This window comes from Chitinophagales bacterium, from assembly GCA_016787225.1.
GTDB lineage: Bacteria > Bacteroidota > Bacteroidia > Chitinophagales > JADJOU01 > CHPMRC01.
The window spans coordinates 115,343-173,013 of sequence record JAEUUY010000026.1; the positions used below are offsets into that span (position 1 = coordinate 115,343).

34 protein-coding genes (2 of these 34 running past the window's edge) are annotated in these 57,671 nt (G+C 37.3%); 18 read left to right on the forward strand and 16 right to left on the reverse strand.

Annotated elements, in window-relative coordinates; translation table 11 throughout:
• Window positions 1-769 carry the 3' portion of a 4-hydroxyphenylpyruvate dioxygenase gene (hppD, locus tag JNL75_09900; GenBank protein ID MBL7790126.1) on the forward strand. 356 nt of this gene lie to the left of the window's left edge, so 769 of the gene's 1,125 nt are visible here — the last part of the coding sequence; the start codon falls outside the window, past its left edge; its stop codon occupies window positions 767-769.
• 152 nt (window positions 770-921) lie between these two features.
• Here the strand turns inward: hppD and JNL75_09905 are convergent, their stop codons facing one another.
• The 8 genes from JNL75_09905 to JNL75_09940 form a co-directional block, all read right to left on the reverse strand.
• The gene (locus tag JNL75_09905; protein MBL7790127.1) at window positions 922-2,169 is read right to left on the reverse strand and encodes a hypothetical protein; all 1,248 of its coding nucleotides are present in this window, start codon (window positions 2,167-2,169) and stop codon (window positions 922-924) included.
• Window positions 2,170-2,216: 47 nt separating this feature from the next.
• Window positions 2,217-4,220 carry a DNA primase gene (gene dnaG / locus JNL75_09910; protein MBL7790128.1) on the reverse strand — a complete coding sequence of 668 codons (2,004 nt, stop codon included), beginning with the start codon at window positions 4,218-4,220 and terminating at the stop codon, window positions 2,217-2,219.
• A 3-nt stretch (window positions 4,221-4,223) separates the two neighbouring features.
• Window positions 4,224-4,832, reverse strand: coding sequence for a ribonuclease HII (locus JNL75_09915; protein MBL7790129.1), 609 nt, complete (start codon window positions 4,830-4,832; stop codon window positions 4,224-4,226).
• A 3-nt stretch (window positions 4,833-4,835) separates the two neighbouring features.
• A complete protein-coding gene (locus JNL75_09920; GenBank protein ID MBL7790130.1) occupies window positions 4,836-7,316 on the reverse strand; it encodes a carboxypeptidase-like regulatory domain-containing protein in 2,481 nt (826 codons plus the stop codon).
• A 165-nt stretch (window positions 7,317-7,481) separates the two neighbouring features.
• Complete coding sequence (locus JNL75_09925) at window positions 7,482-8,717, reverse strand: insulinase family protein (protein MBL7790131.1); 1,236 nt, start codon at window positions 8,715-8,717, stop codon at window positions 7,482-7,484.
• A gap of 246 nt (window positions 8,718-8,963) precedes the next feature.
• Window positions 8,964-10,106 (reverse strand): cysteine desulfurase, encoded by a 1,143-nt coding sequence (locus JNL75_09930; protein ID MBL7790132.1) that lies wholly within the window; start codon window positions 10,104-10,106, stop codon window positions 8,964-8,966.
• 190 nt (window positions 10,107-10,296) lie between these two features.
• Window positions 10,297-11,205, reverse strand: a complete 909-nt coding sequence (locus tag JNL75_09935) for a hypothetical protein (protein MBL7790133.1) — start codon at window positions 11,203-11,205, stop codon at window positions 10,297-10,299.
• 199 nt (window positions 11,206-11,404) lie between these two features.
• Window positions 11,405-26,632, reverse strand: coding sequence for a hypothetical protein (locus tag JNL75_09940; GenBank protein MBL7790134.1), 15,228 nt, complete (start codon window positions 26,630-26,632; stop codon window positions 11,405-11,407).
• A 986-nt stretch (window positions 26,633-27,618) separates the two neighbouring features.
• Here JNL75_09940 and JNL75_09945 point away from each other — a divergent pair.
• Entirely contained in the window at window positions 27,619-28,521 is a 903-nt protein-coding gene (locus JNL75_09945; GenBank protein ID MBL7790135.1) for a hypothetical protein, read from the forward strand.
• A 256-nt stretch (window positions 28,522-28,777) separates the two neighbouring features.
• Window positions 28,778-30,178, forward strand: coding sequence for a class II fumarate hydratase (gene fumC / locus JNL75_09950; GenBank protein MBL7790136.1), 1,401 nt, complete (start codon window positions 28,778-28,780; stop codon window positions 30,176-30,178).
• Between the two features lie 135 nt (window positions 30,179-30,313).
• Here fumC and JNL75_09955 read toward each other — a convergent pair whose 3' ends face one another.
• On the reverse strand, window positions 30,314-31,717 hold the full coding sequence (locus JNL75_09955) for a hypothetical protein (protein ID MBL7790137.1): 1,404 nt from the start codon (window positions 31,715-31,717) through the stop codon (window positions 30,314-30,316).
• Window positions 31,718-31,839: 122 nt separating this feature from the next.
• Here JNL75_09955 and JNL75_09960 point away from each other — a divergent pair, with 122 nt between their 5' ends.
• The 10 genes from JNL75_09960 to JNL75_10005 all read left to right on the forward strand — a co-directional run bounded on the left by JNL75_09960 (window position 31,840) and on the right by JNL75_10005 (window position 42,809).
• A complete protein-coding gene (locus tag JNL75_09960) occupies window positions 31,840-33,231 on the forward strand; it encodes a T9SS type A sorting domain-containing protein (GenBank protein MBL7790138.1) in 1,392 nt (463 codons plus the stop codon).
• Between the two features lie 143 nt (window positions 33,232-33,374).
• Complete coding sequence (locus JNL75_09965) at window positions 33,375-33,812, forward strand: Rrf2 family transcriptional regulator (GenBank protein ID MBL7790139.1); 438 nt, start codon at window positions 33,375-33,377, stop codon at window positions 33,810-33,812.
• On the forward strand, window positions 33,813-36,218 hold the full coding sequence (locus tag JNL75_09970) for a heavy metal translocating P-type ATPase metal-binding domain-containing protein (protein MBL7790140.1): 2,406 nt from the start codon (window positions 33,813-33,815) through the stop codon (window positions 36,216-36,218).
• Window positions 36,203-36,379 (forward strand): cbb3-type cytochrome oxidase assembly protein CcoS, encoded by a 177-nt coding sequence (gene ccoS / locus JNL75_09975; GenBank protein MBL7790141.1) that lies wholly within the window; start codon window positions 36,203-36,205, stop codon window positions 36,377-36,379. Before JNL75_09970 ends, ccoS begins: the two co-directional genes overlap by 16 nt.
• 35 nt (window positions 36,380-36,414) lie before the next feature.
• A complete protein-coding gene (gene ccoN / locus JNL75_09980) occupies window positions 36,415-38,538 on the forward strand; it encodes a cytochrome-c oxidase, cbb3-type subunit I (GenBank protein ID MBL7790142.1) in 2,124 nt (707 codons plus the stop codon).
• 30 nt (window positions 38,539-38,568) lie between these two features.
• Complete coding sequence (locus tag JNL75_09985) at window positions 38,569-38,766, forward strand: CcoQ/FixQ family Cbb3-type cytochrome c oxidase assembly chaperone (GenBank protein ID MBL7790143.1); 198 nt, start codon at window positions 38,569-38,571, stop codon at window positions 38,764-38,766.
• A gap of 13 nt (window positions 38,767-38,779) precedes the next feature.
• A complete protein-coding gene (locus JNL75_09990) occupies window positions 38,780-39,922 on the forward strand; it encodes a c-type cytochrome (protein MBL7790144.1) in 1,143 nt (380 codons plus the stop codon).
• A gap of 77 nt (window positions 39,923-39,999) precedes the next feature.
• Window positions 40,000-41,415, forward strand: a complete 1,416-nt coding sequence (gene ccoG, locus JNL75_09995) for a cytochrome c oxidase accessory protein CcoG (protein MBL7790145.1) — start codon at window positions 40,000-40,002, stop codon at window positions 41,413-41,415.
• Between the two features lie 98 nt (window positions 41,416-41,513).
• Window positions 41,514-41,951: a FixH family protein gene (locus JNL75_10000; protein ID MBL7790146.1), complete on the forward strand. Its 438-nt coding sequence runs from the start codon at window positions 41,514-41,516 to the stop codon at window positions 41,949-41,951.
• 150 nt (window positions 41,952-42,101) lie between these two features.
• Window positions 42,102-42,809 carry a sulfite exporter TauE/SafE family protein gene (locus JNL75_10005; protein ID MBL7790147.1) on the forward strand — a complete coding sequence of 236 codons (708 nt, stop codon included), beginning with the start codon at window positions 42,102-42,104 and terminating at the stop codon, window positions 42,807-42,809.
• A 482-nt stretch (window positions 42,810-43,291) separates the two neighbouring features.
• Here the strand turns inward: JNL75_10005 and JNL75_10010 are convergent, their stop codons facing one another.
• From JNL75_10010 to JNL75_10020, 3 genes are read right to left on the reverse strand one after another with little or no spacing between them, the layout of a single operon-like run.
• Window positions 43,292-44,587 carry a cobalamin-dependent protein gene (locus JNL75_10010; GenBank protein ID MBL7790148.1) on the reverse strand — a complete coding sequence of 432 codons (1,296 nt, stop codon included), beginning with the start codon at window positions 44,585-44,587 and terminating at the stop codon, window positions 43,292-43,294.
• A gap of 59 nt (window positions 44,588-44,646) precedes the next feature.
• A complete protein-coding gene (locus JNL75_10015) occupies window positions 44,647-45,066 on the reverse strand; it encodes a hypothetical protein (GenBank protein ID MBL7790149.1) in 420 nt (139 codons plus the stop codon).
• A gap of 14 nt (window positions 45,067-45,080) precedes the next feature.
• Window positions 45,081-45,734, reverse strand: coding sequence for a hypothetical protein (locus JNL75_10020; GenBank protein MBL7790150.1), 654 nt, complete (start codon window positions 45,732-45,734; stop codon window positions 45,081-45,083).
• Window positions 45,735-45,880: 146 nt separating this feature from the next.
• Between JNL75_10020 and gldG the strand changes: the two genes are divergently transcribed.
• The 5 genes from gldG to xth all read left to right on the forward strand — a co-directional run bounded on the left by gldG (window position 45,881) and on the right by xth (window position 52,675).
• The gene (gldG, locus tag JNL75_10025; protein MBL7790151.1) at window positions 45,881-47,623 is read left to right on the forward strand and encodes a gliding motility-associated ABC transporter substrate-binding protein GldG; all 1,743 of its coding nucleotides are present in this window, start codon (window positions 45,881-45,883) and stop codon (window positions 47,621-47,623) included.
• A 6-nt stretch (window positions 47,624-47,629) separates the two neighbouring features.
• Complete coding sequence (locus tag JNL75_10030) at window positions 47,630-49,297, forward strand: glycosyltransferase family 39 protein (protein ID MBL7790152.1); 1,668 nt, start codon at window positions 47,630-47,632, stop codon at window positions 49,295-49,297.
• 3 nt (window positions 49,298-49,300) lie between these two features.
• Window positions 49,301-50,770 carry a cysteine--tRNA ligase gene (locus tag JNL75_10035; protein ID MBL7790153.1) on the forward strand — a complete coding sequence of 490 codons (1,470 nt, stop codon included), beginning with the start codon at window positions 49,301-49,303 and terminating at the stop codon, window positions 50,768-50,770.
• Window positions 50,771-50,953: 183 nt separating this feature from the next.
• Window positions 50,954-51,595 (forward strand): DUF2238 domain-containing protein, encoded by a 642-nt coding sequence (locus JNL75_10040; GenBank protein ID MBL7790154.1) that lies wholly within the window; start codon window positions 50,954-50,956, stop codon window positions 51,593-51,595.
• A gap of 309 nt (window positions 51,596-51,904) precedes the next feature.
• Window positions 51,905-52,675: an exodeoxyribonuclease III gene (gene xth, locus JNL75_10045; GenBank protein ID MBL7790155.1), complete on the forward strand. Its 771-nt coding sequence runs from the start codon at window positions 51,905-51,907 to the stop codon at window positions 52,673-52,675.
• A 285-nt stretch (window positions 52,676-52,960) separates the two neighbouring features.
• Here the strand turns inward: xth and groL are convergent, their stop codons facing one another.
• From groL to rho, 4 genes are all read right to left on the reverse strand, one after another.
• Window positions 52,961-54,595, reverse strand: a complete 1,635-nt coding sequence (groL, locus tag JNL75_10050; protein ID MBL7790156.1) for a chaperonin GroEL — start codon at window positions 54,593-54,595, stop codon at window positions 52,961-52,963.
• Window positions 54,596-54,638: 43 nt separating this feature from the next.
• A complete protein-coding gene (locus tag JNL75_10055; protein MBL7790157.1) occupies window positions 54,639-54,908 on the reverse strand; it encodes a co-chaperone GroES in 270 nt (89 codons plus the stop codon).
• A gap of 185 nt (window positions 54,909-55,093) precedes the next feature.
• Window positions 55,094-56,284, reverse strand: a complete 1,191-nt coding sequence (locus tag JNL75_10060) for a hypothetical protein (protein MBL7790158.1) — start codon at window positions 56,282-56,284, stop codon at window positions 55,094-55,096.
• A 69-nt stretch (window positions 56,285-56,353) separates the two neighbouring features.
• Window positions 56,354-57,671 carry the 3' portion of a transcription termination factor Rho gene (gene rho, locus JNL75_10065; protein MBL7790159.1) on the reverse strand. The gene runs 203 nt beyond the window's last position, so 1,318 of the gene's 1,521 nt are visible here — the last part of the coding sequence; its start codon lies beyond the right edge, outside the window — the gene reads right to left on this strand; the stop codon is at window positions 56,354-56,356.

Here is a 57,671-nt window from a genome sequence, read left to right on the forward strand (position 1 = left end):
TCATCCTCCAAAAACAATGAAGGATGAGAATGGTGAAATAGTTACTGCTTCCATAAAAACTTATGGAGATACGATTCATACATTTGTAGAAAGAAAAAATTATACAGGGGCTTTCATGCCAGGTTATAAGGCAATGAAAAGTACATTAAAAACTACTCCTATAGGTCTGAAATATGTAGATCACTGTGTAGGAAATGTAGAACTTGGCAAAATGAATGAGTGGGTAGAATTTTATGAAAAAGTTATGGGATTCAGTCTCCTCGCTACCTTTGATGATAAAGATATTTCAACGGAATATACCGCCTTAATGTCCAAAGTGGTAACCAACGGAAACGGTTATGTAAAATTTCCACTCAACGAACCCGCAGATGGCAAGAAAAAATCACAAATCGAAGAATATCTTGATTTTTATCGTGGTCCTGGGGTACAGCATATAGCCATAGCCACAGATAATATTATAGAAACTGTGACAGAGCTTAGAAATAGAGGTGTGGAGTTCCTATATGTACCTGATAATTATTATGAAGACGTATTAGATAGAGTAGGTACGATTCAAGAAGAATTAGAGCCACTTAGAAAATTAAACATACTTATTGATAGAGATGAGGAAGGATATCTGTTGCAGATTTTTACCAAACCATTAGAAGACAGACCGACTCTTTTCTTCGAGATTATTCAGCGCAGGGGTGCTAAATCATTTGGAAAAGGCAACTTCAAAGCTCTTTTCGAATCTATAGAAAGAGAGCAAGCTAGAAGAGGGAATCTTTAATAGTTTAAAGTTTAAAAGTCGCAGTTCTCAGTCGCAGTCGCTATTAGTTAATAGAAGGAGTGACAGCCGATGTGTATATTCATTTTCGACAATGTTTAGATACACTACACCTGATACTTAATACATTTAAAACTTAGCACTTAAAACTAGATCTACCCCCAAAAAGCATACCCTACAAATATCGCAATAATCAAAGCTGCAAAGTCAGCCACTAAGCCGCAGAATAGTGCATAACGACTATTTTTTATGCCTACACTTCCGAAATATACTGCTAAAATATAAAAGGTCGTTTCCGTTCCACCTTGTACGATACAGGCTACTTTAGAGACGAAACTCTCTACACCATTGGCTTTCATGACATCAACTAAGATACCTCGAGCTCCACTTCCGCTCAAAGGCTTCATAAGTCCTACGGGAACTGCTTCTACAAATCGAGTATCCATTCCTGTCATTGCCACTATATTCCGAATTCCATTCATCAGAAACTCTAAACACCCTGAAGTGCGGAATACACTTACTGCAAATAGCATGACGACAAGGTATGGTGCTATATTAATGACTAACTGAAACCCTCCTTTGCCACCTTCTACAAAAGCATCATACATGTTGACCCGCTTGTAAAATCCTGAGGCTATAAAAGTGATAATCATAGAGAGAATAATAAAGCTCCCGATATAGCCAATCGTTGAACCTAGCGATTGCATATTGGTTGAGTTCATATTGGATAGCAAAATCATCAAGGCAATACCAATTCCAAATAGTGTGAGAATAGGCCATTTCCATAAACTAATACGCTGAAAATAGGCTACACATAAAAATGCAACTAGAAAGCCAAAAAAAGTAACCATCAGTGTAGGGATAAAAATATCAGCACCATTAAAATTTACCAAGCCCTGCTCTAGAGCCATTGATTGACGGAGTGCTATCACGGAAGTAGGAATGATAGTTACACCAGCTGTGTTTAATACCAAAAACATCAACTGAGCATCAGAGGCTGTTTCTTTCTTAGGATTGATTTCTTGTAGATCTTTCATTGCTTGCAGACCTAGTGGTGTTGCGGCATTATCTAATCCTAGCATATTGGCAGAAAAATTCATACTCAACGAGCTAATAGATTTATGCCCCTCTGGAACACTAGGATATATCGCTCTAAAAAAGGGATACAACAGTTTAGCTAATTTATCGAGCAATCCTGCCTCTTTTCCTATATTCATAATTCCCATCCAAAAGGTCATTATGCCAGCCAAGCCTAGGCAAATTTCAAAACTGGTTTTGGAACTATCAAAAATGCCTGTGAGCATTTTCTGGAACACTTCACCATTTCCGGTAATAATATATTGAAAAACCGCTACGATAAATCCTATCAGAATTAAGAGTGCCCATGTGTAGTTTAATGCCATGATGTATAATTAATAGTTGTTAGTTTTTAGTTTTAAGTTATTAGCCGTCACTTGATCAATTTCCGAAAAATGTAATTGGAATTTACTCCTATATCTTTAAACTGTGATAGATATTCCTGCTGAATAAGAATACATTTTTTCGCATCCTCTGTTAATTCTTTTGTATCTCCTATTGCTTGTAAAGTAATTAATCTAATTTCTTTACCTAACCTTTCAAAATAAGCTTGCTTGACTCTATCTTTTATTTGTTCCACTTCTTTTCTGTAGTTTTCTCCGTAGTTATTCTTCTCAATTTTCTCTCCCTTTTTCTTATTTTTTCTACCCCAATCCATAAGCAAACTTTGACTATCCTCGTTTACTTTTCTTGTAAAATTTGCCAATTCTATATTTGTATGATTCAAATAATATTCTAATGGAAAAACTTTACCTTTGTCATAATTAGACTTCACATAACAAAAAATTTCCTTGCAAACATTTGATTCAAAAACAAAATTCTCCCAATGTTCTTGGAATATTGAATCAACAACTCTTATCTCATCGAAAAATGGGTTATCATCTTGCATATTAGATTCAATAGGCTTATTTCCACTCTCAAGCAATAATTTACAAAGCCCAATTTCAATGGTTAATAAATTAGAGCTATTCTCTGTGAAAGATTTTATCTCTTCACCTATCTCATCGAGATTAGAAGTATAAGCATCCTCATTGCTATCTAGTTTAGAGGAGTCTGTTTGTTGTTTTTTTCTGCGTTGATTTACGATACGCTGGGTCTCGCGACTTAGCAAATCCTCTTCTATTCCCATGAGAATAGCGCACTCCTTGACATAGAAACTTCGCTTGATATTATCTGGAACTAGACTAATCGTTTGAATAATATCTTTAGTGAGTTCCGCTCTTTTGACGGGGTCATTCCCAGCCTCTTCTTTAAAGAGTTTAGCCTTGAAGGTAACAATATCCGAGGACTGTTTTTCGATAAAGTCTTTGAGCGCTTGACCTCCATACTCTTTGACAAAGGAATCGGGATCATGACCTTCTTTGAGTAGTGTAAGATTGACATTGAGGCCGGATTCCAGAGCGAGGTCTGTTCCTCTTAACGCCGCTTTGATACCTGCCTTATCGCCGTCATATAAAATATGTAGGTTTTCCGTAAATCGTCGAATAAGTTTCAACTGTTCGACCGTCAAAGCTGTACCCGAGGAAGCTACTGCATTTTCTACCCCTGCTTGATATAAAGAAATGACATCGGTATAGCCTTCTACGAGAATGCAGTAATTTTCTTTCGGTATCCCTTTTTTAGCTAAATGAAGTCCATAAAGTATCTGACTTTTATGATAGATCTCATTTTCAGGACTATTGATATATTTGGCTGTCTTGTCAGCATTGCCCATAACCCGTCCGCCAAAGCCGACCACCTTTCCAGAAAGATTGTGAATGGGGAAGATTATCCGCCCACGGAAAAAATCTCGCCAACTCCCATCTTCATAAGTTTTGGCTAAACCGAGTTGGACGATATACTCTTCTTTGAAACCTTCCCTTTTGAGTGTTTTATAGAGTTCGTCACGCATATCGAGGCAATATCCTAGCTGGAAATCTTGGATAGTTTTATCAGTAAATCCTCTTTCCTTGAAATAGGTCAACGCAAGTGTTTTGCCAATCTCAGTCTCAAGAAGATTTTTCTGAAAATATTTAGTAACAAACTCATTGAGTATAAAAAGGGACTCTTTTTCTTGTGTCTTCTGAATTTCTTCTCCTGTAGCTACTGTCTCTTCGAGGGTGATATTATATTTTTTCGCTAAGTAACGTATAGCTTCTACATAGGAAATGTTTTCGTGTTCCATGAGAAATGTGACACTATTTCCAGATTTACCGCAGCCGAAACATTTATAAATACCCTTGGCTGGAGAGATGGTAAATGATGGAGTCTTCTCATCGTGAAAAGGACAGTTCGCTAGAAGATTGACTCCACGGCGCTTGAGATTGAGGAAGTCTGCTAGTACTTCATCTACACGCATGGTGTCCATGACTTGCTGAATGGAACTATTCTTTATCATTCTTTAAAAGGATAAATATAGTTGCTTGGAGAGTTTTTTAAGCTTAAAAGTTTTCCTGTGGATTGGTGAATAACCTTGTTTTTCTATAGCAGCGATATGACTAGCGCTTGCATAGCCTTTATTTTTTTTCCATTGATAGATTGGAAACTGCTTATCTAGTTCGACCATAAGATGGTCTCTATACGTTTTTGCTAATATAGATGCCGCGGCGATACTTTGATATTTCCCATCGCCTTTCACAATGCATTGGTAAGGAATTGATTTATAGGGTTTAAATCTATTGCCATCTATCAGCAGCAAATCCATTTGTCTGTTTATCTGTTCAATAGCCCTATGCATAGCTAGAAAGGAAGCCTGAAGTATATTGATTTGATCGATTTCTTCATGTGATACGACCCCAATGCCATAAGCACCTGGTCGATTGATAATGAAATCTCTTAAATATTCTCGCTGCGTGGCAGTAAGTTTCTTACTATCGTCGAGCATATCACATGAAAAATCTGCTGGCAATAAAACAGCCGCAGCTACCACCGGTCCGGCAAGACAGCCTCTTCCAGCTTCATCACAGCCGACTTGATGTATATATTCACAATCAAATCGAGAAGCTAACATGGATTATAATTCAAAGAAGGCTCCGAACAATAGTCCAAATTTACGGGTCGTAGGCTTATCGTGTTGAGTCAGACGCCACATGCAATGGAGTTCACAAAACTTTAAAATATTGGATATACCAAATCCTGCTTCCATGTATATATTTTCTGGTGCATTCATCTGTCCTGGAAGTAGAAAATAATTTCTATTCTGATCTGAAATAGAACCTACAGCGGATTTAAAATAGAAATTTTCCCTCCATCCTAATTTTTTTAGCAAAGGTATTTTATTGAAAAAATAACCTTGAAAATGCTGTGAAACAAAAAGCTGGGCGAACATATCTGCACTATATTCTGCTTCATTCATTAAAAAGAATCGATTCACATCTCTCAATAAACCATTATTTCCAGCTAACTGTTCAATATCAATATAAGGTACGCGCCCTATTACTTTTCCAGCAGTTGCATGATACCTAAACTGACCGAAAACATATGGCACTTGTTGTCTAGCTGAGGCTCTTAGCTTGAGAAAGCTATAGTCTGAATTCATCAATCCTTTTATACCAATGGAGGAATTTACCTCGAATATAGGTCGAATACTCTTAAGTCTCATTCTCCTAAAAGGGTTTCGAAATACAGGCTCTTTCGGAGCAAAACGATAGGAGGCATTTATTCTAAAGGTATTGATTCGATCTCTAGGCACAATAGACCCATCACTCATAATCTCATTAAAAACAAAGAAAGAATTAGCATGAAAAACAGTATTGTCTATGCCTAATTGCGTTTCTTCTCCTCGTTTCCACTCCCTTATCCAGTTTATTCGTACCTGATCTTTGAGCACAATATCCCGAATAGCATTGCCCGGTTTCCTGAATACAGACATGATGACATTATCAAAATCTAGAATAGACTCAGCGTCTCCCATGCGCTGATAATCATGCATCACTGAAACCTGTAACTGATTAAACAGAAGGTTTTTAGATGGCAAATTGAAGAAACTTTCTATCCCGAATTTTAATACCTTATCCTTAGTACCATAGGCTATATGTCCACCTATATTAAATTTCTTAAAAGAGTCAAAAACCATTCTTGCTCCAAATCTGAGTCTAGTACCTTCATATTCATTCCAGCTGACAAATTTGTATGCACGTCCAATTTCCCAGTTAGCTGGAGGTATAGGGAAATAAGCTGTGGTGAGTACGCGTCCAAAATAATATAGTGTTTTATACTGTTTCGATTTTCTAAATGTATCTGTTCGTTTGTAGATTCCATCTTCGAAATCAGATAACTTTTCAGCACGATTAGCTAACCAGAAAGAATCATTTTGTTTATTATAACCATCCAATCGTACCACTTCGTCTCCGATAAAAATATCATCAGAAATTTCCTCATTGACTACATGTTTGGTTTGAATATCCGTTTGTCTAAATCGAACCTTTATACGTTTTTTAGCTTTCGATATAGCTAGAGCCACATCCTTTTCATCTCGATTTCTCAGCCATTTTCCACCTACCATTTTGAATGATTGAGATATAGCGAAATGATTAACCCAGTTGATATTGGCACGCTTATCAAGATACATTTGTATATCTTTAATAGCCCAGCTTCCTGCTTCTACGACAAATTTGCCTGTAAAACCAAAATCTTCTTTACTAATAGGAGCAAAGGTCATGGCATAGTTTTTAACCCCCTCCACCTCAAAACTATCTTCCACATAATATCTATAAACCAAAAGTGCTGTACTCGCAGCTGGTCCAGAAAGAGATTTATTGGCTATAATTACCTGATTATCGTATACGTTATAATCTTCAAAAGACTGCTCAACCAATGAGTATATACTTTCGTTATCGAAAAGCTTGGTGTCATTAATACCTAAAATCTCCGTGCGTTTCTTTTTACCCTTCTGAAAAACTCGTGCGGAGGTCTCTCTTAATAGAACAGGGCTATATCGCTCGCCATCTGGAGTTACAGATTGATATTCTAGCAAGTATTTAATAGGCTTCAATAAGAAGCTACTACCTATGACACTATCTATGTTCGCTACAGATAATTCAAACTTAGAATACTTATCATATTTGATAGATTCAAAAGAGCTAGGTCTATTTTTATCACGATTTTTTATGACATTGCGCATAATACGAATAGCCAAAGTATCCTTTACTATTTTTTTGGATCCCTTGATATCTACGGCTTGCTTTTTTCTTGATTTTTCAGAAAGCAAGACATCTGTTCTAAAATCTGAACCAAAAATTTTCACCTCCTTCGTCTCGTAACCCAAATAGGATACGAAGAAAACGTTCTCTTCTTTGACTGATTTTAGAGTGAAGTTTCCATAATTGTCCGTTTTAGTACCTACTTTTTTTCCTGCGAAATAAATTGTGCAATAAGGTAAGGGCGACTTGGTCTTGGCATCCAACACTCGACCCTTTACAATCGTTTGAGAAAATAATATAGACGCGCAAACTGTAAAAATAAAAAGCGAAATCCGTCTCTTAAGTGTATTCATACAAAATATAAAAGCCGCAAATATACTCAATTCAATAATGAGACTAGCGAATAATAGCTTGTTTAATACCGAATTCCGCATTTGAAAATGCAGAATCGATTAGGAATTGACGACTTGAAAAAGTGGATATGATCTAATATTAACCTAATAGTCAAATGATTAGATCTAATTATCCATGTGGTATTCTAAAATACTAGCCTTTTCAAAATCTAATAATTGCTGCAGATGAACTTCTAAATCTCTTTTCAGAATGCTCTGATATATCTTGGCTATAAATGCAGGCAAATCCACTACCCCAGCTGCTTGGAAGAAAATAGCCATGTTCTGTGCTAACTGGGCGGAATTGTAGTGATAAAAATTCCAATATGTCAAGGCTTTATTTTGTAAGGTTTCAAACTTTACCTTGTTCAGCTTTTTATTTTTAATGTCTTCAAACACCAGTTTAATTTGTTTGTAAACGTCTTCAAATCGACTTCCTACACTTAATTTCCCTTCGATAATGAGCAGATTGCATTGTATGTTATCTGTGGTATACGATTGGATTTCGGTACATAATTTAGTGTCTTCTATCAAAGACTTGTACAAGAAAGACGATTCTCCATTGGTAAGCAAATCGCTGACCATATCAGACATCAAATAGCCCTTACTAGCATAGTCCTCTATATGAAAAGCCAAAAAGAAATTCGGTACTGCTATATTACTTCGTTTAAGAATCTTTAGTCCTCTCCTTTTAGATGTATGGTCAGACTCTTGTAGGAATGGCAATTTTCCTTGAGGCACAATACTTGATTTAAAAATCTGGCTTACCTCTTTAGCTATGGCCTTTTCATCCAAAGCAGAGACTATAGAAAGAATGGCATTGCGGCTTCCATAATTTTTTCTATAAAATTCAATTAGTATTTTTTTATCAATAGAGGCTATGTGCTTTATATTCTTGCCAATGACAGGCCACTGATATGAATTTTTAAAACAAAGTCTCTGTAAATGATGCCAGACATCAGCTAGTGGCGGGTTGAGGCTAGTTTCTTTAAACTCTTCTTGAATGACATTAGACTGTATATTTACTGCCGAGCTCTTTATAGAGAGGTAGAGCATTCGATCCATTTCTATATTCAAAATATTCTTTAAATATTTATTAGGGAAAGTTTCGTAATAGCAAGTATAATCCTGTCCGGTAAAAGCATTATTTTCCGCCATCATTCCTTGAAGAGCTTCGTCAAAGTTTGGATACGTCTTTGAACCCTCAAACATCATATGCTCTAAAAAATGTGCCACACCAGTCTGAGAAGCAGATTCCTGAGCACTGCCTACTTTGTAAAGTATATTGACGACCGAATTTTTTAGATTAGGATTGGAATGAACAAGAAGGTTTAATCCGTTTTCTAATGTGAAGTGATGCATTCTTTTTTAACTTGGAAGAAATGATTTTATGTTAGCCGATGTGGTGATGAGACTATATGATGATGCGGAGATTAATTTGAAAATGAGTTAATTTGAAAATGATTATTGATGTGATTAGGATAGAGAAATTAGAAGTTAGCTGATAGATGTTAGAACAAACTTTCTACTTTCTACTTTAAACTTGGTCCTATTCACTGCGACTGACCAACGACTACTGACCACTGAACAAACTGCCAGTGCCACAGCCTATTGACTGCCAACTGCTTTCTCACTCGCGACCTCTTTTATTTTATCAATACAGAAATCTAGTTCTGCTTCGGTATTGAATTTAGAAAAACTAAATCGAACGACTTTGCAATTAGGAGGAACTGAGAAATGAGCCAACACATGAGAAGCCTTTGCCGCTCCACTACTGCAGGCACTACCTCCGCTACAAGCAACTCCCTTCATATCCAGCTGAAATAAAAGCATTTCACTATCAAACTCAGGTGGGAATATTGTAGAAACAATTGTGCATAGACTATTCTCCATTTCTGTCAAGAAACCCATAGAAGGAAAACTCGTTTTTAGTTTTTTCATAAATTGTGCTCGGAGACCATCGAGATATTGAATATCTTCACTGAGATTTTTTGTGGCGAGTTCTAGTGCCTTAGCCATACCTACGATTGATCCTAAATTCTCTGTACCACTTCGATTACCTCTTTCTTGAGACCCGCCTGTTATAAAAGCCTGAATAGCGTTGGGCTGTCGGATATACATAAACCCAACTCCCTTAGGTCCATGGAATTTATGCGCTGAGGCCGAAGCGAAATCAACTTCGATTTCTTGAAAATTTATAGGTAAATGCCCCATAGTCTGAACCATATCGCTATGCAGCAAAGCACCATATTTTTTGCATATAACGGAGATAGCTTTCAAATCATTTAATACTCCTACTTCGTTATTGGCATGCATTACAGAGACAAGAACTTTACCTTGAACACGACTCAACATGTGTTCAAAAGCATTAAGATTTACACTGCCATTTTCATTGAGGTCAAGGTATTTTACAGGAATATTATCGCCAATGCATCGTGTTGTTTGATATATGGAAGGGTGCTCTATAGGAGTTGTCCAAATTTCATTTATTTCTTTGCAAGCAATGGCATTGTGTAGAACAGTATTATTACTCTCTGTGCCGCAGGATGTAAAGAAAATCTCTGAAGGCTTTGCTCCTAGTATTTTTGCTATACTTCTCCTTGATTCTTCTAATTGAGCCTTGGCTTCCCGACCGTAAGAATGTGTAGACGACGGATTGCCAAAGGTCTCTGATAGACATTTGGTCATTACTTTCACTACTTCTGGATGCACGGGAGTAGTGGCGGCATTGTCAAAAAATACTCTTGTCATGTGTAAAATTGCATCACAAATATACTAAATATAAGCCAATTTTGGATATTCAAGTTAAATAAAGCATAAAGATAAATCTGAGACTAAGGAAGACCCTCAATATCTAAATCATTTGAATATATTTGAAAACGATAAGTAAAATATGGTAGCTATGCACCTTTATTTGCTTTCATGGACAAAGGCATTTTATCTAGAAGCTAAAGCAATCATAGTAGCGTCTGGCTGTTCCGCCTAAAATAAACCCAAACTTTATTTGCCCCGTTAAGAAAAAATCATAATTTCTATGTCCTCTAACCTCACCAGCAGCATGACCATGATAGAGTCCTCTATCTGACAAAGCAGTTACCAACTGGTATTTGGCTGGGTCACTCGACTGATATGCAGTTTGAAAATCTAAGGGATTGGCATAAACACCGCTAACATCATCTATATAATCCGTAAACGTATGATTATAATTAAAATCTAAGGCGATAGAAACCTTACGAGAAGGCATATAAACCTTGACCCCTGCATTTAAAGGTATTATGATATCGACCAACCTATATTTCTGAGCATAGCCTACCATACCCTGACCTTCTGTACCCAGTGGTTGTAAATCAACCTCTTGATCACCGAGTTTAGTTTTAGGATTAAACTGAAAGAAACCAATACCCCCGCCTATAAAAGGGGAAACCAATAGTTTTCTCTTATCCCAGCGCTTTCTCGTTCGAAGAGGCTCTATCATAAGATCGAGAAATCCAGCATTCACAGCTGTGTGAAAGCTTAAGTTTCGATTTTTTCTTCCCCAAGCGTCTGTATTAGGATCAGTGACATCATTATCCGAGTCCGCTCCAGCTAGGTTCATATGATAGTAATTCAAACCTACACTAAACATAGAAGGAAAGTGATATCGCGCTCCGAGTGAAAAACTTAGTTTAAAATTTTTCATATCCAACCCTTCTCCTAAGAACGTAACTGGAGAGTTACCTAAATTCTTTACATTCAAATCACCATAGTAGTATGCATAACCAACTCCTGCAATAATTTCTGTGCTTTGTGCATAGGTGGAAGTAGTGGCGTACAAAACTATAAGTATTAGAATTTTAACTTGATTTTTCATTCTAAGCAGTTTAACTAGATACAAATATAAGTTCTTTTTAGTAATTTTTAAATCTTAAATAATAAAGAGTGCCTGTCCAAGAAGTGTTCATCTTACAAAGGAAGCCGAAAAAAATATTTAAACGACGCAGGCACTCTTTTCTCTTAATTTTTTTATTCACTTCATTGAAGTATAAAGACTTGATGTAGGTAATACAAACTTATTTCAATATCAGCTGTACGCTATTTTCATCATTCGTTGATTCATTCACCAGTTTGAGCATATAGACTCCCGAGGTCGCATTAAGTGGTCTATGGAATTCTCGCTTGTCATAAGTTCCTCTCACCTCATAGCTCTCAGACCATATCATTCGACCGAGTGGATCATACATTTTTAAGGTTAATTTATCTTTGTCATGACCCTTAGCATCTATGAAGAAAGATTGATCCATAGGATTTGGATAGACACTAATGTTCATTAAACCAAGCTTTCTATAATCCAAAGCTACAATCTTGCTATATTCATAGCTGCCATCGTTGTCTATCATCTTTAATCTATAATAATTGATAGCCTTTTCTGGATAGATATCTACAAAAGAATAGTTTTGAATAAACTGTGATAAACCAGCCGCCTTGACTTCTCCTAACTTCTCCCATTGACTAACCTGTGAATTAGTCGCACGCTCTATCTCGAATTTGTCTGAATTCTTCTCTGAAGCAGTCTGCCAATTCAAATGCGATGCATCCTCTCGTTTCTCACCTTTAAAGTCTAGTAATTCTAATGGAAGTGGTGTGCTATTCGCTACTGTGACTCCTCCACCAAAAGTAGAGAATGTTTTAATACCATGCAGCTGCACAAATTTGATCCCATTCTCCACACCAGAACTATCCCCTGATAATGACCATGAAACTCTGGTAGAATCTGGCGTACCTGCATCTACACCGAACGCAGTCATAGTAGAAATTATTTGAGGTATTGTTTTCTTGGTCTTGAACCACATAAATGGCAGTGTAGCACCCAAAATATTACTATCTGACTTGAGTTGATTCATACGTGGGGTTACATCATCAATTTCAGATTGTGCATAATATAACCTTACTTTCACGCCTCCATTGACCGTAAAAGTACCTGGGGCATTAACCTGAATAAGGCGCTTCATAATAGACACCGCACGTTCATCTGGCACTTTACGACCTTTGGATAAATTAGCATCTGTATATCCATCTCCAGTATTGATAGTAATAGAGTCTACATTGACGGTATTGCCATTTTTAAAGATAGCTATGACGAGTTTGGTGGTATCTACTGGGTCTGTATAGTAGGTCCAACCATTGACACTACAGCCATTGCTAATGGAGGTCACTTTGGTGCTTGTAGAGGTTAAGGCTACTTGTCCTACGGTAGCACCTTTGGTGACGAGAGTAAACACCTCACCATTATTGATCTTCAAATCACTAAAGGTAACAATATTGGAAGCATAGCTGGACGCATCAAATATCCTCACTGTGCCATTGGTGAAATCCCCATTGCCATCTTCGTCAACAATTATTCTATAATCCGTAACCAATGTACCTCTACCTGTAACAGTACTGACATCAAAGCGATACTCAGCTTCTACAGCATCACCAGTTACCTGAGCTTTCCATTCTCGAGTGAGCCTCGATGCACAGGTAGAAATGGTAGCAGGTAAGTCACTGCTGATTTGAGTCATAGACCCACCGTTGTCGCCTATTATAGTAAACATGGAATCTTTCGCAAATGACCCAATATTATTAGCATTCGAGCTAGATAGCGAATTGAGAGAAAGCGTCAAAACTCCTCCCGTATGGGCGCTCGCAGACTGCTTCTGATAAAGTCCGCTGCAGAAGTCTCGCCCTATACCAAAAATACGACGATTATAGGTTGCATTGACCGCAGAATCCCAAATAATAGATCCATAGCTTGCACGATAGCTCCTACCCGATCCAGATTGATCCAAGGTTATTCCATACTTCAGTGCCATATAGGATTCTATTCGATTGCGTTCCACGTAGGTTAAGGCACCCACATAAACAGCCACATCTCCCATTCTACCTACATAAGCAAAACTAGGACCAGCACCTTGACCTCCTAAAACCTTATTATTGGTATTGAGTACCCAAGGACTAGCAATATCTACAGTCTTGGTTAACTTTCCATTATGATAACCTAACCAATCTGTTGCAGTATTCCCTGTATTCTTAGTCCAGCCTAAAATGTTAACGGAACCCGCTGTATAAGCACTATCATTATCTGCTACATTGACTCCATTTCTATCCAATATCCCTTTATTATTACCAAAAATACCTGATGACCATGATCCTGCAGCTTGTGGATTTTCTCCTAAAATAACCCTTAAATTACTATTATCCGCAGCAGGGGAATGAACAGCAAAGAAATTGACGGTAACATCACCACTCATACCGAGGGTATGATTGAAGTTTAGCGCATCTCCACCATCAAAGCTCGCATTTTGATTATAGTTCATCAAATTGCTCGTACTATTATAGGTAGGTTGACTGCCGACTGTCGCTTGAACGGCTTCTCTATTATTAGTACTTTGGTCTGCCCACTTACTCACTGTAGTAGTAGCTGTAATCCCTTTATCGGCTCTCAGCCAAGCCTGAATACCAGAAGTCACTCCGCCTGGAGCTATCGCATAGACATCAATTAGCAAAGTGAAATAATTGTTGTTTTTAAACACGACATTATTGAAGGTTACTTCCTTCGTGGTTTCATTATAAGTCGCTGCATCTATGATGCGCGTGTCTCCATTTGAGAAATCACTATCTACTGTATCAACTAATAGTTTAAGGTCCAAAATAGATGTAGATGAAGGTATCAATCCATCGAGATAAAATCTAACTTGGGTAGTCTGGCTAGATGTTCCCGTTACCTGGGTTTTCCATTCTTTCTGTAATCGAGATATACTGACACAAGCCTGTGAAGTAATCGAAGCTGGGAATTCTGTATTTTTAAACCCTCTCGCACTATCCGAGCCCCATACGAGAAAATCTCGATTCGCATCGAAACTGACGGCATTTGAAGCATTGGTAGAATCTATAAATTGCTTTCCAATAGCTACGATATCGCCTCGCTGGGTGGTATCTTGAGAGCGGCTTTGTTTTTGATTCAATGCACTACAACTGTCGAGACCTATACCAGCAATATTGAAGCGATAGGTAGAGTTTCCAGTCCAAATGACCGAGCCATTTGAGGCTTGATAATCTGCACCTGTATTACCTTGATGTAGGGTTAATCCATATTTCAAAGCTAGATAGGAATTGACTTTATTCATATCAGAAGTGGTCAATGTATCAGAGTATACAATAACATCACCAATTCTACCCTCCCAGAAAAAAGTATTATTCGTATAAGCACCAATATTAAAATTAGAATTTAACACCGTAGTTAAACTTAAACTTGTACCTGTTATGGGTTGTCCATTTCTAGAAGCTCTCATTTGGGTATTATTCTTATCTGCATAATACAGATGTGCTGAATTTAGCGGAAGTACCGAATAGGTGGTTTGATGAGTCGTAAAACCACCACTCACGCCTACATTGTATGTACTGGACTTACCAAATGAAAATGTATTATTTAAAGAAACATTATGCGCTCCATAAGAAGCTATATACCTAAACTCATTTGTGTTGGAGTTAGTTGCTACTCCAAGAAATGTTCTCCTTTCATTCGAGGAAGATAATCCTGCATCTGTACCAAACAGTACATCATTTCCATCGAAGTTAACCATACGATTGAAATTGATATTTCCGGTACTTGAAGTCAATCTAGGTTTAAACAATTGACTACCTGGCTGTGATACCGTTCGTTCAAAACCAGATTGATCAAACCATCCTGAGACCGTATCGCCACTGTTATTTAATCCTATATCTGCTCTCCACCATCCTTTCAAGTTAGCTGTAACTCCACCTGGACCTACATTGACTATAGTATCGGTGATAATGGTCATATAAGCAGAATCTTCATTGAAACTCACACCGTCAAAGGTCAAGACGCCGCTGCTAAAACTCGAAGGGCGGTAAAAAGTGGAAGCACCCGTAAAATCGCTTGAACTATGCACCGCTAGTCTGAAGCGTGAAGCGTCACGGGTATTGATATTGGTTCTAGTGATGTCAAATCTCAACTGAAGGGCATCTATTGTTCCGGTTTTTTGTACCTTCCACTCTCTGCCGATACGCTTACCTGCGCCACAAGTACCGACATTGAGTACACTAGGGACTTCCGTTATTTGTTCGCTGAGCGAACCATTATTATCTCCCCACATTAAAAAACTGAGGTTATTGATAAATTCGGAAGTATTGAGGGCATTGGAGGTACGGATGGTATCATTACCTACTGTGAGCACCGTAAATGCAGAGATAGAATCCTGACTCTGAGACTGCCGCTGATCGAGACCACTGCAATCATCTCTACCAATACCAGCAATTCGCCACTTAAAGCTAGGATTATCAGCAGTGGTGGCATCCCATGGTATAGTGGTACCATCGGATGCGAGGTAGTTCTGAGCTGTGGATTGATTGAGAGTTCTTCCGTATTTAATAGCTAAGTAGGTATTGACCCTTTGCAGCTCAGTTGTAGATAATATACTATTATAACTAATTAACTCTGTGATCCTTCCAGACCAAAATTCACCTACAACATTCCTACCAATATAACCCGTGCCACTCAACACTGTATTCCATGACCTAGCAGTGCCAGTAATACTCCCTCCATCAAATGCGCCTCGAGACTGTGTACCATTGTAATCTCCATAAACTATACGTGGGTCAGTTGTATTTGTCCACACATTGGCTATAGTATGATCCTGTGAACCCCAACCTACAGTATATTGTATTTGAGATACCCTGGCCAATGCAGACATTTGGTTGATCGTATTTGACCCATACGTGTACATAAATCTACCTGTAGCATCTGTAGAAAGCGTAGTCCCTACACCTATCATAGTCCTGTTATTGGCTCCTGCATTTAACCCTATATCAGAGAAAGTAAAATGCTGATTCGTTCCATTAAAACTGATAGAAGGATTGAAATTTATCAAATTAGAAGTCGTATTATATTGTGGATTATTGACACCGGTTGCATTTCTGGCACTCACAGATTGATCATCCCAAACGGTCACATTTGAGCCGCTCACAGTAACACTTTTATCTGCCCTATACCAGCGAGCTAGATTTGTCCCTACCCCACCCGGTGCCACCGCATTATCTATAACCAAGGTAAAATAGTCATTATTGGAGAAATTATAAGAAAACTCGACTATCTTATTTGTGGCATCATAGCTCGTCGCTGAGACAATCGTGGTCGCATTGCTAAAGGTAGAATCGGTATCTACTAGAAGTTTAAAGTCTGCTAAGGCCGAATTGCTGCTCGTATAGGAAGTTCCTAGGTGGAAGCGAAGGGCTACAGTACCCACCGTCTTGGTCTCCTGCACCTTCCACTCTCGACGGAGGCGTTTGTAGGTCTTACAACCCAAGGCATCCAACGCAGCAGTTGGTACTTCGCTCGTAGTAGTTCCTGTCAGTCCATTATCTCCCCAAACCATAAAGCTGAGGTTGGTATCTATTGTTGAGGAATTCGCTGCATTAGTCGCTTCAAAGCCTGTCAATGCCATAGCTACCATAGAGTCATCCACCGCCGTATTATTAACTGAGCGAGACTGCTTCTGATATAGTCCTGAACAAAAATCTCGACCTATACCAGCTATATTTTTGCTAAAGGCTGGATTGTCCCCTGTCGTGGCATTCCACATGAGCGTCGTACCATCGGAGGCGATATAGTTCGTAGCAGTGGTTTGATCTAAAGTGACACCGTATTTCAGTGCCATATAAGACTCTATACGCTGACGTTCTGTAGCTGTCATGGTAGCAGTATTGTAGATGGCTACTTCTGATATATCGCCCCATTGTTGAGTAGCACATACTCCGCAGTTTCCGATATATCCGATTCCGCCTATATCCGATTCTAATATATTGTTGTAAATCGTTCCATTTCGTCCATTGACGCTATTCCACCCCTGTGTGCCTGTGGTACGCGTATATGCACCTAGAATGCCTACCTGTCCAGGTACAAATGTATACCCAGATAGTTTATTTGAGGCCGTCGCCGTATTGTCAAAATAGCCTAAATTATTATTGGACTGACCCGTAATCATGAGGTGATCAGCGGAGAATCCTCTAAGCAACGTATTCCAGTCAATATTTTGAGGACCTTTTCTAGAAGCGGCAAAAGCATTGACATTCACATTCGGAATACCGCCTGAAATAGTCAATACGTGACTGGCTGCTGTAAGACTAATACTTGGATTATAGTTTATTAATTTAGTCCCTGTAGTGCTATAAGTAGGCTGATTAGCTCCCGTAGCTTGGGTCGCATGTCTGCTAAAAAGACTCTGGTCATCCCACTGACTGACACCTGTTGCAGTTGATACTCCTGTCTCAGCTTTGTACCAAGCTTGTAAACCTGCTAATACTCCGCCTGGAGCAATAGTCAAGGTGGTATCCGTAACTAAGGTGAGATAAGTCACCGTATCCGAGAAAAACACATTGTCAAAAGTCAGTACGCCAGATGCAAAGCTCGCTGGTTCGATAAATTCCGTAGCCGAGGTGAAGTCATTGGAGTTGTGCTTGACCAGTCTAAATTTATTCACTGCACGAGTCGAGTTTAATCCTAGGGCATCGATATCCATCTTTACCTGCACATAGCCTATTTCTTTGCCTGCGGTCTGCTGTACTTTCCATTCTCTACCTATGCGAAGTCCTTGATTACATGTACCATTCGCATTGATGGCAGCAGGTATTTCTGTACTCTGCTCTGCTAGAGCGCCGCCATCATCTCCCCAAACGAGGAAGGTACGGTTTGAGTCTATAGTATTGAGGTTAGTTGCATTGCTAGTTTCGAAACTCGTCAATGCCATAGATAATACAGTACTATCAGAAATCTGAACTTGGCTCTGAGATTGTTTTTGATACAAACCAGAGCAGTCATCACGCCCGAGACCCGCTATGCGGTTTTTATAGGTAGGATTATTGCCTGAGGTGGCATTCCACATTAGCGTGAGGCTATCTGATGCTAGATAATTTTGCGGAGTGGATTGATTGAGAGTCAAACCGTACTTCAATGCAAGATAAGAATTTACTCTCTGTTGATTTCCAGCGGATAAATCATCGTTGTATAAAACAAGTTCGGGCAAATCACCTGCGTAATAGGCATCTGCTGCCCAGTTACTTCTGGCTATATAATTAATAGTACGTGTGACATTATTCGCTATATGTGTATTATCTGCATTGGCTTGGTCACGTCCATTTAGAAATATGGCAGGTATATTAGTTGTGCCAGCTGTACCCCCTGCTTGAATTACTCCATGCATTAGCCATTCATTATTGGTTATTTGATTTGTGACTACTGCTCCATTAGGGGTAGCACTATTGTAGACTCCGTATTGCATTGAAGTGGTTGAGGCTTCTCTAGTTAAGAAAATATTATTGTTTGCTGTACCATTTCCGAAATCAAAGTATCGGGCAAAAATATTAGATGCAGTAGGTCTAGCTATTACGAAAGCTGATAAGCCAGCTGTAAAATTCGCCAATCCTGAAGGTAACGAGAAATGATCATTCGTGCCATCATATCGAATACAAGGGTTGAAATTGGCTAAGTTTGTCGCTGTGTTATATGTTGGCTGGTTACCTCCAGTTCCTTGAGTAGCATTGAGACCACTCGCACTCTGGTCTGCCCATGCACTGACACTGGTAGTTGCCGTAACGCCTTTATCTGCTCTATGCCAAGCTACTAGACTTGTCTTCACACCACCAGGTGCCTCGGCGGCATCATCTACTACCAGAGTAAAGTAGTCATTATTGATCAAATTAATATTACCAAAACTTACTGTTCTATTGGTACCATCAAATGAAGTAGCATTGTATATCGTAACTCCAGAACTAAAATCATCCGAATTATTTTTCACCAATAGCTTAAAATCGCCAATAGTGGAAGCGGCATTGGAGTAGGTAGTACCCAAATGAAAACGCATTTCGACTTCACCTACCGTACCCGTTTCCTGTACTTTCCACTCTCTATTGAGACGGCGGAATGCTCTGCATAGATTCGGGTCTAACTGCGCACTAGGAACTTCTGAGGTAGTAGTACCAGTAGCAGCATTATCTCCCCAGATCATAAAGGATTTATCCGAGGTAAAATTATTCATATTTTCTGAATTGCTATTAGCAAGGGTATAATTACCTATGGCCAACATTGAGCCATCATTCGTAGGATTGACAGAGCGGGATTGTTTCTGATTCAGACCTGAGCAATCATCGCGGCCAATGCCGGTCACGTTGTTATGATAGGTTAGATTAGCTAACTCATTCCATATTGTAGAGCTATCACTAGCTACCATAGAGGTATCAGGTGTCATACCGTATTTGAGATTGAGGTAGGAATTTACTTTTTGTCGCTCGCCGAAATTTAAAACCCAAGGATACTGTATAATCTCAACTATTTTGCCATCGTGACCATCCCATTGCAAATCATTGTGATACCCTAGCGAATACTCTTCGCCACCATTCAATGTAGTATTGCCATTGATTGTACCCTGATTGACTTGTCTGCCCTGCATAAATAGCTGTGCATTGTTTGTAGTGGTAATATTATTGTTACTATATGCTCCGTAGGCCATTTTAGGGATATTACTTTCAGTGCTAGCTATCACACCGGGACCACCTACATAGGCATTCCAGAAATCAAATCGTACTTCATTACCAACTGTATTCATCCAAAATGAATTGTTGGTACTATTATCCTGACCTAGAGCAGCTAAGACACCATTGCCTGCGTTGAATGTAGTTTTTGTAAACACGGTAAACATAGATTTTGGTTGTTTGCCATAAGCGAAGCCATTAGCATGATCTGCCGATTCTAGCTGATCATCGGTAAATAAGACGACAGGATTATAATTAACCAACTGAGCACTGGTAGTTTTATAATACAGCGGATTCCCCGAAACTAAGGTTAAATCATTTCCATTGCTGGACTGATCTTCCCAAGTCAATGTATTGGTACCCTCGCCCGTATTATCTATACCTTTATCCGCACGATGCCATGCCGAGATAGATGGTGCCGATGGAAGGAATAGTTTATTGTCGGCGATATCGACAAAGGATGTACCTACATCAAGACCTGCTGTTGTACCTCGCCATTGGATTTGAAATGTTTCTGCACCAGCATTTTCACTAAATCTTGCTTCTATCGTATGCAATCCTGCCCCGAGAGTAATATTCGCAGATTGGAAAGTACCATTAGCCTGCGTGGTTATAACAGGTGTCCCATTGACTATGAGATAAATTCTGTCATCGACAGCGTTCGCTTGAAACTGGTAAACACCAGCCGTAGTTATCGATAGTCTAGTATTGCATACCATAGTAAAATTGTCTCCAATTTCATTCAACACAAGGTCATCTGGATTTGTCAGATTATTGCAGTAACCTGACTGCATAAGTGTAACTCCATTGACTGTAGCTAAATCACTATCATAGCCACTAAACAAACTGTATGCCACCCCATTCACACTCTGTGTCGTAGTAGCCACACCTCCCGGTGCAGCAGCTGCTATATTGGTCACAAAAGTAAAGAATTGCCCATTGGTGAAATTAACATTGTCAAAGGTGGCAATCTGGGTAGTCTCATCGTAACTCGTAGGTGTGACTATGGTGGTAACACCATTGGAGAAATTACTGTCTGCGTCTATCAAGAGTCTAATATCTGATATCTCAGTAGATTTAGGAGCTACACCTCCTAGACTCATTACAAGCTGCACCGCACCCACCGTGCCCGTTTCTTGTACGCGCCATTCTCTATTGAGCCTTCGCACACCGATACACCCTCCATTGGTGAGCGCACTCGGCACTTCGGTCATATTGGATCCCGTGGCACCATCATCTGCCCACATCATAAAGCTGAGATTGGCGAGGGTGTCGGTATTCTCAGCGTTAGACTCAAATACTTCGGTGATACCCATAGCTACTGCCGAATCGAGTGCAGTAGTTCGATTTAAACTTCGGCTTTGTTTTTGGTGCAGTCCTTGGCAAATGTCCCTGCCTATGCCTGCAATATTGTTTTTGTAGTTTCCATTCGTAGTCGCATTCCAGAACTGGGTAGTACCATCAGAAGCGATATAGCTGGTAGGAGTGGTCTGGTCTAGCGTAATTCCCCATTTTATAGCCAAATAAGAATTCACTCGTTGTCTATTCGCAGGACTTAATGCAGCCGAATAGAAAATAACTTCTCCGATTTTTCCATCGTGCCATTCTGCTGTACTCGTATGATTACCAATATCTAATAGGCCGTTATTGCCAGTGTATGAATTCACGGCATTACCAGCTACTAAGCGACGACCATTGCTGAATAATATGGTAGAAGTATCTAATGGAGCTACCATATCTGTTTGAAGTCTTGAGTTATCATTGACGCCCGTCGTCAAGACTGGAATACCTGCATTAAGAGTCGTATTCGTAGCTTGAATCCTATTTGTATTCGGTAAATCAAGGTATTGAATATTGCCCCAAGGAGAATATAATTTCAATCCTGTACCTACTACTGGTTGCATAAAAATACTTTTAGATGCTGCTGGATTATCGGCTGTATTGATAAAAAACAAAGTAGCCCCAGTATAGGTAGTTCCATTTGCCAGCATTCCATTGGTGCGAGATAGCACATCATTGGCACCATCGAAATCTAAGGTAGGATTATAATTAATAAGTCCTCCTCCCGTCGTCCGATAAGTAGGCTGCTGTCCTGCTGTACCCTGACTCACATGATGTCCCAAGCCACTTTGGTCATCCCATTGCGAAACCGTCGAGCCATTTAGGGTAACGCCTGCATCGGACTCTAGCCACAATCGAATATTGGCTGAGACACCTCCTGGTGCTATAGCCTCATCATCACTTGTCAATAAAGAAAAATACTGTCCATTAGTAAACGTAATATTATCAAAATTCAAAAAACTATCCACTTTGGATGTAGCACTGTATAGGGTAGCACCTGTTGTAAAATCTCCGTCAGCATCGACCATGAGTTTAAATTCGCTCGTGGCTCTGGTCAATAAGTTTAATCGGGCTAGATTGAACTGCACCATATTATGCTCTGTATAATTAGTTACAGCTACTCGCCATTCTCGAGAAATACGCTTGCCTTTGGTACAGACACTACCTGCGGTGATAGCCGTCGGTATTTCAGTAGAAACTTCTGTCACGCCTCCATTATCATCTCCCCATATTAGGAAGGATTTATCGGCAGTAAAGCTGGCTGTATTTTCCCCATTGGAATTGGCTATGGTATCTCTACCGATGGCCACTAAGTTTCCTGTATTGGCAGTATTGACTGATTTCGATTGTTTCTGTTTCAGTCCAGAGCAGTCGTCACGTCCAATACCAGTAATATTATTTTTATGAGAGGCGAAGGTGGTCGCATTCCATATTGTAGATCCTGCACCATCCACATAATTGGTAGCCACGGTCTGATCGAGCGAGATACCCCACTTGATCGCGAGATAAGACTCTACTCGGCTGCGCTCGGCAGCAGTCAAGTCCCATGGATAATAAATAACTTCGTTCATATTGACATCGGTACAGCCATAGGTATAGTCCACATGAGTACCGATAGAGAAATCTTCTTGTTCATTGAGTTGACTAGCCCAGTCTGTCTTGGTGACCGGACCGAATACTCTGCCATCACCATATTGCGCTACATTGAGCGTAGTGGTGATATTCGAATTTCGATAAACCCCTGATAACATCAGTGGTTTATTATTGGCGGTAAATGATGGGAAAGGAGTTACATTATCATTCAGTACATCCGTTTTCAATTCTGCATTGGTAGTATAAATACCGAAACCTGCTTTGGTGATTTCGAGTCCATGCATAACAGGAAAACCAGCACCGCTACCATTGAATACAGGCTTGGACATTACACCTATAACCGTCTTCCCTTGCTTACCGAGAGCGAAGCCCGAAGGATTATCGACAGATTCCATTTGATCACAGGTAAAGGCTATCGATGGATTGTAATTGGTCAATCGAGCGCTAGTGGTATTATAATAGGTAGGATTACCAACAATTGTAGTTAGATTATTTCCATTCGGAGATTGGTCTTTCCATCCGGTAGCCACAGCGCCATTACCCGTAACGGTTACATTCTTATCTGCTCTGAGCCATGCGGATAACGTAGGCGCAGATGTAAGAAAGAGTTTATTGTCTGCTATCGACTGCCAAGTGGTGGTCACATCTAATCCTGTCGTGGCTGCTCTCCATTGCAGATTGAGTATTTCTGCTCCAACATACTCTGAAAAGCGAACTTCTAAAAGATGATTTCCAGCAGACAAGGTAATATTAGCACCTGTCACATCACCACAGCAGGTTCTATTCATATAATTGACGCCATTTATTAGAAGTTGTACATTATCGTCTGCCGCTAAGAATCGGAATTGATACTGACCAGCATTGACTATTTTCAAATTAGCGGTCAACCTCATCGTAAAATAGTCGCCATTTTCATAGAGCACATGATTATCTGCGTCTGTGAAATTATGGATATATCCAGTCTGTTTCAAGCTACCTTGAATGCCATCCGTCACCGTTTCTAACCCATTATATAGCTCATATTTTACTCCATTGATTTCACTAGCCGTCGGTGTCAAAACACCACCAGGAGCTGCAGCAGCTTGATCGACCATGAAGGTAAAAAATTGACCATCGGTCAAATTCACTCCATAGAAATCGACGAACTTCCCCGTAGGATTGATGGCTGAAGCATTTATTATGGTAGTACCACCATTGGCGAAGTTGGCATCACCATCTATCAATAGTTTATATTCCGAAATATCATCGCTATAAATAGATAGGTCTCCGAAATACAACCGAACATTCGTAGCACCTACGGTTCCCGTTTTCTGCACCCGCCATTCTTTATTCACTCTCGTGTAGGTAATACAAGGGTTGGCAAATGAAGTAGGTAGCTCCGTAGTCTTAGTGCCCGTAGTACCGTCATGGGCTATCATAAGAAAACTTTTATCGGCTGAGAAGGTAGATTTATTATTTAGATTAGAGGATTTTATAGAATCCAAGCCAATACCGACCATATTACATTCCGTGCAGGTGAGTGAGCCACGACTCTGTTTTTGATACAAGCCACCACAGTCATCTCGACCTATACCGACTATATTGTTTTTATAAATAGTATTCGCAGCAGCATTCCAGAAAATAGGGCTACCTCCTGAAGCCGTGTAGTTCTGAGCTACTGTCTGGTCTAAAGTCAAACCATATTTCACTGCGAGATAGGAATTGACTAGATTTTTTTCTGCATCAGAAAGTACTCTATTATAGTTTATAATTTCTGGTATTATCCCAAAATAATTCCCAAGACCAGGATAGGCACCAATATGTACATTTCCATAAGCTATAAAATTGACCGTATTATTGGTAGTTGCTGCTTGCTGTCTTCCATTGAAAAAAGCTCTCCAGTTATTCGTAGCTGAATGTTGATTGAAAATTTGGACATGCATGGGATTAAAAGCAGGCCCTTGCGTAGTTAAGCCAGGTCCCTCTGCAACAGGCGGTGTGGAATTATTCGGAAGCCATGCCTTGCGTATAGAAGACCCGTAGCCTGAATAAATATAGCCATTGCCCCAGGTATAATGATGTCCCCAGCTAGCTCCACCAAAGTAATATAAAGAAGATCGATTGGCGACATCAAAATTTCGCTGCACACTAAATACGTCTCCCGAGGTAAATGTAGAATAGAAATATCTTTTAGAAGCATTATCTATCCGCATCCAATCATCCCCATCAAAACGAATCACTGGATTGAAATTTATAGAACTATCTATCCACTGTGGATTACTATATACATAGTCGATGTTTCGTCCATTCGGTGACTGGTCTGCCCATGCACCACTAGGTCCAGCCGCAGATAAGGTAGTACCGCTGAGGTTCACTCCTTTGTCTGCCTTGAGCCATAGTGCCAAACCAGAAGATACACCTCCAGGAGAAGAAGGCATAAGATCTAAAACTAGGGTGAAATATTGACCATTGGTGAAGTTGATATTATCAAAAGTTAACTCTTTCGTAACAGGGTCATAAGAGGTAGCTTCTACTATAGTTGTACCTCCGTTTCCAAAATTGCCATCATCATCTATAAGTAATTTCAACTCGGACTGAGTGGTGGTAGCTGAGGTAAAACCTGTAAGATTGAATTTAACCTGAACAGCACCAACCGTGCCAGTTTCTTGTACCTTCCACTCACGTGCGAGTCTGAGCACAGAGATACAACCTCCATTGGTCAGAGAAGAGGGCACTTCGGAAGTTTGAGTGCTCGTCAGCCCATTATCTCCCCATAGCATAAAGCTGTTATCTGCAAGCATGCCTGAGTTGTTAGCATTGCTAGTAGCGATGGTATTCAAGCCCATCCAAACCATATTGCCGTTATTCGCAGTATTGACTGAGCGGGATTGTTTTTGGTAGAGCCCCGAACCATTGTCCCGAGCGATACCTGCGATGTTATTTTTATTGCTGCTATTAGCTGCACCATCCCATACCGTAGCACCTGTAGATGATAAATAATTCGTAGCTGCAGTTTGGTCTATGGATATACCATACTTTATAGCCAAGTAGGATTCTATTTTTATTCGCTCTGTAGCAGTTAATATACCTCCAACAACAAGATATTCTGTGACGAAAGCATTGTCAAAATAGCCTCCATCAGACCAGCGTCCAAGATAGAAAGGTTGATTGGTTCCTTTGATAGCCGCAGTGGTAGCATCTGTAGTCAGCTGTCTGCCGTTTCTGCGAATAGTCTGCTGCTTAGTAGGCAATACATCATAGGTCATCGATATCTGCTGAGGTATGCCGAAAGTTCCTCCCCAATTGACCGATTGGCGATAAGGTGCCACATAATGCCCTGCATCCCAATAAATATCATTGCCGTAGGGCGTATGTGCCATAAATCGATAAGGATTACATTTTTCTGAGAAATTTACAGCAACAGATGAAGAAGGCACATTTCGCACCATGAAAACATTCATATTATTATAGGTAGCCGTACCTAAAATACCAGCAGTATTAGTTAAAAAGTCATTAGATCCATCCATTTTTACGGTAGGATTATAGTTTATAAGGTTGCTCGCAGTATTATATACTGGTCTTGCACTCGCTGTATTTTGCACCAGATGTTTACTTCCAGGACCTAAATCATTCCATTGCTTGACACCAGATATATTGGTGATACCGCTATCGGCTTTGAGCCAGAGTTTAATATTTGTATTCGCTATGCCTCCAGGTGTCTGCGAATATAAGTGCACACTCTCTGTACAAAGTAACATACAGATTGTGAACAGATAATTTTTAGTAGAGAATTTGTTCATATATTTTAGGTTAATATTTGAAAAAGAAATATTACTATTATTTTTTTTTGGACACAAATATATGATATTATATACTTTTAAAAACATTAAATTTTAATTATGTAGGCTGATTGCAAAAACAGTAGACATATTTTTGACATTCCGCTTTGATTAGAATTCTACATGCTTTATTCAAAACATGTATTCATGCCAATCAATTTAACCCCGAATGAGGCTGTCTAAAAAGCTAAATTTTAGCCACAAAGACACGAAGGTACAAGTCATAAAATGCACAAATTCTATACTTTATGACTTGGCGTCTTTATGGCAAATCTCTAAGTTGAGACTTTTTAGACAGCTTCATTGGGGGTTTATTTTTTTTACTTCTAATTACTATTGCATCAAGTCACTAGGGATTGAACAATAAATTAAATTCTTAAAGAGCCTATTGGAAATAAAGCATTCATATTGTAGGCGTTGTATAGGTTGCTAATTAAAATGGAAGCACGAAAATTAAATTGTCAAAAATTACCATAATATGCACCGAAAAATACTTTTAACTTATTTTAGCTTTTAATTTTAATTCGACAAGACTAAATTTGCATTATATTAACTTTAATTTGACAATATATGCGCCAAAAAATTAAACTAAAAGAAAAGGAAAATACTGATAAGTCGGTCACTGTCATCTCAATTTACTGTTTAATAGTCATTGTTTGTTATTGTGCCATCTGCTTTTCACTCTCCAGACTCTTCTAAGTATGAATAACGCAATGAGCTTATTTCCCGTTTGTCAATAAAGCGTATCAAGATTATCCAAAATCTTGCAACATAAACCTAAAGTATGAAGTATGTCGATGGCTTGGTAGCATTGTAACATAGTGTTAACTTTTCATTAATTTAATGATTTATAAGGGTTTTCACACATTATTAAACTACAAATTTGTAATTTTGCAATTGTAAATACCTTTCATAATTACTAAACCATTTCTATCCTATACTAGATAATGAAAAAAATATACCTATTTACGCTTATATGGATTTCCAATTATTCATTTGGTCAGTTTCAAGAAATCACGGGAGGTTTAGGCTTTTCTTATTACTATGGAGACTTAAATTTGAGAAATTCAGATAATATAACAGCCCTTTTTGGCGATTTTTTTGAGATAGAGAATATGAAAATGAGCTATTCACTTGGATATCGTTATAATTTCCAAAATTATGTGAGTATAGGTATAAATCTATATCATATGAACCTATCTGGCTATGACTCGGATAATAAGAATGTAGGTCCAAATGATAATACGTTTGGACGAAAAATTAGAAATCTGAATTTTCATACCGCTGTTAATGAGCTATTTTTAGATGTCAGATTCGAGCCACTGCGAACGAGCAATAAATGGGGGAGAAACAAAATACATTTTTCGCCATACCTCGGTGCTGGTATAGGGTTATTTCAATTCAATCCTAAATCATATACCAAAGCTGGAAAGGAGGTAGAACTGCAACCGCTGGGAACTGAAGGACAGGGGTTGCCAGGATATGCTCAAAAATATAGCTTGATACAATTAGTGGTACCCGTCAATTTAGGGCTGAGAATCACTCCAAAATCTCGACAATATTCACTGAGTATCGATTTTAACTATAATCACACATTTACTGATTACTTGGACGATGTCAGCACTACATACGCTGACCCCACTCATTTTAGGAATGCATATCAAACATCTAATCCTAACCTCTATAACTTAGTTACGGAAATGAATGATAAAAGACCTATTGCCTATCAACAACCTGACAAACGAGGCAATAGCTCTGATAAAGACTTCTTCATGACAGGTCAAATCAAATTTAGTTATTTTCTATTTAACCAATCCATAAACACCTATTATAAGTGCTGTGACTATTGAGAATTTACTCCCGCATTTTTAATATTTAAAAGTTCTGATAAGTTAACCAACTACAAAAATTTAATGGAAATAAAACGTACTATTAAAGAATTGTAACGTTTGACTATTATTTCGCTAGGTTGATTGCACTGATTTAATACGGTTATTATTAGTATATTTCTCCAAAACAATTACACTTCAAAGTTTATAAAAAAAATTGGGTTTTTCAATAGACCCGAAATACATTTGCAGTCTGAATTTTTAAATCTCCAATTCCATGACTACTAATACTCAATACAGAATAGAGAAAGATACAATGGGTGAAGTCCAAGTACCTGTAGAAAAATACTTTGGGGCTCAGACGCAGCGCTCAATTGAAAATTTTCCCATTGCTGTGGATATTTCTCAAATGCCAAAGGAAATTATCCGTGCATTTGCATTTCTGAAAAAAGCAGCTGCTATTACTAATTGGGAGTTAGGGGTATTACCAGAAGATAAAAAACAAGTTATTGGCACAGTATGTGATGAAATTTTAGAGGGCAAACTCGATACGGAGTTTCCTCTAGTTGTATGGCAAACAGGCTCCGGCACGCAATCCAATATGAATGTCAATGAAGTAATAGCCAATAGGGCACATGTGTTAAAAGGAGGCAAATTGGATGATAAAGAAAAATTTGTCCATCCGAATAATGACGTCAATATGAGTCAAAGCAGTAATGATACTTTTCCTACGGCTATGCATATTGCAGCTTACGAGCTTATTATTTACAATACTCTACCAGGATTAAGAGATCTACAAAAAACACTAGAGTACAAATCCAAAGATTTCAAAGACGTGGTAAAAATTGGGAGAACGCATTTTATGGATGCTACCCCACTAACTTTGGGTCAAGAATTCAGTGGCTATGCAGCACAACTTTCCAATGCGATACGTGCAATTGAACATACCTTAGCTCACCTTAGCGAGTTAGCATTAGGAGGGACAGCAGTAGGCACAGGGTTGAATACCCCCAAAGGTTATTCCGAGCTTGTAGCCAAAAATATATCTTCCTTGACTGGATTGCCTTTTATCACAGCACCGAATAAATTTGAGGCCTTGGCGGCACACGATGCAATCGTAGAAACCCATGGTGCCTTGAAGACCGCAGCCGTTTCCCTCATGAAAATAGCCAACGATATCCGCATGTTATCCTCAGGACCGCGCGCAGGTATCGGAGAAATTTTTATACCAGACAACGAACCTGGGTCATCAATTATGCCGGGAAAAGTAAACCCAACTCAATGCGAGGCTATGACCATGGCTTGCGCTCAAGTAATGGGAAACGATGTAGCTATTAACATAGGTGGCATGAGTGGACATTTTGAATTGAATGTATTTAAGCCAATGATGATAGCTAATTTTATTCAATCCGCCAGATTGATAGGGGATGCATGCAGAGCTTTTAACGATAAATGTGCCATAGGGATAGAACCTATACAAGCGAATATCGATAGAAATGTCAATAATTCCTTAATGTTAGTAACCGCTCTAAATACCAAAATTGGCTATTATAAGGCTGCTGAAATAGCTCAAAAAGCCCATAAAGAAGGGACTACCTTAAAAGAATCTGCAATGACCCTCGGCTATGTGACTTCTGAAGAATTCGACCAATGGGTGATACCAAGTGATATGGTTTAAGGGTGGAAAGATTTATGTGATTATAGGGTTGAAGAGATGAGAGGTTGAGGGCTTAAAATTGAGTTGAATTCTGACCACTGACCACTGACGACTGACCACTGCACACTGCGACTGATTACTGCTACTAATAGTTGACTACTTCCCTCCTTTACATTTTTCCAGAAGCCATGCCTTTTCTGCTATTTGAGTAGCCAGCTCTAGTTCTTTTTTTAGTTTTTTAATTTTAGCTGGGGAGGCTTGATATATTCTGCGTATCATTTTTATAAAATTTAGATAGTTTGTCTTATAACTATCAGAGACCACTTTGTTTTTCCGAATGAATTCTTTAAAACTGCTACAGAGAGAGTCAAAGGCATCAGACTCCTTTAATTCAAAATAGTTTTTAAGCAAGAGTAATTTGGAATTTAGAGAGTAAAAAGCATCATGTCCGAAATCGACTTTCAAGAGTTCATTAAGACTCTCCTTGTATTTTGCATTTTCGAATCGGATTCTAGCCAGATTAAAATGTCTGCATGATTCCTTCGTAAGCTCTGGCAAACTAGATGTATATTTTTTTATAAAGTCTTCGGCTTTTTTGAATTGTTTTTTTCTTAAGTATATAAATACTACGTTATTAATCCTACCTGCATTAATATAGCCTTTTATATCAAAGATAGACCTTTCCTCGAAAAGAGTAAATAGTTCATATTGTTCATCGATAAACTCAACCTTTCCGCTATTAATCTGATTGGTTGTGAAATTTAACAAAGAGGCTAAAAAATTAACTTTCTCCTCTGCATTCCAGATTTCCAAATATTGAAATAAGTCATTTTTGTATTTATAATAATATGCTGGTTCATTTTTATTTATCAGTAAATCTAACAAGTTTAAATATATTAAGAATTCCGGATGGTCCAATTCCCAGTGTTTATTTTTAATTTCAACGAGTTTCTCAGTTGGTAAATCAACTGGAATAGAACGATATACGTTAGAAAATGATATTAATGAGCAATAGTTTTTTATAAAGACTAAATCAGAAAATAATTCTGCATTTTTCATAAGATGTGCAATAGATTCGAACTGTTGCTTGACATCCTTGGTAAATGCAAACGAATTGACATTGAGTTCCTGACTCTTAAAATAACGCTGTAAAAACTTATACTCAACAGAACTAGGTATTTCTTTCTTTTCTAGATTATATTGAATATTTTTTTTCACTTTTCTATCTAATAAAAAATCTATCCATACTTTCTCTAAAAATACATTTCCTTTCTTATCTTCTAGTGAAATGACGAATTCGCGTATAGCCTCTACAAGCCGATTTAATAAGAACCGCAGTTTGGAATCATTGTATAATTCGTCATCATATACTGCTAGAAAGATAAGCTGCTTATCGAGTAGTTCCAGTTCATTTCTTAATCTATAATGCATTAAACAGTTGTGGCATTTTATAACAGTGTCGCTGTATTGCCAGTGACTCGTACTAAGGTAGATATCTAAAGTCTTGAGCTCGGATTCTGAGAAGGAAGCATAGAGTTCTCCTATAACTGTATTCAGCATATATATTGTTTATCTAACAAAATTAATATTTTCTTGCGGAACTTATTGAAATTTAACTTTACCTTTGTAGTTAAATAGATATAACGAATGAAATCCATTAGTCTAATGAATAATTAAAAAACATGAAAGCACTTAAATTCAGTATTATCTTATTAATTATTGGTATTGTCAACAGCTATCAAGCTCAAGTAGATGTTCGTGATGACATATACATATTCAGAAGAGATGTAGCACTCGATTATAAACTAAATGTGCGAGACAATGATACTCCTTCTGCACAGATAAAAATATTTGGAATCAACAAGATAGGAAGTTCAGCAGGTCTATATTTGGCGGAGGTCATTGATTCTAATTTTATTAGAGTCAGCAGTAGTAGCCCTGACACATTTAGTGGTTCTTTCACATATAGAGGCAGAGATAACCTTGGCAATATTGATTCGGCTACTGTGAGTTTTACTAGGGTAAGTCTACCAGCCATCCTAAGACCAGGTGATGCCAACCTAGATAATCTTGTAAATCATTTAGATGTTTTAGCCTTAGGCGTTCAATTCCAAGCCATAGGCTCTCCTCGACACAATTTAGATACTAATATAACCTTCTCTGTAGCCAAACCAGCGGGAGACTGGCCTAGAATAGTTCAGTCCATAAATGCTAAACACAGCGACATAGACGGCAATGGTATTGTGAATTTATCAGATTTCGATAAGTTAAAACTAAACATAGGTAGTTCGGCGGGCGTTTATTCTCCTAAATTAAGTGATACCAATAGTTTAAATAGAATAGAATTTAATATCTCTGATACAATTTTTATAAAATCTATAGATTCAGGTAAAATAAAGGTGCCTATCAAAATAGTTCAACCGAGTCCTCAACCTAGCTATGGACTTGGGCTTACATTAAGTGTACAGAATAGAAATAAAACTAATCTTCAAGATACCTTTTATAATAAGTATAGTTATCAACCTATTGGTGGATTCAATCTATGGAATAAATCAAATCAAACTATTCTCTACCTCGAAGATAAAAATTCAAGAATAAATCATACCAATATAGTTTATTCTAAAACGAACGGAATCAATGACGACATTGGTGCAGATGGTGGAGTTGTAGAAATCATTGTAGATGAGATTCTAATAGGCATTGTAAATAAAGATGATGTTGCACGAATTAAACTGAATCTAAAAGATATAGCTTATATTGATAATAGCCATAACCTCATTCCTATAAAACCAGTGTCAAAACATGTATTTATTAAAAAAGCAGGTGCTTCCATAGCTGGGTTGAGTGAGAATAATTATCAAGTTTATCCTACCTATATTCAGCAAGTATTTACAATTGAAAAAACCAATCTCAAAATTGAACATTTCTATATATTCAATGCTATAGGACAGTTAATAGAAACAGGTTATTTTCAGGATTCTAAATTGATAATAAATTCTGCAAATTGGGTCAAGGGCATGTATTTTATCCGCTTCGAGAATAGCAATCAAACCTTTAGATTAATTAAAGAATAGTTAATAATATTTAAAATATATTTTAATCTGAATATATAACAGTTTGATTTAGAAAGATATTATTGTTAAACAACTAAATGTTAATAAATATTTTAAGATATAAAAGTCTTTAATTGCATAGATTTGCTTCGTTAAAAAACGATATGCTATCTAAGTCTTGCGAATACGCTCTTAAATCCATACTATACATCACCAAACACTCTCAAAATTTGGAGCGTGTAGGTGCTAAAAATATATCGGATGACCTTGGAATTCCATATCATTTCGCTGCGAAATTACTTCAAATTTTAGCCAAAGCGGATATCATTAGCTCACAGAAAGGTCCTAATGGTGGATTTTATCTAACCGATGATAATCTCAAACATTCCCTCGCGGATGTGGTGCGGGCTATCGACGGCAATGGCATTTTTGTCAATTGTATTTTAGGACTCAAGACCTGCTCTGCAAGCCGACCATGCCCTTTGCATCACGAATTTGCGGATATCAAAACAAAAATAACAAAAGGCTTTGAAGGAACTCGACTCGATGAGTTCCAAGAGAAGCTTTTATCTGGGGAATTTTATCTCAATAATTTAAGGTAGATGGAAAGCATAGTTCAAACACATTGTCACCATTGTCAGCTTCCTATTAAAGATAATAAGGTATTATTTGCTGATTATGAATTCTGCTGTCACGGCTGCGAATCTGTTTATAGATTGCTCAACGATCATAACCTTTGCCAATATTATGAACTGGCTGAAAATGCTGGTTTAAAAATAGACGCAAATTCTAATTCCAATAAGTACGATTATCTCGACAAGGAAAAGGTGAAAGCTAAACTCCTTGGTTATTCAGACGGAAAAATGGCTCATGTCGTTTTTTATATACCGCATATCCACTGCAATAGCTGCCTATGGCTACTTGAGAGACTTTATAAGCTCAATGAGAATGTCCTATTCACGGAAGTACATTTTGAGAAAAAAGAGGTCTTTATAAAATTTGATATATCGAAATTATCTATCAAAAATCTTGTAAAGTTGCTGGCAAGTATAGGCTATGAGCCATATATACAGCTTGATGAAACCAGAGATGTTAAGACGGCTAATTCAAGAACCGAAATGCTCAAACTTGGCATTAGTGGATTTTGCTTTGCGAATATCATGATGCTTAGTCTGCCTGAGTACTTTTCACAAGGTATGATTTATGAAGCGAGTATCAAAAAAGCCTTACCTCTTATTTCTTTGGCACTATCGCTGCCGGTATTTTTCTATACTGCTTTAGATTTTTTCATTCCTTCGTATAAAAATTTAAAGAAAGGCATACTTATAATAGACCTTCCAGTTTCAATAGCTGTCATTATTACATTTAGTAGAAGTTTATATGACATGTACTTTGGTATTAGCAATGGCTACCTTGATAGCATGACTGGTATCGTATTCTTTATGCTTATCGGTCGTTGGTTGCAAAATAGAACGCATACCACACTTCAATTTGATAGAAACTATAAAGCCTATTTCCCTATAGCAGTAGAGCGTATCGCAGATGAGCATCAGGAAATAGTAGCCATTGAAGAAATAAAAGAAAAAGATGTCATTAAAATATATGCGAATGAAATCATACCTGTAGATGCTCTTCTTTCAAAAGGTAAAGCATTGATTGATTATAGCTTCGTGAATGGAGAAAGTACCCCAGTAGAAGTTAATAATGGAGAATATATCTATGCAGGTGGCAAACAACTCGATGGTGCTATAGAACTCGTAGTCATGAAACGCCACAATCAAAGTCACTTGACCTCTCTATGGAATCACCAGGCATTTCAACATAATAAATCAGAAACCAAAGCCACAAGTATCGATGATATAGGGATGAAATTTACGCTAGTTGTTATACTATTGAGCATCCTAGCTGGTGGATACTGGTATAATATAGGTAGAATAGACCTCATGTGGAATGCGATAACCACGGTGCTTATCGTCGCTTGTCCATGTGCTCTGCTTCTCGCCAGCAATTTTACCAATGGTCATTTTATGCGTATCCTCAGTCAGTATAAATTCTACCTGCGCGATGCTTCCGTTATACAGAAAATGTTTCAAATCAATCATATTGTTTTTGATAAAACAGGTACCCTCACCAAGTCGGATGCAAGCCATATCAGCTATGAGGGACAAACTTTGACAGAGGATGAAAAGAAAGAAATTGCTGCAATATTGTCTCATTCTAACCATACGCTAGCTAGGGCTGCTGTGCAGTACCTAGGGAACGCAGAATGGTCAAGTGAGGCCAATGTCAAAGAACACACCGGGCTGGGACTAGAAGGTTGGATTCATGATAAATACTATAAAATAGGTTCAGATAAATATTGCTCACAATCTGAAACTCCTGCCTCTAAAATCAATATCATAATCGACAATGTCTATATAGGTAAGCTTCATTTCAGAAACGTATATCGCAATGGAATAGCACGCCTGATAGAAAATCTAAAATCAAAAATGGCTTTTTCAGTCATATCGGGAGACAATGCGAGTGAACAAGAAAATCTAACTAAAGTAATGCCTCTTGATAGTGAGATAAAATTTAATCAAACACCTCATGATAAGCTTAGCTATATCCAAAACTTGCGGTCCAAAGGTGATAAAGTACTTATGGTAGGTGATGGACTCAATGATGCTGGAGCATTTCAAGTCAGTGATGTAGCTATAGCCCTGACTGAAAAAAACAATTATTTTAATCCTGCTTCCGACATCATTATGTCCGCCGACAATTTAAGCCATTTGGATAAATTGTTAAGTTTCGTGCAAAAGAACAAAACTGTGACTATGGTCATATTTCTTTATTCCATACTGTATAATATTGTAGGTCTTTATTTCGCACTGAGAGGTGAATTATCGCCCGTAATTGCTGCAATATTGATGCCGATTAGCTCTATAACCATTGTATTATCCGTTCAAATAATGACAGAATATTATCATAGAAAAATTTTAAAAAATAAATTATGGAAATACTCTTAATGCTCATGGTCGCAAGTTTTATTATCTCTGGAGGTTTTCTAATAGCCTTTATATGGAATGTAAAATCTGGTCAGTTTGACGACACCTATGGTCCTTCTCAGAAAATACTCTTTGAAGATTCTATATCTACTAAAGAAATAAACCCAACTAAAAATAATTAAATAAAAAATTTATCACCTAAATCAAATTTTCAATTATGCAAGTAGAAAAATTTCATTATGACAATCGACTTCCCAAGATGTTTGCGCAAGCTACCATTTTTTGGGGCTTCGTAGGCATGCTTCTTGGTTTGATAGCTGCCATCCAGCTTATTCATCCCTTCTTCAATTTCTCGGATTATTTTCCTCATTTGGCATTTGGGAGATTGAGACCGGTACACACAAATGCCGTTATTTTTGCATTTGTTGGTAATGGTATTTTTACCGCTATTTACTATGCTTTGCCTCGAGTACTCAAGACACCTATGTGGAGCCGCGCTTTAGGCAACATACACTTTTGGGGTTGGCAATTGCTTATAGTCATGGCGGCTGTGACGCTTCTGTTTGGGTATACAACGGGTAAAGAATATGCTGAACTGGAGTGGCCATTGGATATCTGGATTACGCTTATTTGGGTTGTATTTGGAGTCAATATGTTCGGAACTATCCTGACGAGAAGAGAGCGATATATGTATGTGGCTGTGTGGTTTTTTATAGCCTCTTGGGTTACTGTAGCGGTGCTACATATTGTCAATTCTTTTGAACTTCCTATTTCGTTTACTGCATTGAAAAGTTATTCACTCTATGCTGGAGTACAAGATGCATTAGTACAATGGTGGTATGGACACAATGCGGTAGCATTTTTCTTGACTACGCCGTACTTAGGTGTCATGTATTATTTCCTTCCAAAAGCAGCTGAGCGTCCGGTATATTCATATAGATTGAGTATTGTTCACTTCTGGACATTGATTTTCTTGTATATATGGGCAGGTCCTCACCACTTACTTTATACTGCGCTTCCAGACTGGGCACAGTCATTAGGAACAGTATTTTCCGTTATGCTTATCCTTCCTAGCTGGGGTGGTATGCTCAATGGTTTATTTACTTTGAGAGGAGCTTGGGATAAAGTCGCTTCTGACCCTGTATTAAAATTTATGGTGGTAGCAATTACCTGCTATGGTATGGCTACATTTGAAGGTCCTATGCTATCTTTGAAAAATGTCAATGCGATATCACACTATACCGACTGGACAGTAGGTCACGTGCATATTGGCGCCTTAGGTTGGAATGGATTTTTGACCTTTGCGGTTATGTATTGGCTATTCCCTAGAATGTACAATACCAAACTATATTCTACCAAACTGGCTTCTACACACTTCTGGATAGGGACTTTAGGTATCATTATCTATGCTATCCCTATGTATTGGTCAGCATTCAGAACCTATTTTATGTTGAAGTCTTTCACCCCTGAAGGTCAACTTCAGTATCAGTTTATGGATGCTGTGCAGAGCGTACTTCCATTCTACATTATGCGTGCTGTGGGTGGCACCTTGTATTTAGCTGGTGTAGTACTTATGATTTACAATCTCATCAAGACATGTGCTAGCGGAAAATTCGTAGCGAGTGAGGAAGCAGAAGCTCCAGCATTGGCAAAGGATTATACCCCAGCGGCGGGAGTTCATTGGCACAATATATTTGAGCGTAAACCAATGCTTATGTTAGGTACTGCTTTAGTCGTGATTCTTATTGGTGGTATTGTAGAATTTGTACCTACTTTTCTAGTAAAATCAAATGTACCTACCATAGCCAGTGTGAAACCATACACTCCTCTTGAATTGCAAGGTAGAGATATTTATATAAGAGAAGGTTGTTACAATTGTCATTCACAAATGATACGACCATTCCGATATGAAGTGAAGCGATATGGCGAATACTCCAAAGCAGGTGAGTTTGTTTACGACCACCCGTTCCAATTTGGAAGTAAGCGTACAGGACCAGATTTAGCACGCGAAGGTGGATTGAGACCGAATAGCTGGCACTTCAATCACATGCTAGACCCTCAGTCTATGGCTAGTGGCTCTATAATGCCTACCTATCCAAGTCTCTTTGATAATGATATAGACAAAGGAACAACAGCTTCTAAGATTCACACCATGCGAAATCTCGGCGTACCTTATCCTGATAATTATGAGGCACAGGCTAATGCAGACCTAGAGAAGCAAGCTGGTGAAATTGTAGCTAACCTAAAGCAAGATAAAATAGCTGCTGATCCCAATAAAGAAATCATAGCGCTGATAGCCTATCTACAGCGTTTAGGAACAGATATCAAAAACGAGAAATAAATTTATCTATAACTATTAAATCTATCGAACATGAAAATGTCAAATTATTTAGTGGAAATAGCAGGAGTATCAATATATCCGATTATCTCCTTATTGCTATTCGTAGTGTTTTTCGTAGGAGTTCTCGTCTGGGTTTTCTTTATGGATAAAAATAAAGTGAACTATATCGCCAACCTACCTTTTGGTCATAACGAGAAAGACAATCATTCTTCCAATCAATCATCTTAAAATCTAATTCAATATGTATAATAACGTAAAAAAAATAAGCGTCAGCCTCCTTTTAGGCATAGCTTCAATGACTATGTTTGCCCAAGGGGCAGCGAGTGAGGTGGCAGAACCTGGCCTATGGGAAAGTATCAGCATAATAGACAAAATGCTTTTGCTCATTGCTATAGTTTTGCTAATTCCTATTTTCTACTTTAGTCGAATATTCAATTGGTCATTGAAGCATTATTTGAATAATAAACTAAACAACAAGTTGAACTCAGCAATATGGGTAGTCCTATTATCACTGCCTGCTATACTATCAGCTCAGAATAACACGGCCACTCCTTCGTATTTCGATGGATTCAATTTCTTGCGTTGGTTTCTTATTCTAGTAATTATTCTAGAAGCTTTTGTTCTCGCGTTCTTTGGTAAATTATTATTTAATCAATTTGAACTGTTTGAAGGTAAAGGCGAAGAAAAGCTAGAAGCTAAGAGCTGGTTTGTAGAATGGTGGAATAAGATGAATAACTTTGGCACTCGAGAAGAAGAGGAAAGAATAGATACAGGTCACAATTACGATGGTATTCGTGAATTGGACAACAATATTCCAGCTTGGTTTACCGCAGCATTTGTGGCATGTGTTCTATTTGCAGTAGTGTATATGTATCTGTATCATATCGAAAGCTCACTACCACTTTCAGCCGAAGAATATACGCAAGAAGTAGAGGCAGCTGAGTTAGCTCACCAACAGTATTTAAAAACTGCAGGGTCATCAGTCGATGAAAATAATTTGGTTTTAACCATGGATAAAGCAGATATCGCTGAAGGTGCGAAATTATTTGCTGCCAACTGCGCTGCTTGTCACCTAGCAGATGGCGGTGGATTGCAAGGTCCAAACCTTACGGATGACAATTGGGTACTAGGCTGTGCAGATAAGGATATTTATAAGACTATCAAATATGGTGGAACCAAAGGCAAAGGTATGCAAGCATGGGGCTCCATCTTTAACGATAAGCAAATTACTCAATTGGCTAGCTTTGTCAAGAGTCTTCATGGCACCAAACCTGCAACTCCTAAAGCAGCAGAAGGTAGCCCATGCTCTATGGCAGCGGCTGCGACCAATGCTGCACCTGCAGACAGCACAGTAAAAGACAGTACCGCTTTAGCAACTAAATAATTTAAAAGAAATATGTAAAGAAATACTGGGAGTAGATTGAAAATTGCTCTCAGTATTTTTTTTTGAAAAAAAGAGATATGGATAATAGTGACAATGGAAGTGAATTTTTGAAACCAGAGACCTATCGTGACACGGTAAGCACAGTTACCATTGATGGTAAACGAAAGTGGATCTATGCCCTGAAGCCTAGTGGAAAATTTTATAACTGGCGAAGTATTCTAGCGGCTATTTATCTCCTAGCGTTTTTCATCATGCCATTTATCAAAATTGATGGTCAGCCTTTTTTGATGATCAATATAATCGAGAGTAAGTTTGTCATTTTCTCAAAGCCGTTTTGGCCGCAAGATTTTTACATATTTGCCTTTGGCATGATTACATTTCTCATATTTATTATCCTATTCACCGTTATTTATGGACGGGTTTTTTGTGGTTGGATTTGTCCGCAAACTATATTTATGGAATTTGTGTTTCGTAAGATAGAATGGTGGATCGATGGCAATCCTATGCAGCAACAAAAACTTCATCAAATGGAGTGGAATGCTGAAAAAATACGTAAACGAGTATTGAAAATAGTTATTTTCTTTCTAGTCTCTTTCCTAATAGCACATACTTTTTTATCCTATATATTGGGGGTAGATGAGGTTTTAAAAATACTGTCTGAACCCTTATCGGATCATATTCTTCTATTCCTAGGTTTATTATTTTTTACTTTTCTATTTTTCTCAGTCTATTATTTTGTAAGGGAAATAGTATGCACCACTATCTGTCCCTATGGCAGACTGCAAGGGGTCATGTTTGACAACAATACCATGCAGGTCGCCTATGATTATGTGCGTGGCGAAACCAGAGAGCGCTACAGCAAAAATCGTGAACGCCAAGGTGGAGACTGCGTAGACTGTCATAAATGTGTAGATGTCTGTCCTACAGGTATCGACATACGTAATGGCTTGCAAATGGAATGTGTAGGCTGTACCGCCTGTATTGATGCCTGCAATGAGATTATGGATAAATTTGGTTTTGAAAGAAATCTTATCCGCTTTGCTTCTAAAGAAAATATAGAGAAGAAAGAAGGTTTTAAATTTACTACCCGTGTCAAGGCTTATACTATCTTACTCACCATTCTAGCTGGCATATTGCTCACACTAATCTTCACCAGATCTTCCGTATCGAGTTATCTCAATAGGGTAGGGGGTCAACTATATCAGGAAGTAGATACAGATACCTTGTCGAATTATTATCTTATAAAAATTATCAATAAAAACAATTATGATCTCCCATTTCAGTTTAAGGTAAACAAGATAGCCGGAAGAGTGAAAGTGGTAGGAAATAAAGAATTAGTTCTCAAAAAAGAGGCTGTGACGGAGTATTACTTCTGGGTTTATACGCATAAAAATCAAATAAAGAAGCGAAATACTAAAATAGAAGTAGTTTTGGAAGATAAGAATCAAAAAGAATTAGATAAATCCAAAACAAATTTCTATGGACCATATTAATGTTGAATTTATAATGCTTAATTTTTAATATTATTGATACTTTCAAACACAATAATTTATACTTTCAACTTTTCACTTTCAACTTTAAACTTAAATATATGAACTGGGGCAAAGGACTCACTATCGTCATTATCGCATTTATAGCTACTATGCTAGGCATGGTTTACATCGCATTCAGACAATCCAATGAAATGATCGAAGATAACTATTATGACCGTGAAGTCAAATATCAACAAATCATAGATGCTAAATCAAATTTAAAGCCACTACTAAACGAATTTATACTAGCAGACTCGCTGAATTTTTTGTATCTAAAGCTACCACGCCCAGCAGCAAGCAATATAAAAAACGGAGAACTTCGCATGATAAAAATGGATCAAGCTTCTGCAGACAATACCTTGCAAATCCTACAAGAAGAAACCAAAATAGATAAATCTAAAATTCAAAAAGGCCTTTATCATATCAAACTAAATTGGGAAAGTGATAGTAAGAGTTATTTTTACGAAGGTGATTTACTAGTTGAAGGTTTAAAGTAGAAAGTTTAAAGATTGTACAATTACATTTTATCCCCAACACTCAAATTAAAAGACTACAAACCAATCACTGCGACTGTTCACTGCGACTAGCAACTTTACACTTTAAACTTACTACTATCCATTGCTCACTGACAACTGACCACTAATTATATGTACATTCTTCTCGGCTTAGCTATGGGTTTTATGGGTTCGATGCACTGCATAGGTATGTGTGGCCCTTTGGTTATGAGTATTCATAAAATTGGAAGCTCACACAAGCCGAGCATTTACTATCAGTTTGTTTATTATATAGGAAAAATTATTTCTTATGTGCTTATAGGAATTCTATTTGGAGGAGTAGGACAGACGTTTCATCTCTTTCTATCGCAGCAAAAGCTTTCTATATTAGTTGGCATTAGTTTTATTCTATTTTTCGTATGGAACAAGATAAATACAAAGACATTTTCTAGTACTTTCAGTTCAAAAATTCTTCCTCTTACGAGATTTTTTTCATTGCTTGTTCAAGAGAAATCCGCTCTAAAAATGCTTTTTACAGGTATAGGAAATGGTTTTTTACCTTGTGGCTTTGTATATGCAGCGGCAGCGGCATCCATAGCTACTGGTCATGTATCAGATAGTATTTTATTTATGATAGGATTTGGGATAGGAACTATACCTGCTTTGACCAGCGTCATTTATTTTTATAGATTTCTGCCCGAAAAAGCCAAGATTTTTTTCAATCATATTTATACCTACTTACTCGTCATCGTAGGGATATTGCTTATTCTCAGAGGACTCAATTTAGGTATTCCTTATATCAGCCCAGCCTATGACACCGAGAAAGAAGAAGTACACAGCTGCTGTCATAAAGAAGGATAATTTTTCTGTGCCAAGGATCACAGTTTTGGGTTTTTAAACGTATTACGGGATTTCTACTTATTAACTTTGTTCGGTAATCTATCATAATTTATGAGCAATTTTGAATTCGTTATTTTCAGTGTCATTATAGGTCATTTAGTACTTGGTTTTGCATGGGTACTCTACAAAATAGAGTTTAGTAATAAGGAAAAATAACTTTCATCTTGATTCTTTATACCGTAAGCGTATTAGTCCAATTTCGCATAGCGCATTGCACTAAACAAATACTGCTACGGCATTTACCATAGCAAAGTTTTAAAATAGGTTGAACTATTTTAAAACAGCTATTGGTATTATTTTCACTAACTTTGTTCGTAAAGTATAAATTTTGGTATCTATATGGCAAAATCAAAAGACGTAAAAAAAGAAGTCAAGAAAGAACCAGTAAAAACGGCAAAAGAGAAGAAAGAGGAGAAAAGAGAAAAGAAAAACAATAAGAAATACTAGTTTTTCTGACTATTTGCCGCCACCTTCGCTGCCCATTTCTCTGAAATCACTCTCATGAGATTTATAAAAAGTTCATTGGTTCCTGGATCATTGAACTGAGACGCGATAGTGCCATATACTGGCATTGTATCTGGATCCTTATCCCAATGATTTAAGTTGCGTTGGATTTGTTTCTTCACGTCTCTCAATGCATCTTGGGCTCCACGTTTGTCAAATTTATTCACAGCTACGATATCTGCAAAATCTAGCATATCAATCTTTTCAAGCTGACTAGCTGCGCCGAATTCTGGTGTCATGATATACATCGACACGTCGCTGTGATCTACTATCTCTGTATCACTCTGTCCTATACCAGATGTCTCCAAAATTATCAGATCGAAGTTTGCATATTTAAGAATATCCACTGCTGCCTGTACGTATTTTGAAAGAGCCAAATTGCTCTGTCTTGTAGCTAATGAACGCATAAAGACTCGTTCATTATTGATAGAGTTCATCCGAATTCTATCGCCTAGTAATGCTCCTCCAGTCTTACGTTTCGATGGATCTACAGAGAGAATGGCTATTTTTTTATCTTCAAATTCAAACAGAAATCTGCGAACTATTTCGTCTATCATGGAAGACTTACCAGCTCCACCAGTACCTGTAATACCCAGCACAGGGCACTTTGTGACCATTGACTTTGCGACCTTGTCAGAGTCTGGCAGGAACTTTTTCAAATCTTTTTCTAGACACTCAGGAAAATTTTCAGCTGTAGAGATGAGTTTAGCTAATAGTTTAGCATCACAATTTTGAAATCCTTTTATAAAATCATCTTTGGATTTATACTCAAGATAACTTTCTGGTGCACCTGTCGGAAAATCACATTTGGACAAAAGATCAATAATCATACCCTCAAGCCCCATAGCGCGACCGTCATCAGGAGAATAAATTCTAGCTATACCATATGCATGTAACTCCTCTATCTCTGTCGGTAGTATGGTCCCCCCTCCTCCTCCAAAAATCTTTATATGACCACAACCATGTTCTTTTAAAAGGTCGTACATATATTTAAAAAATTCGATATGTCCCCCTTGATAGCTAGTAATAGCTATGGCATTGGCATCTTCCTGAATGGCTGTATTTACTATTTCTGCTACACTTCTATTATGCCCTAGGTGAACGACCTCAGCACCTTTAGATTGGATAATACGCCGCATAATATTGATAGCAGCATCGTGTCCATCAAAGAGTGAAGCCGCCGTAACTAATTTGACTTTATTTTTTAACTGGAAATCCACCGCAGTTGATGACATAAAATGAGTTTAAAAGCGCAAAATAATATATTTTAGTGGAACTATTCATAAAAAAAACGCTAATGATTGCGCACACCATAGGTGAAGAATATTGCCATCCAGAATATTAAAAAAATAGTACAGAGCACATTTATCCCTGAAGACCTAAAATAAAAATATATTGCGCTCGCCAAAGTAGCATTTTGAGGATTGTTTTTCATATAGTATATTTCTACTATTTCACCTTCATCAAAAATTAAGTTCTTTGGTCCATTAAAACTATAATTATGGTTTCCTACTGAATATTCAATTTGGCTAACCGTATAATTTGATTTTCCAAATTCCATGGAAAAGCTTCCAGTTACTACCCCATTTGTTTTCTCACCAAATAATAAATAGTGAAAACTAAACAAGATAGGCAGTGTAATAACAAAAAAACTGACAAGTAAAAATACCCTTAACGTAAGTTTATGTTTTATAAATTCTTCTAATCTAGTCAAACTATTCTAAGGCTCTATTTTATTTGATAAGAAAGTCCGGGTATTCTTCGCATTGTGCTATCTGGGCTTAAGACCTTTACATTTTCTATTAATAGCACATCGCCAGATTTGGACTGTTTAATTGACTCTATAATAGCCTTATTTAGTTCTGCTGAGTTATGCTCAGCTTCTATAATATCGCCTTTCTTTGGGATGTAGGTAAGATGGAATGAAACTATTTTTTGAGTGGTAGATACTATATCGCCAGTGTAAATTTTCAATGATGAATTGTTCAGTAAATCATAAGCACTAATCTTACCGCCTCCAGGAAGTGAGCCCAGCCGCACCTTAGGGTCTAAGTTCTTTTGTAAATCTATTTTATTAATCTTGGCATCAAAATCTATGCTGCCTTTCATAACAGTTCCACTAAATAACATGACAGTAACAGGACCAGCTTGATTTGGTCTTATTTTAAAATTAGCACCATTCTTCAATATATTCACTGCATTAAAAAGGATATTGTCGATACTGGGGTCAAATTTCAGCACATTTTCTATCCCGACGATTAAGACATATTTTTCCTTAGAAGTTAAATTTTCAAAGTAGAGGCTGTCTTGAGAATTAAGATTTATCCAAAAAAAGGATAGAAATAATAGTCCTAAAAATTTATTTAGTAGTCTTCTAGTCATACTTCATTATATTTTCTCATAACAAAAAGTACAATAAAGATAAGGAATTAGACCTTAAAATCCTTTAAAAACTATAATATGAACACCAAGTTTTACTTAAAAACGGATATATTTATGCTTTTATATTAACGAAAGCGTCTTTAGCAATGCAAAAACTAGATAAAAAGACTTTGTGGATTCGATTAGCTATGGTCATAGCCATAATTGTCCTCGTCAATTTTATTGCATCTTTTTTATATAAACGTTTTGATTTAACCTCAGAAGGTCGATACTCTTTGAGTGATTCTACAATAAATCTTTTGGATAAAACGAAACACAAAGCCTATATTAAAATCTACCTAGATGGAGAAGATCTTCCTTCAGGTTTTTTACGATTGAGAAATGCGACTGAAGATGTTCTCAAAGAAATGAATAGCGAAAGTGGTGGAAAAATTCAATATGAATTTATCAATCCGGTCAAAAATGCCACGAATGAGGATGAAAGAATTAAAATTCAACAAGAGCTCATTTCCAAAGGGCTTATGCCTACCCAGTTAAGGGTTAAAAAAGAGGATGGATTTAAAGAGCAACTCATTTTCCCTTGTCTACAAGTCAGTGTCAATGGGAAATCATGGCCAGTACAAATTTTGGAGAATCAAGTCGGCTACGCACCAGAGTACGCTCTGAACAATTCTATCATTTCACTGGAATATAAAATAGCGAATGCCTTAAAAAAACTAACCGACGACAAGGTTTATACCATAGGTATCATGCAAGGACATGGAGAACTTATGCCTCAAGAATTAAATGATCTAGCGAATATACTTACTGAAAACAACTATGAGGTCAACTTTTATGACGTCAAGCAGAAAGTATTAAGTAAACAAGGGGATAGCCTTGGTTCTTGGTTTCCACAAACGACGGATTTATTAATAATAGCGGGTCCTCAAAAACCATTCGCTGATGTAGAAAAATACCGCCTAGATCAATACGTCATGAAAGGTGGAAAAATATTATGGGCAATAGATGCGATGGATGCTCGCATGGATTATTTAAGAAACGATGCTAATATGTTTTTAGCCCATGGATTAGATTTAAATTTAGAAGATATATTGTTTACGTATGGTGTCCGTGTTAATAAAAATCTTGTTCAAGACGGACAGCAGAGCGCTCCCATTCCGATATTAGATGAAGCTACCAAAGAGCCTCTCCTATTTCCGTGGCTCTATAGCCCGCTGTTAACTCCCTCTCTGGAGCATCCTATTGGGAAAAATTTAGATCCTGTGTTTGCGCAATTTTCATCTAGTATTGACCTGATACAAAACGACATTAAAAAAACAATCATTCTTTCTACATCACAATACGGAAGAGCAATTCCAGAACCTGCGCGAGTACATTTATCTGCTGTCAAAGACAAGCCAGATTTTAAATACTTCAAACAACCACATCTTCCATGCGGTGTTTTACTCGAAGGAAAATTCACATCTGCCTACAAAAATCAATTAGGCATTGATTTCGTCAAAAAAATAACGGAGGCTGGTCAAGCCCCGAAAGAAATGAGTGTAGAAAACAAAATGATAATTCTATCCGATGCAGATATTCTCAGAAATCATGTTTCGAGTAAAGGGGAAATATATCCGTTAGGATTTGAGCAGTACAGTCGTCAAACATTCGCCAATAAAGACTTTGTATTAAATTGTATCGAATATCTGATAGATCCTAATAATCTTTTAGCTACTAGAAATAAAGAAATAAAAGTTAGGCAGCTTGATGCTAAGCGAACTAAGACAGAAGGAAGCAAATGGAAAATGCTGAATCTCATTTTACCTTTAGGTCTTGTAATTTTATTTGCCATAGTCTTTAACTATCTGCGCAGACGAAAGTGGACAATAGCCAAACTTCCAAAATAATAGTATGTGAACTTTTTTTACAATTTATCTCGGCTAAGTTTTTTATTCCTCCTATGCGGATTGATATACTTTCCCTTCATAGGTGAAGTCAATTTATTTGACTGGGATGAGACCATCCTTGCCTCCGTATCCAAGGAAATGTTCATGAGAGATGAAGTGCTTCAGCCTTGGCTCAATGGCAATTATTTCTTAGAAATGCCCCCATTCTTTTTTTGGTTACAGCTAGTTTCTTTTAAGTATTTAGGTATAAAAGAATATGCAGCCAGATTACCGAATGCTATTTGCGCTATTCTTGTGGTATTGACATTATATAAAAATGGTAAACGAATTTATTCTTCCAATTTCGGACTAATGTGGGCTATGATTTATATTTCAATGCTTCTCCCACAGCTGTATCATCGATCTGGATTAGCTGAACCATGGTTTTGCTTTTTCATTTATTTGAGTATCTATAATTTAGTACGTGTTATTGAAGCCAGACAAGAAAGCGGAGAAAAATTTTATAGAAAAAAAGAAATTTTTTCCAATCTATTTTATAGTTTTTTTGCTGCAGTTGGTGCCTTTATGACCAAAGGTATTGAAGGGTACATAGTCATTTTACTAACCTATTGGTTAGTTTTTTTATTTTCCAGTGCTAAATATGGCTTTGGTTACTTCAATATCTTGAAATGGACCTTCTATTTTATATTATTTATTTTAATTTGGGTTGGGATAGAGTATAAATGGCACGGGAATCTCTATCTAAAGTCGTTTTTCAATTACCAATGGGAAACACTTAATTTAAGTAAGGCAACCTGGACACATCGAATTTCATTTCAATTTATTATACTGCTTCTAGGATGTTTTCCGGCAAGTATTTTTGCTTTGAACTCGCTAAGAATAAAATCATATGAGTCTGCGATTCAAAAAATATTTAGACTATCTATGGTTAGTTGCCTTATAATTGTGCTCATCATAGTGTCGCTTTTTAAAATCAAACTTGCCCACTATTCCGTTTTAGCCTATTTCCCTATTTCCTTTCTAGCTGCGTATAGCATTCGATATATACTTGAAGAAGGTCAGCCAATTAAAAAAATAACATATATACTTTATGCGATAGGAGCCACCATCTGGACAGCAAGTCTAATTATACTGCCATTGTCACGAGCGAATATTGACATACTAGAAAACTATATTCATGAAGATACTCTACATCTAGCTCTCACTTCGCACTACCCATGGGAGAATCTTGAAATCATTTTCGGGATTTGTTTTTTCCTTTTATTTTCGATTTCTTTTTTGTTGCTTGTTTATAGAAAAAGAAAAACTTTTGGATTTATAGTATTATTCGTTGGGTGTCTGATATTGAATAATGCGTTATTATTATATTATGTACCTAAATTAGAGCAATGGACACAAGGTCCGCAAGTAGAATTCGTCACAAACAATAAAAATGAAAAAGCCTACTATCATTACTTTGGAGGCATCAGTTTCATACCTAAATTTTACTCTGATAGTGCACTGATATTAAACCAAAATTTTGAGTTAGATAGTCTGGCGAGTTATGCCAAGAGCCCTTATCCTAATTATATCATAACCAAAATGAGCGATACCATGCATTTCGCAAAATATAAAGAACAAATTCAACCATTATATAATCAAGGTATTTATAGTTTTTATAAAATCAAACAATAAAATATGACAGAACTTTTTATATACAATACACTGACAGGAAAAAAAGAGAAGTTTGAACCATTGGTTCTAGGCAAGGTAGGCATGTATGTATGTGGACCTACATTATATAGTGAACCACACATGGGCAATCTACGAAGCTTTATAAATTTTGATATGATATATCGTTATTTTTTGTATCTAGGATATAAAGTAAAATACGTAAGAAATATTACCGATTGCGGGCATATTACAAATAGCGCAGGCCAAGAACAAGATAGTATTGGGATAGCAGCGCGTGCCGAGCAAATGGAATCTTTAGAAATTGTCTATAAATATAATTCTAAGTTTCAAGAAATTCAGAGAGCTTATAATCTTTTGAGACCAAGTATTGAGCCTACAGCGACAGCGCATATACAAGAGCAGATTGAAATCATAGAGAAGATAATCGCTAATGGTTACGCCTACGTCAGCAATGGGGCAGTTTATTTTGATGTAGAAAAATATATCAAATCCAATGCGTATGGTATAATTAGTGGTCGAAAAGTAGATGAACTTCTTGTGGAATCTCGTGAGCTACATGGTCAGAATGAAAAGAAAAATCCAGCTGACTTTGCACTATGGAAAAAGGCACAGCCTGAGGATATGCAGATATGGAGAAGTCCATGGGGCGATGGCAATCCAGGATGGCATATTGAATGTACCGCTATGAGCACCAAATATCTCGGGGAGCAATTTGATATCCACGGAGGTGGTATGGATTTAAAATTTCCTCATCATGAGAATGAGGTGGCACAAAGCTGCGGCGCTGGCATGAAAAATCCTGCTCGCTATTGGATGCATGCCAATATGCTTAATGTCAATGGTCAGAAAATGAGTAAGTCTTTGGGAAATTATTTTCTACCATTTGAGATTTTGGACGGCACATCTGATATTTTCTCTAAACCTTTTAGTGCCAATGTCGTTCGATTTTTTATGATGATGGGGCATTATCGAAGCGATTTAGACTTCTCCAACGATGCTCTTCTTTCTGCTGAGAAAGGTTATGAAAGATTGACAGAGGCTTTTGGGAAAGTCAGTAAACTAAATACAAACGATAGCTCCAATTGTAAAGAAGCTATCGCAGCAGTGGAATCAAACTGCGCTGCTGCGATGAACGATGATTTCAATACATCAAAACTCATTGCTGAATTATTCGAATTGGCGACTATTATTAATAAAATAGATAGTAAGGATCTAAAAGCAGATCAAGATGATATTTCTAAAATCAACGATATCATACAGGGCTATTTTATACAAGTACTTGGAATCAATTTTGAATCCAATGTAAATAATCAATCACAGGCTATGGAGCATTTGATGAATTTAGTAATAGAGATAAGAAAAGATAGTAGAGAGAAAAAAGACTTTGCCACTTCTGATAAAATTAGAGATTATCTCAATCAAGCTGGAATAGAGCTGAGAGATGGGAAGGAAGGGACGAGTTGGAAGATTTAATTTGAAAATGTGCCAATTTGAAAATTGTTTAATGATTTGACGATGTGATGATTTAACGATATGCTGATATGATAACGTGGCGATGAAAAAATGTAACCTAAAGACTTTTATTTTCCATTAATAAAAACTATGACTGAAAATTATTGCAACCGTCACTTATAACTTATAACTCAAAATTAATTTATGTCTTTTACCAACTCTCTTTCAAACTATCGCATTCCATTTAAAGAAAATAAAATTCTATGGGTTTGCAGTATTATATTCTTGACCATCTGGGCATCTACGCTTATCGGCACTACGGATTTTAAGAACTGGATTCTGGAAAATTTTCTCGTTATTATTTCATTAATTCTCATCATTTGGAACAATAAAAAATACCAATTTTCTGATTTGAGTTTTGTGCTTTTTACAGTTTATATTTGTCTTCATATCTACGGTTCGAAATACACTTATGCGGAGAATCCATTTGGCTATTGGTTAAAAGATGCGCTTGGCTTTGAGCGCAATCACTATGATAGAATTGTACATTTTAGTTTCGGATTTTTATTGGCTTATCCTATGCGAGAGGCTTTTATTTCGTGGTTTAAGTTTCCTACTTGGGTAGGATGGCTTTTACCTATTGAAATCACTTTATCTTTCAGTGGTATATATGAACTCGTAGAGTGGGCAGTAGCTGATGTATTTTTCCCAGAGCAAGGCATGGCTTATCTGGGAACACAAGGTGATGTCTGGGATGCTCAGAAGGATATGTTCTTAGCTACTCTAGGTGCCATATTAGCTACGTGTATTATAAGTGGGTTGAAGAGGGCGTTAAAATTCTATTAATCATATTTGATTTACTAAGTAAAACCTCCTAAATTTGAATATAATTTTTGACTATGGACGTTTTAATAGAAAAAAAGAAAATAATAGAATGGGTAGAATCTTTGGAAGATACTGAAACCATTAAGCTTCTGAAAGATATGGCAAACCCCTAGAAAGTTCAATTTTGATCAAGAGTTTAAAAAAGGACTAACTTCTGAAGAGTTTAGTAAGCGCACTACGGATTTTCTTAAAGGGCTTAAATGGGAGAAATTAAATAATTTAGTAGATTTGTAAATTAAAATAAACTTAGTGCCTTTGTGGCAAATAAAAATGAAAATTCTCTCCTACAATGTAAACGGCATTCGTGCCGCCATGAAGAAAGGTCTTGTTGACTTCATTAAAAGTGAAAATCCTGATATTCTTGGTTTTCAGGAATTGAAAGCAAATAAAGAGGATATCGATGAGAAGGCAATTCAAGATTTAGGTTATCATACTTATTGGTTGAGTGCTGAGAAGAAAGGCTATAGTGGGGTAGGTATTATTTCGAAAACAAAGCCTAAAGAAATCATCGAAGGAATGGGGCATGCATTTTTTGATAAGGAAGGAAGAACATTAGTTGCTGTATACGATAATTTTACTTTAATCAATACTTATTTCCCTTCAGGAACTTCAGGAGATGAAAGACAGCAATTAAAATTTGAGTTTTTAGATTATTATTTTGACTTTATAGAAAAGATGAAGAAGAAATATCCTAAACTCATAGTATTGGGAGATTATAATATAGCTCACACAGAAATAGATATACATAGTCCCAAAACAAATCAAAAAACTTCAGGTTTCTTGCCAGAAGAACGCGCTTGGATGACGAAATGGTTCGCCAGTGGTATGGTGGACAGCCTACGACTACTGCACCCGGATTTATTGCATGCTTATACGTGGTGGACAGCGCGCTTTCCCTCTGCAAGACTTGAAAATAAAGGCTGGAGGATAGACTATGTTTCTGTTACAGAATCATTGAAAGATCATTTGAAAGAGGCATTTATTCTACCTGAAGCTAAACATAGCGATCATTGTCCATTAGGGATTATCATGAAATTTTGATTTAGTAAAATTATTAGTTAGATAAATTTCTTAGTGAAACTTCGTGTTTACTTAGTGGAACTTTTTGAAATAACTATATCACAAAGGTTCGTAAAGAAGACAGAAAATACATAAAGCAAAAACCCGACAGATTGCTCTATCGGGTTTATAGTTTGTATTTTATTGGATTGGTTTTATACCGTATAAGTTTTTGTAATCTCACATACGTGAGAAACAAAAACTAGCACGGTATAACCCACTCTATGCATTCAAAATTGTTTAGAAAATTTTGAATGCGAGATTGGGTTACATCATTCCGCCCATTCCACCACCTGGCATACCATGAGCGTGTGGTTCTTCAGCTTTCGGTTTTTCAACGATAACTGCTTCCGTAGTCAAAAGCATAGCCGCAATAGAAGCTGCATTTTCCAATGCTACTCTTGCTACTTTCGCTGGATCGATGACACCTGCCTTATAAAGATTTTCGTATTTATCTTCTCTAGCATTGTAACCAAAATCTGCCTTACCTTCGATCACTTTATTGACGACTACCGAACCTTCGACGCCTGCATTTTCACAAATCTGTCTCAATGGAGATTGAATGGCTTTTCTGATAATTTCGATTCCTGTTTGTTGGTCTTCGTTGTCACCTTTCAATTTCGCTAAAGCATCCAATGCTCTGATATAACCTACTCCTCCACCTGGGATGACGCCCTCTTCTACAGCCGCTTTCGTAGCAGCTAATGCATCATCTACTCTATCTTTTTTCTCTTTCATCTCCATCTCTGTCGCAGCACCTACATAGAGTACAGCTACTCCACCAGATAGTTTAGCCAAACGCTCTTGCAATTTCTCGCGATCATAATCAGAAGTAGTTGTTTCAATCTGAGCTTTGATTTGCGCTACTCTAGCTTTGATATCATCTGATTTACCTGAACCATTGACGATAGTGGTATTGTCTTTATCGATAGTTACTTTCTCCGCAGAGCCTAACATATCTAATTCCGCAGACTCTAGTTTGAAGCCTCTTTCTTCGTTGATCAAAGTACCACCTGTCAAGATAGCGATGTCTTCTAACATAGCTTTTCTTCTATCACCGAAGCCTGGTGCCTTGACAGCAGCTATTTTCAATGTACCTCTCAGTCTATTTAATACCAAAGTAGTCAACGCTTCACCTTCTAAGTCCTCCGCAATGATTAACATAGGTCTGCCAGTCTGAACCGTTTTTTCTAAAATAGGAAGGATATCCTTCATCGTAGAAATCTTTTTATCGGTGATAAGGATATACGGATTGTCTAAATCTGCTTCCATTTTCTCAGAATTTGTTATGAAGTATGGAGAGATATAGCCTCTATCAAACTGCATTCCTTCTACCACTTTCACTTCTGTCTGAGTTCCTTTTGCCTCTTCTACTGTGATCACACCTTCTTTTTTCACCTTAGCCATAGCTTCTGCTATAAGTGTGCCTATTTCTGAATCATTATTAGCAGAAATAGTTGCTATTTGCTTGATTTTATCGTTATCATCACCTACTGTTTGAGAATTTTCTTTCAAATGACCTACTACTTTGCTCACAGCTAAGTCGATTCCTTTTTTCAAATCCATTGGATTCGCACCGCTTACTAGCGCTTTCAAACCTGGAGTGATAATAGCCTGTGCTAAAACTGTAGCTGTAGTCGTTCCATCTCCAGCTTGATCATTGGTTTTAGAAGCCACTTCTTTGACCATCTGAGCACCCATGTTTTCGATTGGATCTTCCAATTCTACTTCTTTAGCCACAGTCACACCATCTTTTGTGATGTGTGGTGCACCATATTTTTTTTCGATAACCACGTTTCTTCCTTTAGGGCCTAAGGTTACTTTTACGGCATTGGCTAACTGATCCACACCGCTTTTTAATTTATCTCTTGATTCTGTGTTATAACTTATAATTTTTGACATATTATCTAATTTTAAATTTTGAATTATGAATTTTGAATAATGGTTAGACAATAGCGAAAATATCGCTTTCTCTCATCATAAGGTAATCTTTGCCTTCTACCTGAATTTCAGTTCCACTATACTTTCCATAAAGTACCGTATCACCTACTTTCACTGTGGTCGGCTCATCTTTTTTACCAGGACCAGCGGCTACGACTGTACCTCTCATCGGTTTTTCCTTTGCTGTATCAGGGATAATAATACCTGAAGCTGTTTTTTCTTCTGCTTCGGCTGGCTGAACCAGCACTCTGTCTGCTAATGGTTTTACATTCATGTGATTAAAATTTTATGGTTATATAATTATTTTAAGTTCTACAATAAGAAACATCAGATTCTATGCCAGAGCATTTTTAGTGCTAATCTGTCAGCAATTCATAAATATTTGATAAAAATGGGGCAAAAATGGCAGATTAGAAATGTTTAACCATAAAATCTGTCAAAATAAAATGTAAGACAGGTTCAAAAGTCTATCCTGCGTTTATAATTGGACTTTAATGAAAGACCAATAGTTAGTCCATGTAACAAACCTTTTGTTTCGAACCCTGTTAAACTAGTCATATGGTATCTCGCATTAATTCCCCATAACCATGCGCTATAATTCCACCTTTCGTAGCGATTGGGGAATATCTCTCCAAAGTAATAATCGTACTGAACACCTGTATTCAAAGTAGGAGTCAAATCATAAATTATGGGTAGATCTTGATCTTTATTTGCCTTTTCGTGAGTTAATCTTGAAAATCCTAAGCCAATATAAGGAGCTAAAGACATATTTTTAATCTTTAGTAAATTATAACCAATATTGAAATGAAAATCAAAATAATTGGCATCTTGACCAGCATTTAAGGTCAGGTCTTTGCCTACAATTGTTGTAAGTGCTCTAGAATTAAGTGATTGTATGTTTAGATTCAGTCGCCAATTTCTATAAAAAAATTCAAATCCAATCAATCCATTTAAACTATTGTCTAATTTCTGTGCAATGTCTCCACTTAAAAAACCATATCCAAGTCCTAACTTAACTCCCCACTGAAAATTCCTTACTACCTTTTCCTGTAAAATATAACTACGGACATAATAAACATAGGCAGACCTTGGAAATTTTTCTATAAATTCTTTTGCAGAATTAGCAAGCATGTGCTCATCTTCAAGATCTACAATAATATAAAAATCATCATTATTTTTTAAAAGATGCCCTAAGTAAAGTTTCAAAAAATGCTTTTCTTCTTCTTTTAAATTAGAAAGAAAAATTTTACTTAACACATTGACATAATTAGCTTTTAAATAGACAACTAGGCAATTTCTCAACTCCGTGGTTAAGTGATATTTAAAATAGTAATTATTATTTGGATTAGTCTGTAGATTGTTAAGAATATAATTGAAGTCTAGGCTAACAAAATTTAGCAGAATTAATTCATCATCACTTAGATTAAGTTGTTTATTTTCTGTATTCTTCCTTAGCAGATAGGAGCCATACTTTTGAACCGCTCTGCTATCTGATTTCTCTAAAGCTTCGATAAGTAAATATCTTGCCTTAACAAACAGCTCATATTTAGAAGGTCTAGCACCGATGATTTCCTCCTCAATACTATCATAGGATTGACAGAAACTTAAAAGTGGTAGTAATAAAAAGAGGATATTATACAATGCCTTCATTCGGATATTTTCAATTGCTAAGATAGTAAAATTTCATATTGGCAATCCAAATGAAAGCAACTAAAAGTCTTAACTATTCATTCGAATGAAAAATTCCTCATTACTGCTCGTACCTCGCATATGCTGAAGAAGGAATTGCATAGCCTCATCTGCATTCATGTCACCCATTTGCTGGCGAAGGATTTGCATTTTTTGATGAATTTCTTTTGGCTGCAATAAGTCATCCCTTCGAGTAGACGATGGTACTAAATCAATGGCTGGATAGATACGTTTATTGGAAAGTTTTCTTTCTAATTGTAGCTCCATATTACCCGTTCCTTTGAATTCTTCAAAAATAACTTCGTCCATTTTAGAACCTGTATCTACGAGGGCGGTAGCAATAATTGTCAATGAACCTCCGTTTTCGATTTTACGTGCTGCACCAAAGAATTGCTTAGGCTTTTGCATAGCGTTGGCCTCTACACCACCTGAGAGAACCTTTCCTGAAGAAGGCGCCACCGTATTATATGCTCTAGCTAGTCTCGTTATAGAATCTAATAAGATGACTACATCGTGTCCACTCTCTACTAATCTTTTAGCTTTTTGCAATACAATATTCGAAATCTTGACGTGTTTATCCGCTGGTTCGTCAAAGGTGGAGGCTATCACCTCTGCATTTACGCTTCTCTGCATATCAGTCACCTCTTCAGGTCGCTCATCGATAAGTAAGACCATGAGATAAACCTCCGGGTGATTGTAGGCTATAGAATTAGCGATATCTTTCAGAACGGTTGTTTTACCGGTTTTGGGCTGAGAAACTATCATACCTCTCTGACCTTTTCCTATAGGAGTGAATAAATCCATTATACGACCCGTTACTTTTTTAGGATCATTATCTATGGATAGTTTTAGCGATTCGAATGGGAATAATGGAGTGAGATACTCAAAAGGAACTCGGTCCTTGACTGCTTCTACAGCCATACCATTCACTAAAACCGCTTTCTGGAGGGCAAAATAACGTTCTCCTTCTTTCGGCGGTCTAATAGGACCTACAATAGTATCACCGGTTTTGAGACCGAATAGTCTGATCTGAGATGGGGATACATAGACATCATCAGGTGAAGGCAAATAATGATAGTGGGCTGAGCGCAAAAACCCAAATTGTTCGTTGGTTATTTCTAGTACACCTTCTGCATCTACTTTACCATCGAGTTCTTGGAGTATGCGATTTTTTTCTTCTACAGAGAGTTTGACCTTATCTTCTGCCTCTTCTACCATTTCATCTTGAGGAAGGCCTTCCATATTGTCCATTTCTGTGATCTCTGGATCCCTTAAGTCTTTCGTTTCCGCACCGCTTGTTTCTTCAACTTCAGAAGAAGCTTTTTCTTCCTCTTTTACTAGAAGCGTT

Coding starts and splice junctions, on each gene's coding strand:
- ccoN (MBL7790142.1), top strand. CDS start 36,415: ATGCAAGTAGAAAAATTTCATTATGACAATCGACTTCCCAAGATGTTT.
- JNL75_10040 (MBL7790154.1), top strand. CDS start 50,954: ATGTCTTTTACCAACTCTCTTTCAAACTATCGCATTCCATTTAAAGAA.
- JNL75_09930 (MBL7790132.1), bottom strand. CDS start 10,106: ATGACAAGAGTATTTTTTGACAATGCCGCCACTACTCCCGTGCATCCA.
- JNL75_09935 (MBL7790133.1), bottom strand. CDS start 11,205: ATGAAAAATCAAGTTAAAATTCTAATACTTATAGTTTTGTACGCCACT.
- JNL75_10035 (MBL7790153.1), top strand. CDS start 49,301: ATGACAGAACTTTTTATATACAATACACTGACAGGAAAAAAAGAGAAG.
- ccoG (MBL7790145.1), top strand. CDS start 40,000: ATGGATAATAGTGACAATGGAAGTGAATTTTTGAAACCAGAGACCTAT.
- dnaG (MBL7790128.1), bottom strand. CDS start 4,220: ATGATAAAGAATAGTTCCATTCAGCAAGTCATGGACACCATGCGTGTA.
- JNL75_10055 (MBL7790157.1), bottom strand. CDS start 54,908: ATGAATGTAAAACCATTAGCAGACAGAGTGCTGGTTCAGCCAGCCGAA.
- JNL75_10005 (MBL7790147.1), top strand. CDS start 42,102: ATGTACATTCTTCTCGGCTTAGCTATGGGTTTTATGGGTTCGATGCAC.
- JNL75_10060 (MBL7790158.1), bottom strand. CDS start 56,284: ATGAAGGCATTGTATAATATCCTCTTTTTATTACTACCACTTTTAAGT.
- JNL75_09905 (MBL7790127.1), bottom strand. CDS start 2,169: ATGGCATTAAACTACACATGGGCACTCTTAATTCTGATAGGATTTATC.
- JNL75_09945 (MBL7790135.1), top strand. CDS start 27,619: ATGAAAAAAATATACCTATTTACGCTTATATGGATTTCCAATTATTCA.
- groL (MBL7790156.1), bottom strand. CDS start 54,595: ATGTCAAAAATTATAAGTTATAACACAGAATCAAGAGATAAATTAAAA.
- xth (MBL7790155.1), top strand. CDS start 51,905: ATGAAAATTCTCTCCTACAATGTAAACGGCATTCGTGCCGCCATGAAG.
- fumC (MBL7790136.1), top strand. CDS start 28,778: ATGACTACTAATACTCAATACAGAATAGAGAAAGATACAATGGGTGAA.
- gldG (MBL7790151.1), top strand. CDS start 45,881: ATGCAAAAACTAGATAAAAAGACTTTGTGGATTCGATTAGCTATGGTC.
- JNL75_09990 (MBL7790144.1), top strand. CDS start 38,780: ATGTATAATAACGTAAAAAAAATAAGCGTCAGCCTCCTTTTAGGCATA.
- JNL75_09955 (MBL7790137.1), bottom strand. CDS start 31,717: ATGCTGAATACAGTTATAGGAGAACTCTATGCTTCCTTCTCAGAATCC.
- JNL75_09970 (MBL7790140.1), top strand. CDS start 33,813: ATGGAAAGCATAGTTCAAACACATTGTCACCATTGTCAGCTTCCTATT.
- JNL75_09920 (MBL7790130.1), bottom strand. CDS start 7,316: ATGAATACACTTAAGAGACGGATTTCGCTTTTTATTTTTACAGTTTGC.
- JNL75_10010 (MBL7790148.1), bottom strand. CDS start 44,587: ATGTCATCAACTGCGGTGGATTTCCAGTTAAAAAATAAAGTCAAATTA.
- JNL75_10000 (MBL7790146.1), top strand. CDS start 41,514: ATGAACTGGGGCAAAGGACTCACTATCGTCATTATCGCATTTATAGCT.
- JNL75_09965 (MBL7790139.1), top strand. CDS start 33,375: ATGCTATCTAAGTCTTGCGAATACGCTCTTAAATCCATACTATACATC.
- JNL75_10020 (MBL7790150.1), bottom strand. CDS start 45,734: ATGACTAGAAGACTACTAAATAAATTTTTAGGACTATTATTTCTATCC.
- JNL75_09915 (MBL7790129.1), bottom strand. CDS start 4,832: ATGTTAGCTTCTCGATTTGATTGTGAATATATACATCAAGTCGGCTGT.
- JNL75_09925 (MBL7790131.1), bottom strand. CDS start 8,717: ATGCATCACTTCACATTAGAAAACGGATTAAACCTTCTTGTTCATTCC.
- JNL75_09960 (MBL7790138.1), top strand. CDS start 31,840: ATGAAAGCACTTAAATTCAGTATTATCTTATTAATTATTGGTATTGTC.
- ccoS (MBL7790141.1), top strand. CDS start 36,203: ATGGAAATACTCTTAATGCTCATGGTCGCAAGTTTTATTATCTCTGGA.
- JNL75_09985 (MBL7790143.1), top strand. CDS start 38,569: ATGAAAATGTCAAATTATTTAGTGGAAATAGCAGGAGTATCAATATAT.
- JNL75_09940 (MBL7790134.1), bottom strand. CDS start 26,632: ATGAACAAATTCTCTACTAAAAATTATCTGTTCACAATCTGTATGTTA.